This window comes from Streptomyces sp. NPDC050806 (assembly GCF_055586425.1).
Map to the genome: position 1 here is coordinate 757561 of NZ_JBVJIF010000001.1, position 55783 is coordinate 813343.

Genomic DNA, 55783 nt, shown 5'->3' on the forward strand with positions numbered 1-55783 from the left:
GACCTGCGGTGCGTGTCGGTCACCGGCGAGGCGCTGAAGAAGGAGCTGGCCCAGCGCTGGTTCACGGCCCAGCCCGGAATCAAGCTGGTCAACGCCTACGGCCTCACCGAGACCTCCGACGACACCAACCACGAGGTGATGGTCGGCCCGCCCGAGGGCGACCGGGTACCGCTCGGCCCGGCCGTGCACAACGTCCGCGTCTACGTCGTCGACGACCACCTCGCCCCGGTGCCGCTCGGCGCCCCCGGCGAGATCGTCTTCTCCGGCGTCTGCGTCGGCCGCGGCTACATCAACGACCCGGAACGGACCCGCAAGGCGTTCCTGCCCGACCCGCACCGCGCCGGCGAACGGCTCTACCGCAGTGGCGACCGGGGCCGCTGGCAGGCCGAGGGCAAGCTGGAGTTCCTCGGCCGCCGGGACACCCAGGTCAAGATCCGCGGCTTCCGCATCGAGATCGGCGAGATCGAGAACACCCTGCTGCGCACGGACGGCGTACGCGACGGAGCCGTGGTGGTCGCCGAGCGGGCCGACCGCAGCAAGCACCTGGTCGCGTTCTACTCCGGGCGCGAGCTGGAGGTCACGACGCTGCGCCGGGCGCTGGGGGAGTCACTGCCCGGCTACATGGTGCCCGCCGCTTTCCACTGGCTGGAGACCCTGCCGCTGACCGCCAACAGCAAGATCGACCGGAAGGCGCTCACCGCGCTGGCCGGCCGGCTGGGCGCGGTCGAGGAGGAGTACCACGCGCCGCGCACCGCGACCGAACACAAGCTGGCCGCCGCGTGGTCGACGGTCCTGGGCATCCCGCAGGACCGGATCGGCCGCCGCGACCACTTCTTCGACCGGGGCGGCACCAGCCTGTCGGCGGTGAAGCTGGCGGTCACCCTCAAGCGCGCCGTCTCCCTGAAGGACGTCACCCGGCACCCCGTCCTGGCCGACCTGGCCGACGTGGTCGACGGCCGCTCCGTACGCCGCGACGGACTGCTGCACGCCCTCGCCGGGCCGAGCGGCGGCACGGCCGGAGCGCTGGTCTGCTTCCCGTACGCCGGCGGCAACGCGGTGAACTTCCAGCCGCTGGCCCGCGCGCTGCGCGGCAGCGGACGCGCCGTGTACGCCGTGGAGCTGCCCGGACACGACCTGACCGCGACCACCGAGCCGTTCGTACCGCTGGAAGAGGTGGTCGAGCAGACCGTCGGCGAGATCGTCCGGCGCGGCCTGAGCGACGTACTGCTGTGGGGCCACTCCTCGGGGACCGCCTTCGCCGCCGAGACGGCGCGGCGGCTGGAGACGCGCGGAGTGACCGTACAGCGCCTGTTCCTCGCGGCGCAGCTGCCCGGCGACGCCGCCGTCCGGCAGGCCGCCATGGCCGAACTGACGGCGCTCGGCAACGCGGAGATCGCCGCACGGCTGAGCGCGGAGGGCGGCTACACCGAACTGGAGGAGCTGGACGACCGGCGCGCCGAACACGTCGGCGCCGCCTACCGCCACGACTGCCTCGCCGCGCACCGGTACTTCGCCGGCCTGCTGACGGAACCGCCCGCGGCGAAGCTGGCCGCACCGGTCACCGTGGTGGTGGCCGCCGACGACCCGGTCACGGCCGACGCCCGGGACCGCCACCTCGACTGGCAGCTGCTGGCCGACGACGTCCAGCTGCACGAACTGACCGAGGGGGGCCACTACTTCCTGCGCACCCGCCCGGACCGGGCGGCAGAGGCCGTACAGGCCGCCGCCGCTTTGTTGGCTTCTTCTTGAGAACCGTAAGGAAAGGAATACCTGAAATGTCGTCATTCCCGGCGTCCCTGCTCGACGTGGAGCGGCAGCCAGGAGGGCCCCCGATGCTGTGGGCCGAGACCAAAGGTGACGCGACGAACTGGGTGGCCGAGCACCGCGACGCGCTGCGCGCCGCCGTTGCCCAGCACGGTTCCCTGCTCGTCCGCGGCCTGGGCTTACGGGATGCCCCCGGGGCCGGAGCCGTCTTCCACCGGCTGGCCGACGGCCTGCTGAGCGAGCGGGAGTCGTTCGCCCCGCGGCGCAAGTACGCCGACGGGGTGTACTCCTCCACCAAATGGCCGCCGCACCAGCAGATGTGCATGCACCACGAGCTCAGTTACACCCTCACCTTCCCCGGTCTGATGATGTTCGCCTGCCTGACCGCGCCCGAGTCGGGCGGGGCCACCGGGGTGGCAGACGCGGCCGCCGTGCTCAAGGCGCTGCCCCGCAAGCTGGTGAAACGGTTCGAGAAGGAAGGCTGGCTGCTCACCCGCAGTTACAACGAAGAGATCGGCGCGCCCTGGCGGGAGGCCTTCGGCACCGAGGACCGTGCGGAGGTCGAGCGGTACTGCCGTGCGAACGCCATCAGCTTCGCGTGGCAGCCGGACGACGGCCTGCGCACCAGCCAGCGCCGCAGCGCCGTGGTACGCCACCCGGTCACCGGCGAGCGCTGCTGGTTCAACCAGGTCGCCTTCCTGAACGAATGGACCATGGACCCGGACGTGCACGAGTACCTGGTGGGGGACTACGGCGTCGAAGGACTGCCGTTCAACACCCGCTTCGGCGGCGGGGATCCGATCGGAAAGGACATCGTGGAACTGCTCACCGCCCTGTACGAGGAGCACACCGCACGGGAGCCGTGGCAGGCCGGCGATCTCCTGCTGGTGGACAACGTCCGCACCGCGCACAGCCGGGATCCCTTCGAGGGGCCGCGCGAGGTGCTGGTGGCGATGGCCGACGCGGTGCAGCTCGCCGACTGCAAGCCCACGATCGAGGTGACGGCCCGATGACGACCATCGACTCCGCCGCCGCCCGGTCCGAGGGGAAGGGACCGACGGGTGTGCCGCCGTTCGCGGTGATCTCCGGATCACAGGTCCAGCACGCCCTGCGGGGACGCGAGCGGCAGATCGTCGACCTGGTGGAGGCCACCTACCGGCTGCACGACGCCGGCGAGACGGTCAACCCGCCCTCGTACTTCCTGCGGTTCCCGGACCGCCCGTCCTCCCGGATCATCGCGCTGCCGGCCTCGGTGGGCGGCCCGGAGCGGGTGGACGGCCTGAAGTGGATCTCCAGCTTCCCCGAGAACGTGGCGGCCGGCATCCCGCGGGCCTCGGCGGTCCTCATCCTGAACGACCACGACACCGGCTACCCGTTCGCGTGCCTGGAGAGCTCCATCATCTCCGCCACCCGGACGGCCGCCTCGGCGGCGTCGGCCGCCGACTGGCTCAGCCGCGGCCGGCCGCGTCCGGTACGCGTCGGGTTCTTCGGTACCGGCCTGATCGCCCGCTACATCCACACGTTCCTGGCCGCCACCGGCTGGGACTTCGAGGAGATCGGCGTGCACGACGTGTCCGCCGACAGCGCGGCGGGCTTCCGTACGTATCTGGAACAGTCCGGCACCACCGGTCACATCACCATCCACGACAGCGCCGAGCAGCTGATCCGCCTGAGCGACCTGGTCATCTTCGCCACGGTCGCCGGCCGGCCGCACATCACGGACGTGTCGTGGTTCGCACACCATCCATTGGTGCTGCACGTCTCGCTGCGCGACCTCGCGCCGCAGATCGTGCTCGCCTCGGCCAACATCGTCGACGACGTGGAGCACTGCCTGAAGGCCGACACCTCACCGCACCTGGCGGAACAGCTCTCCGGCAGCAGGGACTTCCTGCACGGGACGCTGGCCGAGGTGATGACGGGGAAGGCGCGGCCGCCGGCGGGCCGCCCGTTGGTCTTCTCGCCGTTCGGACTGGGGGTCCTGGACCTGGCGGTCGGCAAGTACGTCTACGACGAAGTGGTCCGCTCGGGGGAGCTGCACGTCATCGACGGCTTCTTCCACGAGCTGCGCCGGTACGGATGAGCGGCCGGTTCCTACGGCCGCACATGGGGGGTCATCAAATGAGGGGGTCATCGTGCCAGTCATATCCGTTCCCCTGGAGTTCAATGAGGAAGAGCTCTACGTCGACCTGCGGTCGACCTTCGGACAGCCACTGTTCCTGAAGTGTGAGGGCTTCAACTTCGCCGGGTCGATCAAGCTGAAGGCCGCGGCGGAAATGGTCGAGGCCGCGGAGCGCGAGGGCGCGCTGATGCCGGGGTCGGTCCTGGTGGAGTCCTCGTCCGGCAATCTGGGCGTGGCACTCAGCATGATCGCGGCGAGCAAGGGTTACGGGTTCGTGTGCGTCACCGACCCGCGGTGCAATCTGTCGTCCCGGCGGATGATGGAGGCCCTGGGCAGCCAGGTGCACCTCATCGCCGAGCCGGACGCCCACGGCGGCTGGCTGGGTGCGCGGATCGACTACGTGCGTGCTCTGTGCGCTTCCGACGAGCGGTACGTCTGGCTGAACCAGTACACCAACCCGGGCAACTGGCGGGCGCACTACCGCACCACCGCACCTGCCATCGCCCGCCAGTTCCCCGACCTGGACGTGCTGTTCGTCGGGGCCGGTACCACCGGCACCCTGATGGGCTGCGCGCGCTACTTCTGGGAGTGGCGCCGCCCGGTGCGGGTGATCGCCGTCGACAGCGTCGGCTCGGTCACCTTCGGCGGCCCTCCGGGCCGGCGGATGATCCCGGGCCTGGGCACCAGCGTCCGCCCGGCGCTACTGGACGAGTCCTACGTGGACGAGGTGATCCAGGTGGAGGAGGCGGACACCGTCCGTGCCTGCCACCGCCTCGCCCGCGCCGGATTCCTGTTCGGCGGTTCCACCGGCACGGTGGTCAGCGGCGCGACCGACTGGCTGGCGCGCCAGGACGACCGTGAGCTGACCGCGGTGGCCATCGCCCCTGATCTCGGCGAGCGCTACCTCGACACCATCTACCAGACCAACTGGCTGCAGGACCTCTACGGTGAGGACGTCCTCAGCCCCGACGAGCTGACGGCCGGCACCCGCTCGGCCTGACCACCGCGCCGTCAGGCGCTGACACCGCGATCACCGGCCCCGCTGCCGCAGGGGGCCGGTGACCGCGTTTCCGGCCGGGGTGAGGTGAGCACACTGACGCCGTTCGCCGCCACGATCGCCCCGATGGCCAGCCAGTCGATCCAGTGCAGTGCCTGGCCCAGCATCGCCCAGCCGACCAGTGCGGCGAGCACCGGATTGACACTCATGAAGATCCCGAAGAACCGGGTCGTGACCCGGCGCAGCGCGAACAGGTCGGCCAGCATCGGCACGGCCGAGGACAGCACGCCGGCCGCCGCCGCGTACGCCACCGCGCCCGCCGTGGGGGGCCGGTGCGCGAGTACGGCGATCCCGACCGGTACGTACAGCAGCGCTGACGCGCCCGCCGCCACCGCCGACCCCTCCGTGCCCGGCAGCCGGGCGCCCACCGTCCGGTTGAGCAGGATGTAGGAGGCCCAGCACGCCGCCGCGAGCAGGCCGAGCCCGATGCCCGCGTAGTCCGTACTCGGCTGGGGTCGGGTCAGCGCGACCACGGCGGCCCCCGCGGCCAGCGCGCACAGGCCGTCGGTGAGGCGGCGGGACGCGGACAGCGCCACCGCCAGCGGGCCGCAGAACTCCAGCGTCACCGCCAGGCCCAGCCCGATCCGGTCGATCGCGGTGTAGAGGGACAGATTCATGGTGGCGAACGCCAACGCCAGACAGAGCACCGGCCACCACTGCCGCCAGGTGAAGGCCCGCAGCTTCGGCCGGCCCACCGCCAGCAGCAGCACACCCGCCACCCACTGCCGCACGGCCACCACACCGGCCGGGCCGATGACGGGGAAGGCCAGCGCGGCGGTCGCGGCGCCGACCTGGTTGGCCAGCCCGCTGCCGGTCATCAGCGCCGCTCCCACCAGGCGGTCCGGCCCGGAGGGCGACGGCGCCGCACGGCTCCCGGCGGCGGCGCGTGACAGGTCCTCTGCACTGCGGCTCAGCGTCATGCACCGCAGCATGTGCCGCACGCGCGCATACGCAAAATGCATGCGATGTGTTATCTATACGCTGGAGTCATGGATATGGAACTGCGCCACCTGCGGTGCCTCGTGGCCATCGTCGACGCCGGGAGCTTCACCGACGCCGCCATCGACCTCGGGATCTCCCAGGCTGCCGTGTCCCGCAACCTCAGCGCGCTCGAAGGCGTCCTCGGGGTGCAGCTGCTCCACCGCACCAGCCGGAACGTCACCCCCACCACCGCCGGCGTGCAGGTGCTGGCCCGCGCGCGCCAGCTGCTCGCCGACGCCGACAACCTGCTGCGCGAGGCCACCACCGGTCACACCCGGCTGCGCATCGGTCACGCCTGGTCGGCGATGGGCCGGCACACCACCGCGTACCAGCGCCGCTGGGCCGCCCTCCACCCCGACATCGAGCTGCACCTCATCCGCACCAATTCGCCCACCGGCGGTCTGGCCGAGGGCCTGTGCGACCTGGCGGTGGTACGCAAACCCTTCGACGCCGACCGCTTCGCCAGCGCCGCCGTCGGCGAGGAGCGGCGCTACTGCGCGCTGGCGGCGGACGACCCGTGGGCGGCCCGCCGCGCCATCCCGCTGGCCGACGCCGCCACCCGCACCGTGCTCGCCGACCGGCGTACCGGCACCACCACCGCCGAGCTGTGGCCGGCGGACGGCCGCCCCGTCATCGAGCACATCCGGGACGTCGACGACTGGCTCGCGGCGATCGCCGCCGGGCGGGGCATCGGCATCACCCCCGAGAGCACGGCAGGCCAGTACCGCCGCGACGGCGTCGTCTTCCGCCCGCTGCGGCACGCCCCGCCCGTCACGGTCCACCTCATATGGCGGCGCCACGACCCCCACCCGGCCACGCACGCCGCGGTCGCCCTGCTGGCGGACCTCTACCGGGAGGGGCAGGCCCGCAGGACGCGGCGCGCCGGCTAGGGCGCGTCGGTGGCGGTGAGGCGGACGATGCGGAGGGAACCGTTCTCCTTGCCTGGGTGACGGCTCGTCAGGTCGAGCCTGATCCGCGTCGTACGCACCGCATCGAACGAGACCCGGGTGGGGGAGTCCGAGGCGTCCGCCCAGTCGACGCGGACGCGGTCCGCCGGCACGTACTCCCTGCCGTCCCAGTAGCTGACGGTGAGCGAGGCGGGCAGTGCGTAGGTGTCGTCGTCCGTCGTGAACGACACCTCGACGCCGGCCACCTCGCGGCGGCGCGACCAGGTCACCGCCACCCAGTCCGCGGCGCGCGCCGCACCGACGGCGGGCAGCAGGCCGGTCGCCGCCATGAGGTAGTGGTTCGACCAGCCGGTGCCCGGGTCACCGTCGAGCATCCGCGCCGGCACGGTGTCCGGCGCGCCGGAGAAGCTCGCGTCCGCGGCCGGAGCGCCGGCGGCGGCCTCGCGCACACCGGTCACCGCGGCCGCCGCCGACGCCGCGGACCCGGTCGCGGCCGGCCGCCGTCCCGTGACGGAGATCCGGGCCGAGGCGGAGTGCAGCCCCTCCGCCCGTGCGGTGACCGTGACCGCCGAGGCCCCTTCGGCCGGCCGCACGATCGCGAGGGCCTTGCCGTGGAAGGCGGTCCGTACGGCCGAGCCGTAGTTCTCGGCGCTCTCCTGCTGCCCGTTGTCGACGCCGAGCAGCCGGCCGCCGGTCACCCGGAAGGCCAGGGGATGGCCGGCGCCGGGCACGAGGACGCCCCGGGAGTCGGTCACCTCGGCGGTGACGAAGACCAGGCCGCTCCCGTCGGCGGCCACCTCCTCGCGGTCCGGCGTCAGCCGCACCGCCGCTGCCTCGCCCGCGGTGCGCAGTGTGTCGCGGGCGACCTCACGTCCGTCGCACCGTGCCACCGCCACGAGCTTGCCCGGCTCGAACGGCACCCGCCAGGTGAGGTGGAGCCGGCCCGCACTGCCGTTGGGGCTGGTGTAGCTGCCCGGGTACGGGCCCGAGGTGACGGTCTTGTCGTCCCCGGTGGCCTCGGTCGTCTCCAGGTACTCCCGCCCGCCCGCCGTCTTCTTGCGGTCGAAGCGGCGGACACCCACCGAGCGGCCGTTGAGGAACAGTTCCACACTGTCCGCGTTGGTGTACGCCCATACCGTCACCACGTCCTTGGGGCGGTGGCCGGTCCAGTCCATGGGGACCAGATGCACCATCGGCGTCCGGCTCCACTGGCTGCGGAACAGCGAGAACTGGTCCTTGGGGAACCCCGCGGTGTCGACGGCGCCGAAGAACGAGGACTTCACGGGGAAGACGTCGTCGTACGGCGTCGGCTCACCGATGTAGTCGATGCCGGTCCACAGGAACTGACCGCCGAAGAACTCCCGGTCGCGGTCCTTCTTCAGGGCGTACTCGCCGCTCATCGTCCACGACTCCAGGTTGTTGTCGTACGACGAGGCACCGCGCCGGCCCGGCGTGTAGTTCTCCCCGGTGTTGAGCTGTCCCGGGCTCTCGTACACACCGCGGGTCGACGTGCTCGACGAGCTCTCGGACTCGAAGAAGAAGGTGTCCGGGTACTTCGCGTGCAGCGCGTCGACGGAGGCGGCCGTGTTGTAGTTGAGCCCGACGCCGTCCAGCATGCGCAGGATGCGGTCCTGCGGTGAACCGTCCTTCGGCACACTGCGGTACTTGTCCGAGCCGATCACCACGGCCCGTGTGGTGTCGACCGACCGCACGGCCGCGATGAGCCGCTCGGCCATCCCCACCCCGGCCTCGCTCGTGCTGTCCGGGATCTCGTTGCCGATCGACCACATCACCACGGCGGGCGAGTTCTTGGCCGCGTGCACCATCTCCTTGATGTCGGCGTCGCTGTGCTCGTCGAAGAACCGGCCGTAGTCGTAAGGGTTCTTCGGCGTGCGCCAGCAGTCGAACGCCTCGATCTGCAGCATGATCCCCAGCTCCGCGCAGAGCGCGACCACCTGCGGCGCCGGCGGATTGTGCGAGGTCCGCAGCGCGTTGACGCCCATCTCGCGCATCAGCTCCAACTGCCGCCGGGCCGCGGCCGGATGGAAGGCGGCACCCAGCGCCCCCAGGTCGTGGTGGAGATTGACGCCCTGGAGCTTCATCCGCTCCCCGTTGAGCGCGAAGCCGTGCTCGGGGTCGAAGGTGGTCCACCGCAGCCCGAACGGCGTGCTCGTCCCGTCCACGGTCCGGCCGCCGACGGTGATCCGGGTGTCCACGGTGTAGAGGTACGGCCGCCGCACCGACCAGAGCCGGGGCTTGTCGATGCGCAGGTCCAGCGGGGTGCTGGACGGGTTGCCGCCGAGCGTGGCGGGGGCGGACGCCGACGCGATCCGCCGCCCGTCCGCGTCCCGTACCGTCGCGGTGACCTCCGCACGTACGGTCTTCCCCGTCGCGCTGACGGCGGCCACCGCCACGTGCACCGCGGCACGGCCCGCCGCGACGTGCCGTGCCAGGTCCGGGGTGGTGACGGTGACCCCGTGCCGGACGATGTGCACGGGATCGGTGACGACCAGCCGTACGTCCCGGTGGATGCCGCTGCCGGAGTACCAACGGCTGCTGGGCACCTGGTTGCGCGCCCGCACGGACAGGGTGTTCGCCGTCCTGCCGTCGGTGTGCGCCAGGTCGGTGACGTCCACGGCGAACCCGGTGTAGCCGTACGGGTGGGTGGCGGCCGGCCGGCCGTTGAAGTGCACCTGCGCGTCCATGTACACGCCGTCGAACTCGACGGAGATCCGCTTCCCTGCCGTCTGCGCGGGCAGCGTGAAGGTCTTGGTGTACCAGCCGAGTCCGCCGGGGAGGTAGCCGGAACCGGCGGTGGTGCGGTCGTCCTTGACGGGGTCCAGTCCGATGCTCCAGTCGTGCGGCACGTCCACCTCGTGCCAGCCCGGGTCGTCGTCGGCGGGCCGGGGCGCCTCCTCGCCGGTGGTGTTGACGAGCGCGAACCGCCACCCGTGGCGGAGGCCGGTCTCCCGCCGCGCGCCCAGCGCCTCGTCCGCCGCCGGCTCCGCCCGGCCGGCCGCCAAGGCCGTGGGGCTCATCGCCAGTTGTGCACCGAGGGCTCCGCCGAAGGAGGCGCCGGCTCCGCCCAGAACCGCGCGTCGTGAGATGGCCATGTGTGCCTTCCGGTGATCCGTGAGGGTGACGAGGCAGCCGAACGCGCTGAGTCTGTCGACTCCTGTTGATATATGTCAATGAACAAAACAAAACTGTTCAACTAGCCGCAGGCGGAAGGGATCCACGGCACTCTTGGGCTCGGGGCGCGGTGTGCGCCGATCACTCGGAAGGGGCGGCCCCGGTGTTGGCCGTCGGGGGGATGGGGCCCTCGGAAAGCCGGCGCTCCATGACGCCGGCGAGCAGCGCCAGCGCGTCCACGACCCGGGCCCGGTCCTCGCCGAGCCCGGTGAGCAGCTCGGCTTCGACGGCGAGCTGGCGCGGAAAGAGGCCGTCGATGGCTTCCTTGCCGGCGGGGGTGACGGTGACGAGCGCGGCCCGGCGGTCGGCCGGGTTGGGCGCGCGCTCGATGAAGCCGCGCTTCTCCAGCTTGGCGAGGGCCTTGCTCATGCCGGCCCGGGAGATGCCCATGTTGTCGGCGAGGCGGCGGGCGATGGCCGGCTCGTCCGCGTACCGCAGTGGTACCAGCACGTCCAGCTCGGGGTTGGTGAGCGGGGCGCCGTCGTAGAGCGGCTCCACCGCCTCGTCGAAGAGGGCGACGATCCGCTTGAGCAGTGCCACCACCTCCATGGGAGAGGTATCCAGGCCGGGGTTGTGGGCCGACCACTGCTCGCGGACCACGGACGGGGGGAGGGGCAGCACGGACGCACTCCTTGATGGACGAGCTTAGTGAACCAGTGAGCTTTGTAAACTGGTGAACTATTGGTTACCTTTCTTGAATGGTATCCCCGTCTCCTCCTTCCCGTACCTCCGGCGCGCCCCCGCGCGCCGCCGACGCGCCCGCCGCGGCCGACGCCGCGGGACCGCCGCGCAAGCGCGTGGGCGCACTGATCGCGGTCCTCGGCGCGCTCACCGGCATTGCCCCGCTCGCCACCGACATGTACGTACCGGGCTTCCCGTCCATGGGTGAGTCCCTGCACGCGAGCAGCTCCGCCGTCCAGCTCACCATGACCGCGTTCCTGGCCGGCCTCGTCGTCGGGCAGGTGCTGGTGGGTCCGATCAGCGACGGGCTCGGGCGGCGTGGCCTGCTCATCCGGGGCGGGATCGGCTTCACCGTGCTCTCCCTGGCCTGCGCCGTCGCACCGAACGTCGAGGTGCTGACCGCGGCCCGGTTCCTGCAGGGAGTGTGCGGCGCCGCGGGCATGGTGCTGGCCCGCGCGGTCCTCACCGACCGCTTCCACGGCCCGGACATACCGCGGTACTTCGCCCTGCTCTCCCAGATCCTCGGCGTCGCACCCGTCGCGGCGCCCGTCGTCGGCGGCGCCATCCTGTCCGTCTCCACCTGGCGCACCGTCTTCGTCGTCCTGGCCGTCATCGGCGCGATCCTGCTGCTCGCCGTGGTGGCCAAGGTCCCGGAGTCGCTGCCGCCCGAGCGCCGCCACGGCGGCGGCATCGGCGGCACCTTCCGCGCGATGGGCACGCTGCTGGGCAACCGCGCGTTCATGGGGTACGTGCTCGTCCTCGGCTTCAGCGCGGCGGCCCTGTTCGCCTACATCAGCGGGTCGAGCTTCGTCTTCGAGAACCTCTACGGCGTCTCCGCCACGGTCTACTCGCTGATCTTCGCGTGCAACGCCATCGCCATGCTGATCGCCGGCGCGGTCTTCGGGAAGCTGGCCCGTCGCCACGTCCCCCTGAACACACTGCTCACCGCGGGAGTCTGCCTCTCGGTACTGGGAGCGCTGGCGCAGGCCCTGTTGCTGGCCACGGTCGGCGGCACCCTGGCCGGCACCTGGATCTGCCTCTTCCTGACGCTGGGCGGCGTCGGCATGACGTTCCCCGCGACGATGAGCCTCGGCCAGACGCTGGGCCGCGCGGCACCCGGCGCGGCCTCCGCGCTTCTCGGCGGCCTCCAGTTCCTCTTCGGCGCGGCGGCATCGCCCCTGGTGGGCGCCTTCGGCGAGGGCAGCTCCACCCCGATGGCCGTCATCATGCTGAGCGCCCTGGCCGCGGCGGCCCTCTGCCTGATCGCCCTGGTCCGCCCATGGCAACGCCACGGCGAATTCAAGGTTCCCCACCCACTGCCGGGCTGACGGAAACGCTAGGGGCTCCAGCGCAGTTGAGGTCAACTCAAGCGTAGTCGGGGGCGCCGGGAGACGGTGGCCACTGGGTGATGAGCCGCGTGAAGGCGCGGGCCGCGGCGCTCCGGTAGGTGGTCTCGCGGTGGAGCAGGGCGGCCGTGCGGGAGGGGAGTGCGGGCGTGAGGGGAACGGGGGAGAGGTGGGCGTGCTCACGGGTGATCGCGTCGGGCAGGACGGTGGCGAGCGGGGTGCGCCGGACGATCTCGGTGAGCGCGTTGAGGGAGTTCACCTCCACCGCGATGTACGGGCGGACCCGGTGCTCCGCGAAGTGTGCGTCGATCTGCCGGCGGGTGGCGAACTCCGCACTGAGCAGGACCAGGTGACGGTCGTGCAGGGCACGCACCGGCAGCGGCCCCTCGTGCTCGGCGTCGGGGTGATCGGGCCCGACGACGAGGCTGAGCGTCTCGGTGAACAGCGTCGCCGCGCTGATCCCCGGCAGGTGCGACCCCGGCGGATCCGCGGTGGTGAAGCCGATGCCGAGGTCGAGGCGGTCGGCCAGCAGCTCGGCCTCGATGCGGTCCTGCGTCATCTCCTGCACATTCAGCGTGATGCCGGGATGGGCTGCGTGGAAGCCGGCGACGAGCGGGCCGGTGAGGTAGGCGGTGAACGTCGGAGTCACCGCCAGCCGCAGATGGCCGCGTGAGAGGTCCCGCACGTCGAGCACCGCCCGCTCGCCCGCCGCGAGATCGCGCAGGGCGCGCCGCGCGTAGTGGACGTACGCGGTCCCGGCGTCGGTCAGCCGCACGGTACGGCCCGTGCGGTCCAGCAGCTGCGCGCCGAGCGCCTTCTCCAGCTGCTTGATCTGCTGGGAGAGGGTGGGCTGGGAGATGTGCAGCTCTTCCGCCGCGCGGGTGTAGTTGGCGTGCTCGGCGACGGCGAGCAGATAGCGCAGATGACGTAGTTCCGGCCTCATGGCGGCTCACTATAGGCCAGCCGGACGGATGTATAGATGACATCGATAGCAGTGATGTGCGGTGCGTCTTGGACGCTATAGCTGCTGCTCATGCACAGTGAAATGAGTCCGTCATCCCCATCCCATCACCCCGGAGGACCCTCATGGACTTCGAGCAGCGCACCATCGACATCGCCCGCCAGAACGTCGAGGAGGGTGGCCGCCCGTTCGCGACCGTCATCGTCAAGGACGGCGAGATCCTGGCCGAGAGCCCCAACCGCGTCGCGCAGACCAACGACCCCACCGCCCACGCGGAGATTCTCGCCATCCGCGAGGCCTGCACCAAGCTGGGCACCGAGCACCTGACGGGCACCGTCATCTACGTCCTCGCGCAGCCCTGCCCGATGTGCCTGGGCGCGCTGTACTACTGCAGCCCGGACGAGGTCGTCTTCCTCACCACCCGCGAGGCTTACGAGCCGCACTACGTGGACGACCGCAAGTACTTCGAACTCGCCACCTTCTACGGCGAGTTCGCCAAGAACTGGGACGAGCGGCGGCTGCCGATGCGGTACGAGCCCCGCGAGAACGCGACCGAGGTGTACAAGGTCTGGCAGCAGCACAACGGCGGCGAGCGCCGCGTCACGGGCGTTCCCGCCGCGTGACCGCCGGCCGGTCCGTCGCGCGCAGGATGCCCGTACTGCTTCAGCCACGCGCCGGCAGCAGGCGCGCGAGGGCCGTGAAGCCACGGTTCTCGGCATGCTGCCGGGCGGTCACGCCCTTCTTGTCGGCGAGGCCGGGATCGGCCCCCGCGTCCAGGAGCAGCTCGACCACCCGTTGGTGGTCCCGGCCGCCGTCGCCGAGGATGACCGCCTCCAGCAGGGCGGTCCAGCCGAGGCGGTTGACGTGGTCGACATCGATACGGATGTCGGGGTTGGTCAGCACTTCGCGCACGTAGTCGGCGTGGCCGCGTTCGGACGCCGGTATCAGGGAGGTGCCGCCGTAGCGATTGACGAGGGTGTAGTCGGGCTCGGCCGCCGCCAGTACCCGTGCCATCTTCACACTGCCGGTCACGCCCGTGACCAACCACGGGGTGTCGTGCCGCCAGTCCAGTGCGTCGGGGTCGGCACCCGCCTCGACCAGGGCCTCTGCCGCCTCGACGTGGTCGCCGGTCGCGGCGAGCAGCAAGGGTGTGCGGCGCCTGGCGTCGCGCGCTTCGACGCGGGCACCGCGGTCGAGGGCAGCGCGTACGGCCGGTGCGTCGCCCGCCCGGGCGGCCTTGAGCAGCGCGCGGTCGGCCGCCGGGCCGGCGGACCGCCGGGGCGAAGCGGGGTCGGCGGAGGACGGAGACGTCCCCGCTGCCGTCGGCTTGTGATGCCCGGCCGTGTCGTCCTCGGGCGCCGAAGCGCACCCCGCGAGCAGCGCCATCCCACTGAGCAGGACGCCCGCGGCGACGGCGGAACGGCGCTTGCGCCGTCCCCCTGCGATGCGCTTCCTCATCCCTGTCCCTCGGTACATGGTGCGGTGTGCCTCCTTGAGCGGTGGTTGATCCGGATCGCCTCGGTGCGGTGCGTTCATCCTCGATCCCTCCGCCCGTCCCGCGGATCGGCGGAGTGGCCGGCCGTGCCTCGCGTACGGGAGGACGGCCGGGTCGGCCGATCGGCTGATGCGCACAGGGGCCCGTACGCTCACGGTGTGCCGGGGGCGGCATATCGTTGCGGGGTGACCGGCTCGGGGGAAGAGGCAGCCGGGTACCGCGAAGGGCGAGGGATACGAACGTGGCGGCACGAACCGGCCGGCGGGCCGACGGCGAACGGCCGGCAGCGGCGGAGCCCGAACGCGTTCCCTTGAGCGAACGCGCGCGCGACGCCATCCGCGAGCGTGTCATCGACGGCCGGTACCCGCAGGGCGCCCGTGTGGTGGAGCGCGAAGTGGCGGAGGAGCTGCGCATGTCACGGGTCCCGGTGCGGGAGGCGCTGCGCGGGCTGGTCGCCGAGGGCTTGCTGGAGCTGCTGCCGCACAGCGGCGTACGGGTGCGGCGGCTGGACCGTACGGATGTGGAGCACCTCTACGAGGTGTGGGAGCCGCTGGCCATTCAGGCGTCGCGGCTGGCCGCCCGCCGGGTGGCGAGCGCGGCACCGCACGAGCCGCCGCTGCTGGCGGGGCTGCGGTCCGCCCTGGAGCGGGCGGAGACGGCGGCGGCCGGCGGGGAACCGGGGCTGGAGGTGGTGGCCAACACCGCGTTCCACGACGGGATCGCGGCACTGTCGGGCAATCCTTTGCTGGCGCGCACGATGGCGCGGCTCAGCTGGCAGCTGCGGCTGCTGTTCGGGCTCAACTCGGAACCGGACCACATGCGCGTGCAGCACCGCGCCATGTACGAGCGGATCGCCGCAGGGGACGCGGACGCCGCGGCGGCGCTGACGCTCGTCCACGTACGGGACAGCCGGACGGCCGCCCTCCGCGCCGTCTCGGTGTGAGTGCCCTCCCGCGACGTTGTCCGCACCGCGTCAGCCACGGATGACATGGATGCCATGGACGACATCGATGGCGGTCATCGCCGGTGCGTCTTGGACGCTGCCGGTGCGGGTCGGGCAGAGTAGCCATGATCCACCGACGGGCCCGCGCGGGCGGCCGGGCGCCGATCGGTCGAGCACCGGGTGGCCGGGTGGCGGACACGCGGCCCGTCAGCCGTTACCGAGGAGCAGCCACAGTCATGACGCACACCGAAACAGACCTCTCCGAGACCGACCTCCGGCACCTTGAGCGCTGCGTCCAGCTCGCGGAGGAGGCGTTGCGGGAGGGGGACGAGCCCTTCGGTTCGCTGCTCGTCAGCGCCGACGGTGAGGTACTGGCGGAGGACCGCAACCGCGTGCACAGCCTTGATGACGCCACCCAGCACCCGGAAATCGAGCTGGCCCGCTGGGCGCGGGCCCACCTCACGCCGCAGCAGCGTGCCGCGGCCACGGTCTACACCTCGGGAGAACACTGCCCCATGTGTTCCGCCGCGCACGGCTGGCTCGGTCTGGGCCGCATCGTGTACGCCCACTCCGCTGTCCAACTGGCGGACTGGCTGGCCGAGTTGGACGTACCGGCCGGACCGGTACGGTGCCTTCCCATCGAGGACGTCGTACCCGGCCTGCCGGTCCAGGGGCCCGCACCCGGCCTGGCCGGCCGGATGCGTGAACTGCACCACCGCTTCCAGGCCATGCGGCGTACGGGCCCGCAGGCAGCCGGCTGACGCGTCCGTTCCGGTGGCCCGGACCGGACGCGACACTCGGTCACTCGGCGGCGGCGACACTCGCCTACTCGGCGACGGCGGCCCCGGCCTACTTGGCGATGGCCGCGGCTCCGGCCTTGGCGAACTTCTCGTCCAGGTCGCCGCTGGGCGCACCCGCGACACCGATGCCCGCCACCGGGGCGCCCTTCGCGGCGACGGGGGCGCCGCCCGCGAGGAACAGCGTCCCGGGGATGTCCTTGAGCGTGGGCGCGGACTCCAGGCGCTTGGTCAGCTCGGAGGTGGGCGCGTTCCAGGACACCGCCGTGAAGGCCTTCTTCTCGGCCGCCTCGTAGGACTGCGGGCCCGCACTGTCACCGCGCAGGGTGACCAGGGTGTTGCCGTTGCGGTCGACGACCGCGACGGACACCCGCTGGTTCTCCTTCTTCGCGGCCTTCAGCGCGCCCTGTGCCGCCTGCACGGCGGTGTCGATGCCCAGGTGGGTGGAGTTGACCAGACCGTCGCTGTTCGCCTCGGCCTTCGCGGCGGTACCGGCCTGGCCGGCGGCGGGGGAGGCCTGGGCCGAGACGGCACCGGCCGTACCGGCGACCAGCGCGGCGGCGACGGCCGTCCCGGCGATCAGACGGGTGCGCTTCGAGACCTTCTTCACGTGCTTCATGAGACCGACTCCAGAGTGTGGTGTGTGATGTCCGGTGACGTGATCCATCCTGGTTCCGGGACCGGCGGCAGGGCGTCGGCCCACCGGCTCCACACACCGGGCGGACCGGACGACGCCGGGGTCATCCGATCGGTTGACCCCGCACCCGGCCTTTCGGGGTCACCCTGGACGTACGGCACGTCCGCGCGGGCGTGGGACCTGCTGGAAGGAGACCCGGAGGTGGCGGTACCGCACCGGCAGCACACCGTGGCCGATCCCGACGCCGGCCGGCTCGGCACCGTCATGCACGCCGCGTTCTTCGTGCTGCTCGGCGCCTCGCTGGTCCGGTTCCTGGTCCGGCACCCGGGCGAGCCGCGCACGCCGTGGATCATCGCGCTGTCGGCCGTACTGGCCGTGCTGTACGTCCTCGTACCGGCGCTGCGGGGCCGGCTCATGCCTCGCCGGCTGACCCGGCTGACCTGGCTGACGCTCGTCGTCGGGGTCTGGGTGGTGCTGGTGGTGCTCGCGCCGAGCTTCGCGTGGTGCGCGGTGCCGCTGCTGTACACGGGGCTGCGTACGCTGCCGCCGCGCGCCGCCGTCGCCCTGGTCGCGCTGCTCACCGTCTTCGTCGTCGCGGCCCAGCTGAAGCTGGCCGGCTGGGCCGACCCGAACCTGCTGCTCGCACCGCCGGCCGTGGCCGCCGTCGCCACCGCCGTCTTCGTCCACATGCAGCGGCAGTCGGCCCGTCAGCGCGCCCTGATCGACGATCTCGTCCGTACGCGGCGCGACCTGGCCGCCACCGAACGCCGCGAAGGTACGCTCGCCGAGCGCCAGCGGCTCGCCATGGAGATCCACGACACGCTCGCCCAGGGCCTTTCCAGCCAGCGCATGCTTCTCCAGGCCGCCGACCGGATCTGGCTCTCGGACGCGGAACAGGCCCGCGGTCACGTCCGTTCGGCCGCCGCGGTGGCCGAACGCAACCTCGCCGAGGCCCGGCGCTTCGTCCACGACCTGGCACCGGCCGACCTGGCCGACGGCGGCTCCCTCACCGAGGCGCTGCGTACGCTCGCCACCCGGGAGAGCACGGCCGCGCTGACCGTGCGCTGCCACATCGAAGGCACGCCCACCGCGCTGCCCGACCGGGTCGAGGCGACCGTGCTGCGCATCGCCCAGGGCGCCCTGGCCAATGTGCGCGAACACGCCGGCGCGACGACCGCCACCCTCACCCTGACCTGCCTGGACGACCAGATCGTGCTCGACGTCGCGGACGACGGCCGCGGCTTCGACCCCGGTGCCACTCCCGAGCCCGCCGCCGGCCGCCACGACATGCGGGGGCACGGCCTGCCCGCCATCCGCGCCCGGCTGCGCCAGGCGGGCGGCACGCTGACCATCGAGTCGGCGCCCGGCGAGGGCACCGTACTCTCCGCCTCGATTCCCCTGAGCCCCCTGAATCCCCTGAACCCTCCGGAGCAACCGTGAGTACGCCGCCCTCCGCCACCCCGGCCCCCGTACGGCTGCTGATCTGCGACGACCACGCCGTCGTACGGGCCGGGCTGCTCGCCCTGCTGGGCAGCGCGCCGGACATCGAGGTCGTCGGTGAGGCCGGCAGCGGCGAGGAAGCGGTCGCGCTGGCCGCGAAGCTCGTACCGGACGTGGTCCTCATGGACCTCCAGCTCGGCCCCGGCATCGACGGCGTCGAGGCCACCCGCCGCATCACGGCCCTCCAGGACGGAGCCCCGTACGTGCTGGTCCTCACCACCTACGACACCGACGCGGACATCACCCGCGCCATCGAGGCCGGGGCCACCGGCTATCTGCTCAAGGCCGAGCGGCCCGAGGAACTGTTCGCCGCGATCCACTCCGCCGCGCAGGGCCGCACCGCGCTGTCGCCGCCCGTCGCGGGCCGGGTCATGGCCCGCATGCGCAGCCCGCGCCCCACCCTCACCGCCCGCGAGCTGGACATTCTCGGCCAGCTCGCCCACGGCCTGGGCAATCGCGACATCGCGCGCACGTTGTTCATCAGCGAGGCCACCGTGAAGACGCATCTGGGCCGCATCTACGACAAGCTCGGCGTCGACACCCGAGCCGGTGCGGTCGCAGTCGCCAAGGAACAACGCTTGCTGCCCTGATCCGGACGGTGCCTCGATCCGGGGCGGTGCCCTGAATCGCGGTGGCTCCGTGAATCGCGGCGGGGGAGAGCCGGTAGCTGTTCGCAGTTCGCCGGACGTGGTGCGGGTGACGGCCGCCACGGCCGTCCGCCGTCCGGCTTTGTATCCTCGGCAGGCGTCATCCGCCGAAGATCACGCATCGTGAGCAAGCGCGCCACCCGGGAGAGGACACCGTATGACCACCGAGCTCAGCCCCGACGCCCTGACCGGACTTCTTGACCGGGCCCGCCAGGACTACCAGGACCTCGTCGGACGCGGGCTCTCGCTCGACCTCACCCGCGGCAAGCCCGCGCCGGAGCAGCTCGACCTCGCCGAGGGCCTGCTCAGCCTGCCCGGCGACGGACGGCACATCGCGGCCGACGGCACGGACGTACGCAACTACGGCGGCCTGCAGGGCCTGCCGGAGCTGCGCGAGATATTCGCCGAGGTGCTTCAGGTGCCGGCCGCGCAGCTGCTCGCGCTCGGCAACTCCAGCCTGGAGCTGATGCACGACTGCCTCGTGCACGCCCTGCTGGGTGTGGTCCCGGGTGCGGAGTCGCGGTGGGCGGACCAGGAGCGCATCGCGTTCCTGTGCCCGGTGCCCGGTTACGACCGGCACTTCTCGCTCTGCGAGCGGTTCGGTATCGACATGATCGCGGTGCCGATGACGCCCGAGGGCCCGGACATGGACGTCGTCGAGCGGCTCGTCGCGGAGGACCCCGCGGTCAAGGGCATCTGGTGCGTACCGAAGTACAGCAACCCCACCGGTGACAGCTACAGCGACGCGACCGTGGCCCGGCTCGCCGCCATGCCGACCGCGGCCCCCGACTTCCGCATCTTCTGGGACAACGCCTACGCCGCGCACCACCTCACCGACGAGCCCGTCGAGATCGCCGACCTGCTCGCGGCCTGTGCCGAGGCCGGCAACCCCGACCGGGCCTTCGTCTTCGGCTCCACCTCGAAGATCACCGCGGCGGGTGCGGGCGTCGCCTTCTTCGGCTCGTCGCCGGAGAACGTGCGGTGGCTCTTGGCCAACAACTCCAAGCGGTCGATCGGCCCGGACAAGATCAACCAGCTGCGCCATGTGCTGTTCCTGCGCGACGCCGACGGGGTGCGGGCCCACATGGAGCGCCAGCGCGCCCTGCTCCAGCCCAAGTTCGAAGCGGTCGCGCGGATCCTGGAGGCCGAGCTCGGCGGCACGGGCCTCGCGACCTGGACGTCCCCCAAGGGCGGCTACTTCGTGACCCTCGAAGTCCCGGACGGCTGCGCCAAGGAGGTCGTACGCCGCGCCGCCGAGGCCGGCATCGTGCTGACCCCGGCCGGCGCCACCCACCCGTACGGCGATGACCCGCGTGACGCGGTCATCCGGATCGCCCCCAGCTACCCGGGCCCGGCCGAACTGGAGCAGGCGATCGAGGGCCTCGCCACCTGCGTCCGCCTGGTCGGCTACGAGAAGCGCGCCGCCTGAGCCGTTCCACCACCACCTACAGTCCTGCGGGGCTGCGTCCTCCGGAGGACGCAGCCCCGCAGCTCGTTCCGGTCCTGGAGCGCGGCAGGCCTCAGTGCGCCGCGAGCCTCTCCACCAGCCCGATTCCCCGCGCGAGCAACTCCCGCTCTTCGCCGGTCAGCTCCGCGTCAATGGCGCGCGCGAGCCAGTCCGCCCTGCGTCCCCGCTCCTCCTCCAGCAGTGTCTGCCCCGCCGGGGAGAGCTCGACCAGGCTCTTGCGGCCGTCGGTCGGATGCGCCCGGCGCGTGATCAGCCCCTGCTCCATGAGCAGTCCAACGGCTCGCGCCATGGACTGCGGGCGCACCCGCTGATCGGTCGCCAGTTCGCTTGTCGTCATCGCGCCGCTTCGGTCCAGCGCACCCAGGACGGCCACCTGGCCGAGCGGCATCTGGTCCTCCAGCTTCACGCGCCGCGTGAGCTTTCCCATTGCCGTGCGCAGTTCGGCCGCGACGGCGGCGGATTCCGGAAGGGGCATACCGAATGTTAACGCAGCACAGCTGCACAGCAGAACTGCGCAGTAGAACTTCGCAGCAATACTGAACAGCAAAACTGAACAGCATTGCTGTAGAGTGCTTCGCGCCGGGTTCCGCGTCACCGTCGCCGCAGCCGAACCCCGGCCTGCATGCGACAACGGGAAGGGCTCCCATGACAGCCATCACCTCCGTCACCGGCCGCAGCGTCCTCGACAGCAGGGGCAACCCCACCGTCGAAGTGGACGTGGAACTGGCGGACGGATCCATCGGCCGGGCCGCGGTCCCCTCCGGCGCATCGACCGGCGCCCGCGAGGCCGTCGAACTCCGCGACGGCGACCCGGCCCGCTGGCACGGCAAGGGCGTCGACCAAGCGGTACGCCACGTCAACACGGAACTCGCAGCCGCCGTCGCCGGTCGCGAGGCCGAGGACCAGGCCGGCCTGGACGCCGCGCTCGTCGCCGCGGACGGCACCCCCGCCAAGTCCAGGCTCGGCGCCAACGCGATCCTCGGGGTCTCCCTGGCCACCGCCAAGGCCGCGGCCGCGGCCCACCGCCTGCCGCTCTACCGCTACCTGGGCGGCTCCGACGCCCGGCTGCTGCCCGTACCGATGATGAACATCGTCAACGGGGGCGCGCACGCCGACAATCCCCTGGACTTCCAGGAATTCATGATCGCCCCGATCGGCGCGGAGACCTTCGCCGAGGCCGTGCGGATGGGGTCCGAGATCTTCCACACCCTGCGCCGCGACCTCCTCGCCGCCGGGCACTCCACGGGCGTGGGCGACGAGGGCGGCTTCGCGCCCGCCCTGCGCACCGCCGAGGAGGCCCTCGACTTCGTGGTGGCCGCCGTCGAGCGCACGGGTTACCGGCCCGGCACGGACATCGGCCTGGTAATGGACCCGGCGTCGTCCGAGTTCTTCCGCGAAGGCGTCTACGACTACAGCGGGGAAGGAGTGCGGCGCACGCCCGCCGAAAACGCCGACTACCTGGCCAAGCTGATCGACGCGTACCCCATCGTGTCGATCGAGGACCCGATGGCCGAGGACGACCTGACGGGATGGCGGGATCTGACCGCGCGGGTCGGTGCGTACTGCCAGCTCACCGGCGACGACGTGTTCTGCACGAACGAGACCCTGCTGCGCGAGGGCATAGCCTCCGGCGTCGCCAACTCGGTCCTGGTGAAGGTCAATCAGATCGGCACCCTGACGGAGGCCCTGGCCACCGTCAACGCCGCCCACCGGGCGGGCTGCACCGTCGTCATGTCGCACCGCTCGGGAGAGACGGAGGACACGACGATCGCGGACCTGGCGGTGGCCACGGGCTGCGGCCAGATCAAGACCGGATCACTGTCCCGCTCCGACCGCACCGCCAAGTACAACCAACTCATCCGAATCGAGGAGCAGTTGGGGGACAGTGCCCGGTACGCGGGTGCGGAGGCGCTGCGGCTGCGCCGCTAGCCGTATTGACCCGCAGGTTGTTCACGCGGCGTCGGCCTCCGCGTGGACGGCGGCCGGAGCCGGGGCCGGGGCGCGCAGTACGGTGGCCGTGCAGGCGGCGACCGCGCACAGCGCGGCGGGCAGCAGGAACGTGAGGTTGAGCGGGGCGAGGTGGGTCAGCGGCCCGATGACCGCGGGCCCGGCGAGCATGCCGAGGTAGCCGAGTCCGGCCACGCGTGAGACGTTCACCCCGGCCGCGTCCTGGTCGGCGTGGCCCGCCGCGCTGAACAGCTGCGGGATGCAGCCGGACAGTCCGGTCCCGAAGACGGCCCAGCCCACCAGCGCGAGCGGCACCCACGGCGAGAGCGCCGCCACCGTCAGGCCGACCCCGCCGAGGGCTGCGCCGTAGCGGAGCACGGCCACCGCGCCGAATCGGCCCGCCACCCGGTCGGCGAGGAACCGGCCGACGGTCATGGCGGTGGAGAAGGCGCCGTACGCGAAGGCCGCGGTGGCGGCCGGCGCGTCCAGTACGTCCTTGAGGTGCAGCACGCTCCAGTCGTTGGCGACCCCTTCGCAGAGCATCAGCATCAGCGCGAGCACGGCCATGAACCAGATGCGCCGCGGCGTCCGGGCGCGGCGCGCCGCCCCGGCGCCCGGAGCCCTACCGGCGTCCGAAGCTGCCCCGGCGTCCGAAGCCGCCCCGGTCTCCGAAGCCGCCCCGGCCGGGTCCGTCCCGGCGGCGGTGCGCTCCGGCCGCAGCAGTCCGCCGGTCGCGGCGCCGGCCGCGACGACACCGAAGAGCGCCACTCCGTCGAGGGTGGCCGCGGGGCTCCAGCCCCAGCTCAGCGTGCGGGCGCCGATGAGCGCCGCGAGGACGCCACCGATGGAGAAGGTGGCGTGGAAGGCGGACATCACGGGGCGGCCGTACCCCCGCTCGACCTGCACGGCGTGCGCGTTCATGCTCACGTCGAGGCAGCCGTTGCCGAGGCCGAGCAGCAGCAGGGCGCCGGCGAGCGCCCAGGCGCTGCCGGCCAGACCCGGCAGGACGACGGCCGCGCTGCACAGGGCGGCGCTGAGCGGCACGACCGTCCGCGCGCCGAGCCGGTCGGTGAGCGGTCCGGCCAGCTGCATGCCCGCGAAGGCTCCCAGGCCGAGCAGGAGCAGGAGCCAGCCCAGCACCGCGTGGCTGATCCCCGTCCGCTGCTCGATCGTGGGGATGTGGACGATCCACATGCCCAGGAGAAAGCCGTTCAGGGCGAAGTAGGCGAAGGTGGCCACTCGGCCGTACCGCAGAGATCTCTCCATGCGGCGAACTTATCGAACAAACACGATGTTCGTAAGCTTGCTTTACGAACATCTTGGATGTTCTATCGTGGGGTGGCAACGACAGCGAGCACAGACCGGCTGAGGCGCATCACCGAGGCCGTACGCGAGGCGGGCCGGATGGGCGTCGCCGAACTGGCCGAGCTGACCGGCGCGTCGGAGATGACCATCCGCCGCGATCTGGAAGCACTGGCCGGCCAGGGCGTCCTGGAGCGCTACCGCGGTGGCGCGCGCAGTCTGCTGCTGCGCGGCGAGGAGCCGCCGTTCGCACTACGGGCCCAGGAGGGCGTCGCCGCCAAGAGGCGCATCGCCGCCGCGGTCGCCGGCCTGCTCACCGATGGCGAGTCCGTCGTCCTCGACAGCGGCACCACCTGTCTGGAGGTCGCCCGCGTACTGGAATCCAGGCGGCTGACAGTGATGCCACTGTCCCTGCACGCGGTCAACGCACTGACCGGCGCGCCACGTCTGACCCTGCTCGTCCCCGGCGGCCGCCCCCGACCGGGCGAGCTGGCACTGACCGGCCCCCTGACCGAGGCATCGCTCGCCGCCCTCCGCTTCGACACCGCGGTCATCGGCTGCTGCGGCCTGACCGCGGCGACCGGGCTGACCGCCTACGATCTGGAGGACGCCGCGGTCAAGCGCACCGCGATCGCCTCGGCCCGCCGCGTCATCGCCGTCGCCGAGGCGGACAAGCTCTCCCGCACGGCCCTCGCCCTGGTCACGCCCGTCTCCGCCCTGCACACCGTCATCACCGACGAGTCGGCGCCGGACGAGGAGACGGACGCCCTGACCGCCGCGGGCGTGACGGTGCATCAGGTGTGACCGTGCCACGGTACGCGAACCACGGCACGCAGAACTGCGTGACCGTGCCGACCGCGCATGCGTACAGCACCGTCCCCGCGCCGACGGTTCCGCCGAGCAGCCAGCCGACCGCGAGCACGGTGATCTCCATCAGGGTGCGGACCAGCCGGAGGGAACGCCCGGTCGCGGCGGCGGTGCCGGTCATCAGCCCGTCCCGCGGCCCCGGGCCGAGGCGCGCTCCGACGTAGACGGCCACGGACAGCCCGTTGAGGAGCACCCCGCCGGCCAGCAGCGCGATCCGGGCCGGCAGCCCGAGGTGCTGGGGGAGGAGCAGGAGACCGAGGTCGGCGGAGCCCGCCAGCACGACGATGTTGGCGGCCGTGCCGAACGTCGGCCGCAGTCCGAGCGGAATCCACAACACCAGCACGAGAACGCCCAGTACCGCACTGACCGTGCCGAAGCTCAAGGACGTACGCTCCGCCAGCCCCTCGTACAGCACACTCCATGGATTGACGCCCAACGAGGCCCGCACCAGCACCGAGAGGCTGAAGCCGTACAGGGCGAGGCCGGCGAACAGCTGAGTCAGCCGGCGCAACGGCCGCTCGCGGAGGGAGAGATAGGTGAGCGGTGGCAGGTCCCCACGCGGTGGTAGCCGTTTCCCCTGCTGTCCCTCTCCCTCTCCATGCCCCTGTCGCCTTCGCTGCCGTGCCATGCCCGTCGCCTCCGCAATGCGTCCGTGTGCCGAGCCCCTGCGGCCGGCCATTGCGGGCAACTCTGTACAGTGATCGGCTCGGTTCCCATGGCCAATCACGGAAGAATGGTATGGCTGACGCGTCTCCGCCCTCCCAGGCGCCTTCCGATGCCCCCGCGCATCAGCACACCGATGGCCCCCAGCACACCGATGGCACTCGTGCCACCCATGCCCCCGCGCACCGGCACACCCCTCCTCGGACATACCCCCGTGCGGACAAGGCCGGCCGCGCGGACCGCGTCCTCGGCGGCCGCCGGCTCGCCGCGATGCTGCCCGACCCGGCGGGCGCCCGGCCCGTCTACCGCCACCTCGCCCGGGCGATCGGTGCGCTGATCCTGGACGGACACATCGCACTGCACGTCAGGCTCCCCGCCGAACGCGAACTGTCCGCCGCCCTGAACGTCAGCCGGCCCACCGTCACCGCCGTGTACGACCTGCTGCGCGAAGACGGCTACGCACACAGCCGGCAGGGCTCCGGCACCTGGACGGCGCTGCCGGAAGGCCGTACCCCCAGCGGCGTCGCCCGCCTCCTCGGGCCGCGGGAGACCGCGATCGACCTGGCCAGGGCCGCCCCCGGCCTCCCCGAGGAGACGATCGTCGAGGCCCTCGCCCGCGTCGCACCCCACATGGCCGCGCACGTGCACACTCCCGGCTATCACCCCTACGGGCTACCGGAACTGCGCGCCGCCATCGCCGAGCGCTTCGTCCGACGGGGCCTGCCCACCCTGCCCGAACAGATCCTGATGACCGCCGGCGCGCAGCACGCCCTCACTCTCGTACTCGGCCTCCTCTGCAGGCCCGGCGACCGGGTCATGACCGAGAACCCCTCCTACCCGAACGCACTGGACGCCATGGGCCGTGCCGGGCTGCGTACCGTGTCGGTACCCGTGACCGAAACCGGCTGGGACGTCGAGATCGTCGAATCGACGTTCCACCGTACGGTGCCCCGACTCGCCTACCTCATCCCCGACTTCCACAACCCCACCGGCTGCCTCATGCCCGAGCACGAACGCGTCCGGGCCCTGCGCGCCGCGGAACGCTCCGGCGCCTGGCTGGTCATCGACGAGACCCTGACCGACCTCGCCCTGGACGGGCCGGCGCCGCCGCCCTTCGCCGCCCACGCCGCGCCGGGCTCCGGGGCCGGCCGGCTGATCACCATCGGCTCGATGAGCAAGACCCACTGGGCCGGCCTGCGCATCGGCTGGCTGCGCGCGCCCGCCCGGCTCGTCACCGAACTCGCCGGTCAGCGGGTCGCCACCGACATGGGCGGCTCGGTTCTGGACCAGCTCCTCGCCCTGGACCTGCTCGACCGGGCCGACGTGCTCCTGCCGGACCGCCTCCAGCAACTCCGGGACCGGCGGGCCGTCTTGGCGGAGGCGTTGACCCAACACCTCCCGCAGTGGCGCTGGCACCTGCCGCCCGGCGGCCTGTCGCTCTGGGCCGACCTGGGCGAACCCATCGCCACGGCCCTCGCCGAGCAGGCGTGGGAACACGGCGTACGCATCGAGAGCGGGGCCCACTTCGCCACGGACCCGGGCCTCTTCGAACAACGCCTCCGCATTCCCTACACCGCCCCGCCGGACACCCTCCGCGAGGCCGTACACCGCCTGGCCACCGCCCTCCCCGCCGCCCTGTCCCGGCCTGCTTCCTCCCGTCGTCGCCCCCACTGGATCGCCTGAGAGCCTGTGGGCCGCGCGCCGGCGGTGACGGGGACCTGGTCCGAGGTGACAGTGACCTGGTTTGAGGTGGCAGTGACCTGGTCCGGCATGCGGCTCACCGCCGCGCGAGCCACCGCTCATCGAGAGCGAGACCCTGCAACTCCTCCATAGATAGGGCAGGTTGGGCCCGCGCGGCGGGACGGCCCGGGGCCGGGGAGTTGAGGGCCATCACCACGACACGGAAGCCGTCCGGCCGCAGGGTATCCACCGTCCAGCCGACCGAACCCGCGCCGCCCTTCTGATCCGGGCCGTCCTCCTTCGTACGCAGGACCCGCGTACCGTCCGGCAGCGTCGTTGAACCCCACTTCCCCGCCCGTCGGACGTCCGGCTGTCCGGCCGTCTCACTCACTTGAGAGACGGCTGCGGCGGGGGAGGGGTGCGCGGAATTTCGGCTGTTTCCGAGGTCTCATGATCGGGTTTCGGTCATCCGGCGGGTCTGACGGGCCCGGTGGCGTGGTCGACCTCAGTGGCTGGAGCCCTCGACCTCGATCTCGGTGCGGTCGCCCGACCAGAGGGTGTGGAACGTGCCGTCCTTGTCGACGCGCTTGTAGGTGTGGGCGCCGAAGAAGTCGCGCTGGGCCTGCACGAGGGCGGCGGGGAGCCGCTTGGTCGCCAGCGAGTCGTAGTAGCTGAGCGCGGCGCTGAAGCCCGGGATCGGTACGCCGGAGAGCGCCGCCGTCGCGACGACGCGACGCCAGGCGGACTCCCCATCGGCGACGGCCTGTGCGAAGTAGGGGGCTTCGAGCAGAGTGGCGATGTCCGGGTTCTCGTCGTAGGCCTCGGCGATGCGGTTGAGGAACTGGGCGCGAATGATGCAGCCGCCCCGCCAGATCTTGGCGATCCTGTCCTTGTGGATGTCCCAGCCGTACTTCTCCGCGCCGGCGATGATGGCGTCAAAGCCCTGCGCGTAGGCGACGACCTTGGAGGAGTAGAGCGCCTTGGCCACGTCGTCGGCGAAGGAGGAGTCGACGCTCTGCGCTTCCGGCCGCGAGGTGACGACCCGCTGCACCGCTTCGCGCTGTGCCGGCTTGGCGGAGACGGCGCGGGCGAAGACGGCTTCGGCGATGCCGCCCACCGGGATGCCCAGGTCCAGCGCGTTCTGCACGGTCCACACGCCGGTGCCCTTCGAACCGGCCTGGTCGAGCACGATGTCGACGAACGGCTCACCCGTGGCGGGGTCGACCTGGCGCAGCACCTCAGCGGTGATCTCGATGAGGTACGACTCCAGAGAGCCCCTGTTCCACTCGGCGAAGACGTCCGCGATCGCCGCCGGCCGGTGGCCGCCGACCGTGCGCAGCAGGTCGTACGCCTCGGCGATCAACTGCATGTCGGCGTATTCGATACCGTTGTGAATCATCTTCACAAAGTGGCCGGCGCCGTCGGTGCCGACGTGGGTGACGCAGGGCTCGCCCTCGGCGACGGCCGCGATCGAGGCGAGGATGGGCCCGAGCGTCCGGTAGGACTCCGCGGAGCCACCCGGCATGATCGATGGGCCCTTGAGCGCGCCCTCCTCGCCACCGGAGATTCCGGCCCCGACGAAGTGGATGCCGGTGGGTGCGATCCGCTTCTCCCGGGCGATGGTGTCGTCGAAGTTCGCGTTGCCACCATCAACGATGATGTCGCCGGGTTCGAAGCGTTCGGCGAGCTGGTCGATCACCGCGTCCGTGCCCGCCCCGGCCTTCACCATGATGATCGCCGTGCGTGGCTTCGCCAGCGACGCGACGAAGTCGTCGACCGACTCTGCGGCGACGAATCCCGCCTCGGGATGCTCGGCGAGCAGCTCTTCCGTACGGGCATGGGTGCGGTTGTAAACGGCGACGGTGTTGCCCTCGCGGGAGGCGAGGTTGCGAGCCAGGTTCGAACCCATCACCGCCAGTCCGACGACGCCGATATTGGCTACCGATGTGTGCGTGTCCATGTGGCCCTCTCTCGTCCGGACAGTGCGCGAAGCGCCTCCCGCTGGCTGCGTCGAGGCGCGCCGATGCCGACGGTGACACCTGGCCCATCCTTGCCCAGCGCCGTGAGCGCGTCGAGTCGGCTCGCCAGCGGCGAGTCACCGGAACGAGCCGAGGGCCGCGGCTCTCAGGCCGGCGCCGCATCTGTCACGAGGTGAGGGTCACGCAAGGGAGGCCGACGCTCTGGTCACCGCGGAACCCTTCGGCGCACAGCCGGGTGCCTGCGGGGAAGTGGCGCTGGGGGTAGGCCTGATCCCGGTAGGTGCGGAATTTGGCGACGTCCTCGGACTTGGTCTTCGCGCTCCAGCCGTTGGTGGTCCACACCCGGGCGGAGATGCGGTTCGGCTGGTTGGTGTTGGTGACGGAGACCTCCACCCTGCCCAGGTACGTCCCGCTGTCGTAGGTCTCGATGCAGACCGAGTGGTTGCACCACTTGCCCGCAGCCGCGGCGGGCGGGCCGGAGACGATGACGCAGCCGAGCGCCGCGGCCGTGGCTCCGATTGCCGAAGCGATCTTCTTGATGATGACGTGCATGACGATGTGCCCTCAACCGCTCTTCCTGGCCCCGCACCGAGGCATCCGATCTGCCCGGGGCCACCCCTCGGTATGACCGGAGGCGGTCCCCAGCAGACCAACGCGAGGAACCATCACGAGTTACGCGTGCGGGAGGGGCCCTCAGGGGACGAGCACGACACGTCCGGGCAGGCCGCCTTCGGCCGTACGTCCGGGGCACCGATGCGGATGCCGCGCTCGGCAGGGAGGGCCAGGCGTTATGACCAGGGGAGGACCAGGGCTCCCCACGCGACGATGGGGCCGAGCGCGACGATGCCGCCGGTGTAGCTGATGATCTGGCGGTAGAAGCGGCGGGTGTCGATGCCGCGGGCGTTGCTGAGAACGAGGGCGCCGTTGGTGGAGAACGGTGAGGTGTCGACGATCGTGGTGGACACCGCGAGCGCCGCGATCAGACCGGCCGCGCTGAGGTGGCTGGAGAGCAGCAGCGGGACGGCGAGGGGAATGATCGCGGTCAGGATCGCGGTGGAGGAGGCGAAGGCCGAGGTGATGGCCACGGTGAAACACAGCACCAGGGCCACGACGAGGGGGGCGCCGAGGCCGGCGGCGTGCTGGGAGATGTCCTCGATGATGCCGGCCTTCTCCAGCATCGCGATGTACGTCATCATGCCTGCCACCAGCAGCAGCGTGGACCAGCTGATGCCGTCCACGGCCTTCTCCTGCCGCTCCATGTCCACCAGCGCCAGCAGCGCGCCCGCCACCAGGGCCAGGAAGCCGATCTCCAGCCGGAAGCCGAGCGCGCCGACCACCAGCGCGAGCAGAGAGCCGAGGGTGAGCCACTGACGCCAGTCGGGTCTGCCGAACGCGGCGGGGGCCTCGCCGTCGGCCGTCTCGTGCGCCGTCTCGGCCGGCGGAGCGGGGCGCTTGGCGAGGAGCACGTACGTGAGGGCGGACAGCAGCAGGTTGATCACGAAGCTGGCGGCGAACAGGGTCACGGGCGAGACGTGCAGCGTTGTGTCGTCCACCAGACCCAGGACGAGCGCACCGGAGACGGCGAGGGGCGAGAAGGCGCCCGCGTGCCCGCCGCTGATCACCATCATCCCGGCCACGAGCGGGTTGATTCCGTAGCGGTGGGCGAAGTCCATCGCGATGGGTACGAGGAGCGCGACGGCGGCCGGGGTGAACGTGCCGAACGCCGTGAGCGTCGCGGCCACCAGGAACAGCACCCAGGGAATGAGCGCCACCTTGCCGCGTACCAGCCGCACTCCCGCCGCGACGAGCCAGTCGATGGTGCCGTTGCGGCGGGCGACGGAGAAGAGGTACGTGACTCCGACGATGGTCACGAAGAGTTCCACCGGGAAGCCCTCGAAGATCTCGTCCTCGGTGAGGCCGAGCGAGACGGTGCCGACGGCGAAGGTGGCGACGAAGGCGAGGATGCCCAGGTTGATCGGCAGGATGGTGCCGACCACGAACATCACCAGTAGCGCGCCTATGGAGATCACTTCAGTAGACATCATTGTCCTTGGTGCGGTGAGGAGGGGGCGCGCCCTGAGGCGCGAGGTCAACCCGGGGGGTGAAGGCGGCCCCGGTCAGGCCGCTTGCGGCCGGTCCGACTCCGGTACGTAGATACGGGCGTCGGCGAGCAGCCGTGCCGCCCGCTGCACGGTGACCCGGCCCGGCAGGCCGTTTCGCAGGTCCGAGCAGCGCACCGCGATCACACCGGCGGGAGTGCCCAGGCGAAGCCACTCACCGGCCGTGCGGCCCGCGGCCCGGGAGACCACGGAGTCCTCCCGCAGGGCCGCGGCCGCGACGGCGACGGCGGAGGTCAGGCCGATCGCGGGGTGCGGCGCGTTCATGGTGAGCATGCGCACGGAGACGTCGTAGTCCTGCGCCGCGACGCGTTCGCCGAGCGTGGTGGTGTACGCGACCGGCCGGCCGATCAGCCCCACCTTGGGGACCGCGTCGCCGGGTTCCTCGCCCGGCTCGACCAGTCCCATCAGCGGTGCGGCGGCGTGCCGGACGGTGCGCAGCCAGGGCGCGTCCGTACGCATCTGCTCCAAGGTCTCGGAGCCGGTGCGTGCGGCACTGGCGGCCTCGACGAGAACGACCGGCGCCCCGGCGTCCACCATGCTCACCAGAACCGGTTCTGCGGCCCCGACTCGCAGCTCCTGTGCGGCCAGCCCGGTGGGCAGCAGGGATCCGGTGGTACGGCCCGCCGGGTCGCGGAAGGTGAGGCCGACCGCGACACCACCGGCGCGGGTGCCCGGTACGGTCTGCTCGCCGAAGTCGTGCGCCACGCCCCCGGTGGTGTCCACGAGCCCTTCGAGCACCGCGCCGGTGTTCATGTTGCGCATCACCACACGAGTCCGGTCCCCGGTGATCGGCACCAGGCCCTTCGCGACCGCGTAGAGGGCGACGCCGGTGGCGCAGTTGCCGCAGTTGCTCGTCCACTCCACCGAGCCGGTGCCGATGCCGACCTGCGCGAAGAGGTAGTCGATGTCCGTTCCGGGGTCGGGCGAGGCGCTGACGATCGCGGCCTTGGAGGTGGTGGGGGTGGCCCCGCCGACCCCGTCGAGTTCCACCGGATCGGTGGCGCCGTAGGCGGCGACCAGCAGTTTCTCCAGTGCGCCGAGTTCGGCGGGGACATGGACCTGGTGGAACAGCCAGCACTTGCTGGTGCCACCGCGGACCAGGGTCGCGGGAGTGTGCACGTCTGAGGCTCTTTCTCGATCAACGCGGGTGCGGGAAAGGGCCGGAGAACGGTTACGGGCGCATTGCCAACCGGTGAACCGCTCCGGCGAATGCGAAGACCTTCGCAGAGGTGCGACTTGGGCACAATGGCAGTCAGCTTCACCAGGGTTTAGCTCAGCTAAACTCAGCGCCATGCTGAACGTGCGCCATCTCCTGCTGCTCACCGAGGCCGCCGAACGCGGCTCCCTCACCGCCGCGGCGGAGGCGATGGGCATGACCACCTCCGCGGCCTCCCAGCAGATGTCCCTGCTGGAGCGGGCGGCCGGACAGCCGCTGATGGAGCGGCTGCCCCGCGGCATCCGCCCCACCCCGGCCGGCGCCGCGCTGGCCGAACGCGGGCAGGTCATCCGCCGCGAGCTGCGCGCCGCCCAGGCCGACTTGGAGTCCTTCGCCGACCTCGACCAGGGCACACTGCGGCTCGGTTCCTTCCCCACCGCGAGCGCCTCGCTCCTGCCGCTCGCACTCACCCGCTTCCGCCGCCGGCACGCCGAGGTACGCATCGAAGTGCGCGCGGGCGTCCTGTCCGAGCTGTGCGAGATGCTGCACACCGGCGAGGTGGAACAGGCGCTGCTGTGGGACTACGACTGGAACCGTCTCGAAGACCCGGCGCTCGCCCTCACCCACCTGCTCGACGACCCCACAGTGCTGGTGGTCCCTGCGGACTCGCCCCTGCGCACGCATCCTTCCGTGCGTCTGAGCGACCTGGCCGACCAGGAATGGATCATCCGAGCCGACAACCACCCCGTCGCCGACGTGCTGCGCCGCAGCTGCCGCCAGGCCGGGTTCGAGCCGCGCATCGCCTACGCGTCGCACGACTACCAGGAGGCGCAGGCCATGGTGGCCGCCGGGCTGGGCATCGCACTCGCACCCCGGCTCGCCCTCACCAGCCGCCGCAGCGACGTCCGCCTGCTCCCCTTCGCCTCCGACGTGCCGGCCCCCACCCGCCGCATCCTGCTCGCCCACGCCCAGGCCCGTCCCACCACTCCACCCGCTCAGGCGATGACCCGCGTCCTGCGCGTGGTGGCACAGCGGTTCGCCTCCTCCGGCCTGCACCGGGCCCAGCTCGGAGCGGTCCGGCGGGGCTGAGCGGACCGGCGCGATGGCATGGCGCTGCGCGTGCGCGGGGCGTCGTCCGTCAGCGCCTCGCCCCGCACGTGTCGGAATGGCAGGGGACCGCTGCCAGTGGCCGGGCGCCTGACGGCAGTGTGCTTGCGGGCAGGAGGATGCGTTAGCGTTTTACCTGCGCTCGCAATAATTGCATGCGCGTGTTAAATCTTGAGGTGGCGCATCCGGACCAGGGCGCGTGTCGAAGGAAGGGTTGTCCCATGCATATCGATCTGTCCGGCCGTACCGTGATCGTCACGGGCTCCACCGCGGGCATCGGCCGTGCCATCGCCGTGGCCGCCGCCCGGGCCGACGCCGAGGTCGTCGTCAACGGCCGTGACGAGAGCCGCACCGCCCGGGCGGCCCAGGAGATCGCCAAGGAGACCGGCTCCGACCGGATCCGCGCGGTGGCCGCCGACGTGTCCACCGCCGAGGGCACCGGCGCCCTGATCGCGGCGGTCCCCGACTGCGACGTGCTCGTCAACAACACCGGCATCTTCTCCGCCACCCCCGTCTTCGAGATCCCCGACGCCGAATGGCAGCGGTTCTTCGACGTCAACGTTCTCAGCGGCATCCGGCTGGCCCGCCACTACGCACCGCGGATGGCCGAGCGGGGCTGGGGCCGGGTGCTGTTCATCTCCAGCGAGTCGGCGGTCATGACGCCGACCGAGATGGTCCACTACGGCATGACCAAGACCGCCCAGCTCGCCGTCTCGCGCGGTATGGCGCAGGAGCTGGCCGGCACCGGCGTCACCGTCAACTCCGTCCTGCCCGGGCCCACGCTGACCCCCGGCGTCGAGGAGTTCATCGCCGACCGGGTCGGTCCCGGCACCTCCTTCGCGGAGGCCGAGGCCGCCTTCATCCGGCAGGAGCGGCCCACCTCGCTCCTCGGCCGCCTCATCCGGCCCGAGGAAGTGGCCGCGCTGGCCGTGTACGCGGCATCCGAGCACGCTTCAGCGACCACCGGCGCGGCGCTGCGCGTCGACGGCGGGGTGGCACCGACCCTGATTCCCTGACGAGCCCGTCCGTCGCGACGAGACCGCAGCGACGAGCCCGTAGCGGAGAGCGAGCCCGCACTGACGGGCTCGTACCGACGAACCCGTACCGGCGACCCGTACCGGCGAACCCGTACCGACCTGCACCGGCGACGACCGATCGCCGTGCGAAAGGACCGCCCCCCCATGAACCCCAACCCCTCGACATCGATTCCGAACGTGACGCTGAACAACGGTGTGGCCATGCCGCAGCTGGGCTTCGGTGTCTTCCAGGTTCCCGACGACGAGACCACCGCCGCCGTCACCAGCGCGCTGGAGGCCGGCTACCGCAGCATCGACACCGCCGCCGTGTACGGCAACGAAACCGGCGTCGGCCGTGCGCTGGCCTCCTCCGGCATCGCCCGCGAGGACCTCTTCGTCACCACCAAGCTGTGGAACGACGACCAGGGTTACGACGCCACGCTGGCGGCCTTCGACGCCTCGCTGGCCAAGCTGGGCCTGGACCACGTCGACCTGTACCTGATCCACTGGCCGACCCCGGCCCGCGACCGGTACCTCGACACCTGGCGCGCCTTCGAGAAGCTGCTCGCCGACGGCCGCACCCGTGCCATCGGCGTGTCGAACTTCCAGCCCGCTCACCTGCGGCGGCTGCTGGACGCCTCCGGCATCGTCCCGGCGGTCAACCAGATCGAGCTCCACCCCGGCCTGCAGCAGAGCGAACTGCGCGCCTTCCACGCCGAGCACGGCATCGCCACCGAGGCCTGGAGCCCGCTCGCGCAGGGCGCACTGCTGAAGGACGAGGCCATCACGGCCGTCGCGGAGCGGCACGGCAAGACGCCCGCCCAGGTCGTGCTGCGCTGGCACCTGCAGATCGGCAACGTCGTGATCCCCAAGTCGGTCACCCCGGCCCGCATCCGCGAGAACCTCGACGTCTTCGACTTCGCTCTGAGCGATGCGGACATCGACGCCATCACGGCCCTCGACCAGGGCATGCGAACAGGTCCCGACCCCGACACCCTCAACTGACGGGGTGTCACCGCCTCCGGGTGTCCCGCTCAGGAGGCGCCCGGTGGGCGGGCGCCCGGAGTCAGGGGGTCGATCAGGCGGCGTACCTCTCGCAGGGATACGTCGGTGTCCGGTACGTGGGCGAGGACGACTGTGAGGGCGTCCTGCAGGAGGGGTACCAGGCGCCCGGTCCGGAGGGCGGGGGCGGCACGGTGGAGGAGGTCGCGTACCGCCGACTCCGTCCAGCGACACCCGTTCAGGGACTCGGCGAACAGGTGCTCCTCCGGGAGCGGTGCCCACTGCCCCGCGGCGAAGTCGGTCCGCAGGGCGGTGGCCCCACGGTTCAGGCTCCGCCAGCTCCAGTCCGCACCGCCCAGCTCCGGCCGGTCACGGCCCGGCCGCGTCTCCTGGCAGAAGCGGCACAGCCACACCGTGCGCTCGGGGCCGATCGCGGGCTGGAGCGCCACCGCGAGCTCGGGCAGGGCGGGCGTGGGCTCGGGGCAGAGGTGGCAGGGCAGCGCGACGGGTACGGGGTACCGCTGTTCATGGTCGACAGAGAGGGTCACACCTGCTCAACGCCCGCTCGAATGGGCCGTGACGTGATCGGGCGGAAGGTTTACGTTTTTTGCCCGATCTTTTCCGACGGTGGACTGCCACGTTGACTGGACGGTGGACTGCCGCTCCTGCCGGACGGTGGACGGAAGAGGGAACGCGCGAAAAGCGCCACAGCGGGAACCGGCGAGTGGTCTCCCTCGCCACAATGAACGGATGACCGCCACCTCACGCGCCCACTCGTTCAACACGGCCGCCGCGCAGTACGGCGCGAACCGCCCCTCCTACCCGGCCGCCCTCCTGGACACGGTGGAAGAACTCTCGGGGCGCCCCCTCGCGGGCTCCCGCGTCGCCGATGTCGGCGCGGGCACCGGCATCGCCACCGCCCTGCTGCGCGAGCGCGGCGCCGAGGTGGTCGCCGTGGAGCCCGGCGACGGCATGGCCGCCGAATTCGCCAGGACGCTCCCCGGCGTACCGATCGTCCGGGGCGACGGCAACGCACTGCCCCTCGCCGACGCCTCCCGCGACCTCATCACCTATGCGCAGTCCTGGCACTGGACCGACCCCGACCGCTCCGTCCCCGAAGCGCTGCGCGTCCTGCGGCCGGAGGGCGCGCTCGCCGTGTGGTGGAACCTCGGCGACACGGACGTTCCGTGGATCGGCGCGCAGCAGGGCCGCATCGCGCGCCACTGCGGAGTGACCCCGCCCTCCGCGGCGCGCCCCGACGACAGCCGCGCCGCCCGGCTCTCGGGGCTCGGCCGGCCGGGACTCCGCTTCGCGCGCCGCCGGCTCCAGTGGGCCCGTACCGTTCCACTGGAGACCCATCTCGCCAACGTCACCAGTCACTCGGCGTTCCTCGTCCTCGGCGAGGCGGCCACCCGGGCCTTCCTCGCCGAGGAACGCACGCGGCTGCGCGCACTCTTCCCGGACGGAATGGTGGAGGAGCCCTACCTGGTCGATCTGCTGGTGGCGGCGCGTTCCTGAGCCGTACGCCGGTTCGCTTCCATGCGAGGAGGCGCCGGGCCCCTCAGCTCTCGGCCGAGGGCCCGGAGGCCGACCGGTACGTGCACACCTGGACGCCCGTGCCGCTGGTGACGGACGAGACCAGCTCGAATGTGCGCAGCGCACCGTCGTCCGGGAAGATCGTCTTGCCGCCGCCGAGCAGTACCGGCTCGATCATCAGCAGGAGTTCGTCCACCAAGCCCTCGTGCAGAAGCGTGCGGACGAGCGTGGGGCTTCCCATGACCCAGAGATCGCCGCCGTCGGTCGCGCGCAGCTCCCGGATGCGGGCGACACCCTCGTCACCAGGGATGAGCGTGGTGTTGTGCCACGTCAGCTCGCTTTCGCCGAGCGTGCGGGACACGACGTACTTCGGAATGGCGTTCATCCGGTCGGCGAACGGGTCGCCGGCCCGCTCGGGCCACGCCCCGGCCATCGTCTGCCATGTCCGGCGCCCGAACAGCAGCGCCCCGGCCCGGTCCATCGCCGCGTCGATGGCGCCGCCCATCACCTCCGGGTCGAAGAACGGGTGCGACCAGCCGCCGTGGGCGAACCCGCCGTCGACGTCCTCCTTCGGGCCGCCCGGCGCCTGCACGATGCCGTCCAGGCTCATGAACTCACTGACCACGATGCGCATCGGACCACTCGCTCCTCTGTCTCGCGCCGGGTGCGGCGACGGGCTGTCCGTCGTGCTGCCCCGCTGCGTTCTCGACCCGCCCATCATTGCGCGCGCGTGCGGCCGGGGTGGGGAGGACGGGCGCGGAGTCGCGCCGTCGCTGTGTACCTGGGCGTCCTACTCCGCGGGTGCCGGGTCGAGGCGGTAGCCGGTTCCGTCGGGGCGGAGGTAGCCGGCGGTGGGCGGCGGAAAGTGGCTGCCGAGGACGAGCGTGCCGGTTCCGGAGAGCGAGGCGAGCAGGTCGCGGCGGGTGGCGACGGCCTGTGCCGGGTCGATGTCGACGCAGCTGGACAGGTCGGGGCGGCCGAGCTGGACGGGGTGGTGGACGCAGTCACCGGTGATCAGGGCCGACTGCCCGGCGTCACTCAGCCGGACGGCGACCTGGCCGGGAGTGTGCCCAGGGGTGGGGACGAGAGTGACGCCGGGGGCGATCTCCGTGCCGGTGGCGGGGACGTCGACCGGGTCCAGCAGGCCGTGGTCGTACACCGGATGGACGGAGTCGCGGAACATCTGGCGGCGCGCCGCGTCCAGTTCGGCGGCGGACCAGTACGCCCACTCGTCGCGGGCCACCATGTACCGGGCGCGCGGGAACGTGGGCACCCACGCCCCTTCGTGGTACCGGGTGTTCCAGCCGACGTGGTCGGTGTGCAGGTGGGTGAGGACGACGAGGTCGATGGAGCCGGGCGGGAAGCCCGCCGCTTCGAGCCGGGTGAGGTAGTCGGTGTTCAGTTGGTTCCAGGCGGGGTTGGCGCGGTCCTTGCCGTTGCCGATGCCGGTGTCGACGAGGATGCGCAGACCGCCCGCGCGTACGGCGAAGGAGTGGCTGGCGAGACGCAGGCCGTGATCGGGCCGGGCGAAGTCGGGGCGCAGCCAGGGGACCGCGGCCACCACGTCCGGTGTGGCGCCGGGGAGCAGCCAGGGGCCGGTTTCGGGCGGCAGCTCGGTTTCGTCGATGCGGTGGACGGTGATGTCACCGATGGTCCAGACGGGGGAGGGCATGCGACTCCTCGGGTCGGGCGCCTTAAAGCGCAGAAGTTGCGTTAACGGTAGACTCGCGGAGGTCATTAAAGCAAACAGTTTGCGTTAGAGGTGTGCGGCGGCCTACTGTCCGTACGGCGGACGATCGCTGACAATCCGAGGCGGAACGCACCGACGCCGTCCCGTCCGCACTGTCCAGTTGCCGCATCGCCGCCTTCTCCGCTTGCCCAAGCCCGCGCCGCGCAGCCGGCGTTGTGCTTGCCACGCCACACCACGTCACACCGCGCCACGCCACACCACGCCTCGCGCACGCCCAGCGGCTCGGCGCCCTACCGTCCACTCGCCGAAGGCACCCTTCCACCCACTCCCCGAAAAGGAACCGAATCAGCCATGTCCCTGCCTCCCCACACCCCGCGGGCAGCCGCCGAGGCGGCCGAGCGCGCGGGAATCCCGCTGCGTGACGACCGGCACGCGGCCGTCGCCGCCACCGCCGATCACATCCTGGCCGTGGTCGGCCGCCTCCGGGAGCTCGACCTCACGGACGTACCGCCCGCCCCCGCCTACCGCCCCGACGGGCGGTGACCGCCGTGCAGCCCTACGAGCTCTCCCTCACCGAGGCGGCAGGCGCGATCGGCGACGGACGCCTCTCTCCGGTGGAACTGACCGACTCCCTCCTGGCCCGTATCGAGGAGACGGAGCCCATGGTGAGCGCCTACGCGGCCGTCACGGCCGAGCCGGCGCGCGAGCAGGCCGCCGCCGCGGAACGCGAGATCGCCGCCGGGCGGTACCGCGGCCCGCTGCACGGCATCCCGATGGCGCTCAAGGACCTGATCGACACCGCGGGTGTGGTCACCGCCTCCGGCTCCGCCGTACGCGCCGGCCGGGTGCCGGAGCGGGACGCCACCGTCACCGCGCGGCTGAAGCAGGCGGGCGCGGTGCTGCTCGGCAAGTCGCACACGCACGAGTTCGCCTACGGGCTGACGACGCCTCAGACCCGTAACCCGTGGGCGCCGGACCGGGTGCCGGGAGGCTCCAGCGGCGGGTCTGCCGCCGCGGTGGCCGCGGGGTCGGCGACCTTCGCGCTGGGCACGGACACCGGCGGCTCGATCCGGGTCCCCGCCGCGCTCACCGGGGCCGTCGGGCTCAAGCCGACGTACGGAACGGTGCCCCGGGACGGGGTGGCGGCGCTGTCCTGGTCCTTGGACCACGTCGGCCCGATCACCCGCACGGTGCGGGACGCCGGGCTGGTACTCGCGGCCATCGCCGACCCCGGCCCGGACGGAACGGGGCGCGGGGACGACGGCGCCAACGGCCACGGCGCGCGCCACACCCACGGCGAGCCGGACCTGCGCGGCGTCCGCGTGGGCGTACCCGTCGATTACTTCTTCGACCACGTGGATCCCCAGGTGGAGGCCGCCGTCCGCACCGCGCTGGACCGCATGGCCGGCCTCGGGGCGACCCTGGTGGACGTGGCCGTCCCGCTGCACCGCTACATCCAGGCCGCCCACTGGGGACTGATGGTGCCCGAGGCGACCGCCTACCACGCAACGGAGCTGGGCGGCGCCCCTGAGCTGTACGGGGACGACGTACGGGTGCTGTTGGAGGCGGGCGCACTGCTGCCGGCCGTCGACCACATCCGCGCGCAGCAGGCCCGCACGCTGATGCGGCGGGAGTGGGAGGGGCTGCTGCGGCAGGTGGACCTGATCGCGGCGCCGTCCGTGCCGGCCACCGCGGTGTCGGCCGGGCAGCAGGCGTTCACCTGGCCGGACGGCACGGTTGAGGGGGTGGCCGACGCGTACGTACGGTTCAGCTCGCCCGCGAACGTCACCGGGCTGCCCGCGCTGTCGCTGCCGGTGGGCGCCGACAGCGCAGGGCTGCCGATCGGTATGCAGCTGATCGGCCGACCGTACGGCGAGGCGGCGCTGCTGGACGCGGCGGACGCGTACGAGCGGGCCTTCGGACCGGCCCCGCTGGCGGACGTGGTGGGTCACGCGCTCGTCGGCGGCCCGTCCGGTCCCGCGTGATGTGCACCGACCTTGAAGCAAAGATTCAGCGTTAAGGTGAGGAGATGGGAGCAAAGCCGAAGAGCCGCCCGGGCGGGCGCAGCGCACGCGTACAGGAATCGGTGCACCGGGCCGTACGGGAACTGGAAGCCGAACGTGGGCGCGCCGAGCTGACCGTCCCGCTGATCGCGGCGCGCGCCGAGGTCACTCCCTCGACGATCTACCGGCGCTGGGGCGACCTCCAGGTGCTGCTGTCCGACGTGGCCGTGGAGCGGCTGCGCCCGGAGGGGCCGCCCGCCGACCACGGCAGCCTGGCAGCGGACCTGGAGACCTGGTCGGTGGAGTGGCTGGAGGAGATGTCCTCCGCGGCCGGGCGCGCCTACATCCAGGACGCGGTCGCCGGAGACCGGGAGGGCGGCAACGCGGGACAGTGCTCGGCGTACGCCGCCGAGCAGGTCGCCGTGCTCCTCGACCGCGCCGCCGGACGAGGGGAGCCGGCGCCCGATGCGGAGACGGTCCTCGACCACCTGGTGGCGCCGATGATGTACCGCATTCTCTTCCGCCCCGGCCTGCTGGACGCCGACTACGCCCGCGGCCTGGCCCGCGCCCTCCTCGCCCGCTTCACGACGGACCCCACTCCCCAGCGGAAGCCGCGCGGCCCCGCCTCCCCGTGAGGGCGGCGGGCACGCCGGCCTGCCCCGTAGCCGCCGCGCAACGGTTCCTCAGCCGTTGCCGCGCCGGCTGTTGCTGTCGTCGCGCAGCTGATCGGTCTGTGTGGTCAGCGTGTCGATGCGGGCGGCGAGGTCGGGGTGGCGCCGTCGGAGATGCGGGCGGGCCGCGGTGAGCGGGGCAAGGAGGGCCGCCGGGTCGTCGTGCGCGAGGGCTTGGCCGAGGCGGGCCAGGGAAGTGCGGGAGGCGGCCGGGAGGTCGGTGAGCGCGGTGACCTGTCCGGCGAGGCTGCGCAGGTCGGCGGCGTGCCGGCGGGCCCAAGCGGTGACGCTGCGGTCGGCCGCGCGGAGGTCGCGGGTGGCCTGGACGCGCTGCTCGCCGGTGGTGCCGGCGGGGCCGGGGCGCTGCCGCAGGTAGCGGCGTTCGGCGGCCTGACGGCTGGCGACGCCGAGCGGTGGGGCGAGCTCTGCCCAGCTGGCGCCCGCCTGCCGGGCCGTTTCGATCAGTCCCGTCTCCCACCCGGCGAGCTCTTCGCGCACCTGGCGCAGCAACAGCAGTGCCGCCAGGGCCTGTTCCGGTCCGTCGGCGGGAGAGGGGGGCGGGTCGGCGTCGCTCCGCCGGGCGGTGTGGACGGCGTCCTCGATGGCCTCCAGCGCCGCGGCGGCGGCGAGGAAGGAGGCGGGGCTGGTGTGATCGGCGGGGGACATGACCTTCTCGTACTCCTCGGCGGCACCCGGCAGGCTTGTCGCGCGGGACTGTCATCCTCTGGACGACATTCTCTTTGTCATCGTTCCGATGACATGCTACAACGGTGTCAGGTGAAGCGCATTGGCAGAGACTGCCTGAGCCTTGTGGAGGTGTATTCACAGTGTTGATGCGCACCGATCCCTTCCGTGAGTTCGACCGGCTCGCCCAGCACCTGATGGGTTCCGGTACCTGGTCGCGCCCGGCCCCGATGCCGATGGACGCGTACCGCGAGGACGACGCGTACGTAGTGGCGTTCGATCTGCCCGGCGTCGCGCCGGAGGCCATCGACATCGACGTCGAACGCAACGTGCTGACCGTCAAGGCCGAGCGCCGGCCGGTGGCGGACGGGGACAAGACCCGGATGGACGTGTCCGAGCGGCCGTTGGGCGTCTTCTCCCGGCGGCTGGTCCTGGCCGACACTCTGGACACGGCGCACATCACGGCCGATTACGACGCGGGGGTGCTGACGCTGCGCATCCCGGTCACCGAGCGGGCCGAGCCCCGGAAGATCACTGTCCGCCAGGGTTCCACGGACAAGCAACTCCCTCTCTGAGCCGCCGGGCCCGGAGCGGTGTTCCGTGACGGCCCGCTCCGAGCCGGCCGCCCGGCGAGCGTCACTCCCGAACACTTCGACGCATCGACTCGCCCACAGCGGCAACACGTCGACAGACAACAGCAGACGTCGACAGACAACATCAGACAACGGATGAAAACATGAGAAAGGCGACTGCGACAGCGATGGACTCCCAGTCCGCCCCCGCCCGGCGCAACGCGGTGATGACTTACCAGCTCATGCTGGAGAAGGTCCGGTACGAAGGTGCCTATCCGACCCGGGAACGCGCCGAGGAAGCCGTCCAGACCGTACTCGCCGCACTGGGCCGGCAGCTGACCGGCGACGAACGCGTCGAACTGGCCGCGCGCCTGCCCCTGGAGGCCGCGCTCACCTTCACGGGCCAGATCCCGTCCCCGGAACCGCTCACCGGCTGGGGCTTCGTCAAGGACCTCGCGGCCCGTACCGGCGGCAGCCCCGCCACCATGCGCTGGGACACCGGGGCCGTCCTCACGGCGGTGGCCGCCCTCGCGGGCCGCGATCTCCTCGCCCGCATCCTGGCCCATCTCCCCTCCGGATACGCCCCCTTGTTCGGACGCCCAGAGATCCCCGAGGTGTCCGAGGTTCCCGCGGCCGCGTCCCGCGCGGCTGAGCCTCAGGCGGCCTGAGCCCCCGGACCAGGGCTGCCGGCGCCCTCCCGGCAGCCCGTCGGCTCACAGGTCGGCGAGCCGGCCGCGCAGTACCGCATCGGCGGTGTCCAGCAACGACCGGTCGTGGCCGAAGGCATGGGCCCGCAGCCGCAGCCAGGCGTGTTCGAGGGAGACGCCGCCGAGCCGTTCGGTGAGCACGCCGGCGGCCCGATGTGCCGCGCCGAAGGGCAGGTCCACCTGGTCCGAGAGCCAGGACGTCTGCCGCAGTACGGCATGCGCGGCGGCGTCGGCGAGGGCGTCGGCGCCGCCGAGCTGTTGCGGAGCCATGATGCCCGGCTCTCTGCGGTGGCCGCTGAGGGCGCCGATCCTGACGGCCCCGATGCGCAGGGGAAAGGCGAAGACCGCTCCCACCCCCAGGTCGCGCACGTCGGGCGCCAGGCCGGTCCAACGGGAGGCGGCCAGATCGGTGAGGTCCGGAGCCAGGACCGTCATGCCGTGCTGGGCGGCATCCGGGCTGGGCCCCTGTCCGTGGACGAGCTGGAGGTCCTCCAGTGGCTCGGTCAGCGGGCCGTGGACGCGCATCGGCTCCGGCAGTCCCGTATCGGTGGTGAGCAGCAGCGCCAGACCGTCCAGCCCCAGGACGTCGGCACATGCGTGCAGCGGCAGCCGGCCGGCGCCGATCTGGTGCAGACAGTCGGCCATCGCCGGGTCCGCGACCGAGTATCCCTCTGCCACTGTTGTCTCTCCGTCGTCTGCCACCGGCCACGGTCGCCGGCGGGCGCCTGGACGGGCCGCCGGTACTGCCGGCGGATGACGACAGCCCGATGTACGGTCCGAATGGCCTGTGACATCAAGCCGGTGCTGTGTCGGAGTGCCGCGGACGGCCGTGGGGGCTGGGCAGCGCGGTACGCGGCCCGCGGAGCGGAGCGGCTCCCACAGTCCGGTACGAGGCGAGGGCCGGCTGCTTCCCAACCGAAGTCGCCCTGCCGTGCCGCATCAGGAGATCATGAGAACCGGCCGGTGGGAACACCGACGCACGGAAGGGCGGGATGCGCTCCACCAACGAGTGGAGTTCGCGAGGACGGAGACTGTTCATGGGGGAGCACGCGGGGGACGAGCTGGTCGCCGTCGGCTTCACCGCAGCTGACTGACCCCTCTCTGTTGCGATTTGTGCCTGCAGGGTGGGGTGCCCGGGCAGCGTGCGGGCGAGCGCGCCCCCGGCCTGCCTCTGAGTGAGTGTCGACAGGTGCGTGGGCACCGTGGCGCCCTCCCGCAGCCGGGCGTGGGTGACGCACACGGTCTCGGCGACGGGCTCGCTCTCAGTTATCGGCATCCGGTGTCGTCTCACGACATCTGTGCCCGAGGCCGTTGCGGGAGGCGTCGGGTGAAGTCCGGTGCGGGCGTAAGATCGGATGCCGATATCGGTTTCGTCACTGCCGGAGGTGGCCAGGGTGCGGGAGTTCCAGCGGGGCGCGGTGCGGCTGCACATCCTGCATCACGCGGCCGAGGAGGAGATCCACGGTGCGTGGATGGCCGAGGAGCTGGCCTCGCACGGTTACCAGATCAGCCCCGGCACGCTGTATCCGACGCTGCACCGGCTGGAGGCGGACGGCCTGCTGACCTCGGAGCAGCGAGTGGTCGACGGCCGTACCCGGCGCGTCTACAAGGCGACCGAGGCCGGCAAGAAAGCCCTGGCCGAGGACCGGCAGGCGCTGAAGGAACTGGCCCGCGAGGTCCTGGGCGACGAAGCCCCGTAGGCGGCGAGTCGGTGGGCCGCCGTGCCGGCCGCAGCGGCCGGGGCGCCGGGTGGTGCGGGCCGGGCGGGCGTCGAGCGGGAGGGTGCCTGCGCCGACGAGCAGCAGGAAGAGACTGCCGCACAGCTGGGCGCGGTCGGTGAGCGACTCGTGGGCGAAGTCCCACCAGCCGGACTCGCCCGCGACCAGCGGGGCGTCGCCCCACAGGATCGGTAGCTTCGTGATCAGCAGCGCGCCGAACATGTTCACGATCGTCGGCACGACGGCGACGCGGGTGAGCAGCCCTGCCAGCTTTGCCTGTCGGCGGCTGAGCCGAGTCGTGCAGTGCCCCTCTCCCATCGCAAGGCGTATCGGGTCTCGACATCGTCCCGCGAGGCAGGGGGTACCAGCGGTATTCCGGCCGGTGGACGAGGGCGAGTTGTTTTAGGAACTGCGCGTGGGCATCATGCGGCGCACCCCGTAGGCGGCGGCCCCGAGGGCCAGGACCGCGGCGCCCCAGATCACCGAGGACGCCGGGAGAGCGCAAGCCAGGGCGAGGCAGCCGGCCAGCCCGACGGCCGGGATGACCCGCGCCGGGCGGCCCTCGTCCGGGGTGAGCGTCCAGGCGGAGGCGTTGGCGACGGCGTAGTACCCCAGCACGCCGAAGGAGGAGAACCCGATCGCCCCGCGCACATCGGCCGTCGCGGCAACCACCGCCACCACCACGCCGACGACGAGCTCGGCGCGGTGCGGCACCTTGAACTTCGGGTGCACCGCCGCCAGGGCGTGCGGCAGGTGCCGGTCGCGGGCCATGGCCAGCGTGGTGCGTGAGACGCCGAGGATCAGGGCGAGCAGTGAACCGAGCGCGGCCACGGCGGCACCGACGCGCACGACCGGTACGAGCCAGTCGGCGCCTGCTGCCCTGGCCGCGTCCGACAGCGGCGCGGCAGCCTCCGCCAGCCCCTGCGGACCCAGCACCGTCAGGACGGCGACGGCAACGAGGGCGTAGACGACCAGGGTGATGCCCAGTGCGATCGGGATGGCCCGGGGGATGGTGCGCTGCGGGTCGCGGACCTCCTCGCCCAGGGTCGCGATCCGCGCGTACCCCGCGAAGGCGAAGAACAGCAGGCCCGCCGCCTGGAACACCCCGCCGAAGGTCGCGTCGTCCCCGACATCGAGCCGGGCCGCGTCCGAGTCCGAGGAGGTGAGCGCGGCAACCACTACGGCGGCGAGCACCGCCAGGACCGCGGCCACGATGACCCGGGTCAGCAGGGCGGACTTCTGCACACCGGTGTAGTTCACCGCGGTCAGCGCCACCACCGCGGCGACCGCGACCGCGTGGGCCTGGCCCGGCCACACGTACGAGCCGATGGTGAGCGCCATCGCCGCGCAGGAGGCGGTCTTGCCCACTACGAACCCCCAGCCCGCCAGGTAGCCCCAGAAGTTGCCGAGACGTTCACGGCCGTAGATGTAGGTACCGCCCGACGCCGGATAGCGGGCCGCGAGCCGCGCCGAGGACGTGGCGTTGCAGTAGGCGACCACCGCGGCGAGCGCCAGGCCGATCAGCAGCCCGGAGCCCGCCGACCGTGCGGCCGGGGCGAGTGCGGCGAAGATCCCCGCGCCGATCATCGACCCCAGACCGATCACCACGGCATCCGGCACCCCGAGTCGACGGCTCAGCTCGTCCGGCATCCCGGCGGTGGTCGATGGCTTGCTCATGGCCCACTCCCTCGGCGGCACAGCCGCAGACGTTATGCACTCCGATATCGGGAGACGATACGTGAGGGGCGGCGGAGGTTCGACGAGCGCTGGAGCTGCCGGGCTTCCGCGCGGCGCCGCAGCCACCCGAGCTTCCAGGTCGACGACGTGGGGTTCCGTGTCGCACGGTCCGTCGGCGACGGCCGGGGGCAGGTGCCCGGGGGGAACAGACACCCGGCGGGGGAGGGCGCACCGGTCCGGCGCGCCCTCCAGTGTGAGGCCGGGGTCAGTCCAGGGCCGCTCCGCTGGTCTCCGGGGCCCACAGCACGGAGATCACCGCGCCGATCACCAGGATGGCGGTGAGCGCCATCATGGTCGGCGCGAACCCGAACGAGCCCAGGCTGACCGGCAGCAGGAACGTGCCCACGGCCGAGCCGACGCGGCTCATGCCGTTCAGCAGGCCGACGCCCGAGCTGCGCAGCTCGGTGGGGAACAGCTCGGGCGGGTACACCTGGTCGAGGTTGGTCGCCGCCGACATGGTGAAGGTGAAGACCAGGAACAGCGGGAAGAGCAGTGCGGCCGGCGCGTCCGGCCAGATGCCCATCGGTGCCAGCGACAGCGCGAGCACGATGAACGAGCCGATGGTGAGCCGCCGCCGGGTCAGCTTGGCCACCAGCCACAGGCCGACGACGCCGCCGAGCAGCAGGAACGAGTTGAGCAGGGCCTCGCTGAGGAAGCCGGAGCCATTGAGCTGGATCTTCACCAGGACCAGCGGGAGGAAGGTGTAGATCGCGAAGTACGGGATCACCTGGCAGTTGTAGAACAGCACGCCGAACGCGGTGTTCCGCCAGTGCGCGGCGCCGAACAGCTCGCGGTAGGAGGCCCGCCGCTCCGAGGTGTGCTGCTGTGCCGCGAACGCGTCGAAGTCGATGTGGCTGCCGACGTAACGGGCGACCACCTCCCGGGCCTCGGCGGTCCGGCCCTTGCTGAGCAGCCAGCGCGGCGATTCGGGCGTACCGATGCGCAGCAGCAGGACCACGATCGCCGGGACGGCGCTGCTGAGCAGCAGCCACCGCCAGGAGTCGCCGCCGAGGCCGATGAGGTAGGTGCCGAAGAAGAAGGCGGCGATGTAGCCGACGGTCCACATACAGGTCAGCGAGGCCAGTAGGCCGCCACGGAACCGGCGCGGTACGAACTCGGCGACGAGGGTGGGGCCGAGTGCGTAGTCGGCGCCGATGCCGAAACCGATCAGGAGCCGCAGGACGAACAGCTCCACCGGGCCGGTGACGAAGAACTGGAGCACGGAGGCGACGGCGATGAGCAGGAAGTCGAGCATGTAGAGCCGCTGCCGGCCGATGCGGTCGGCAGCCCAGCCGATGGCGATGCTGCCGGCGAAGATGCCGATGAGGGCCGAGGCGCCCATCAGCCCCTGCCACATGGAGCCGAGGTGCATCTGCGGCGCCATGGCGGTCAGCGCGATGCCGATGATGCCCAGTTGGTAGCCGTCGGAGAAGTTCGCACCGAACGTCAGCGCGGTGATCTTCAGGTGAAAGCGGTTGAGGGGGACGTCGTCGAAGGTGTCGGTCGCCGCGGCGCCGGCCGGTGCGGCCGGTGGATCAGCGGCGGACTCGGCGGCTTCGGGATCGGCGGCTGGGGTGAGGGTCCGGTCGTCCGGCATGGCTCGACAAGCTCTCCGATCAGGGGGACGCCACGGCTCCGGCGCGGCGTCGGGCGGGATGGAGGGGACAGGCCACCGGCAGCGACCTGTGGGAACTGCTCTTGCCAAGAAAGAGAATGAAGAGTTTCATGCACCCTGCGCAATGAATAAGTTCTTGTCAAGGGAGCTTCATGCCGGACCGCACGACCCTCAGCACTTCCCTCCGCATCAACGGTACCGCCCTGACCTGCGCCGACATCGTCCGCGTCGCGCGGAACGGTGTCCGGGTGCAGTTGGACGACGATGCCCTCAAGCGCGCCGGGCGAGCGTACGAGATCGCCCGCGACAGCGGCGCCAAGCGAGCCGTCTACGGACGCACCACCGGTGTCGGGGCCAACCGGCATGCCGTGGTCGCAGCCGACTCCGCCGACCAGCACGGCCTCCGTCTGCTGCGCAGTCACGCCGGCGGCAGCGGGGAGCCGCTGCCGGACGACGCCGTACGCGCGGGCCTCCTCGTACGCCTCAACCAACTGGCCGCGGCGGGCAGCGGCGTGCACCCCCGGCTGCTCCGCGCGCTCGAAACCGCACTGCGCGAGGACGCGCTGCCCTCGGTGCACGCCCGCGGCGCCATCGGCACCGGCGACCTCACCACCCTCGCCGAGATCGCGCTGACCCTCGCCGGCGAACGGCCCTGGGCGGGGCGGTCACTGGACCCGGTGCCCATCAGCCCCGGCGACGCCCTCGCCTTCATCTCCAGCAACGCCGTCACCCTCGCGGAATCCGTCCTCGCCTGGCACGACCTGCGGCGACTGCTGCGCGCGAGCCATGTGATCACCGCCCTCTCCTACCGTGCGCTGGGCGGCTCGCCCGAGGCGTTCTCCGAGGTGGTGCACGCCGCCCGGCCGCACCGCGGATCGCTGTACTGCGCCGCGGAGATGCGCCGCATCCTCGGCCTCGGCACCGACGCGCCCGCCGGCAGGCGCCTCCAGGACCCCTTCGGGCTGCGGGCCTTCCCGCAGGTCCACGGGCCGGCCCTGGACGCGGCCGACACACTGGAACGGGTACTGGCCATCGACGTCAACGCCGCCGCCGAGAACCCGCTGATCGACATCGACGCCGAGCAGATCCACCACCACGGGCAGTTCTCCACCGCCTATCTCGCGCTCGCGCTGGACGGCCTGCGCGCCGCACTGCACCATGCCGCCGAACTGTCCGCGGCGCGCCTGAGCGACCTGGTCGAGCCCGATCTCACGGGCCTGTCACCGTTCCTGGCCGCCGGCCCCGCGGGCAGCTCCGGCATCATGATCCTGGAGTACGTCGCGCACGACGCGCTCGGCCGGCTCCGGCACGCCGCGGCTCCGGTCACGCTCGGCACCGCGGTGATCTCGCGCGGCCTGGAGGACCACGCCAGCTTCTCCACCCAGGCGGTCCGCACCACCACCTCGGCCGTCGCCGCCTACCGCACGGTCCTGGCCTGCGAACTCATCGGAGCGGTAAGGGCGTTGCGGCTCTCCGGCGAGGATCTGCCGGCCGCCCCCGTGGGCAGTGCCTTCGCGGCGGCCGCCGAACGGCTGCCGCACGTCGAGGAGGACCATCCGCTCAGCGGTGAGATCGAGGCGGCCGAGGCCCTGATCGGGGACTTCTCCGAGTTCTGACCACAGGCGTCGTCCTGCCCACAGACGTTGTTCTGACCACAGGCGTTGTGTCCTGCCCGCAGACGTTGTTGCGACCACCGACGTTGTGGCCACCGGCTACAGGGTGCCGCGGTGGTGCGTACCGGGCGTGTGGCCGAAGGCGCGGCGGAAGACGTCGATGAAGGCGCTGGTCGAGGACCAGCCGCAGCGGTGGGCCACCGCCGTCACCGGCAGGTCGTCGGCCAGCATGCGCAGGGCGTGGTACAGCCGCAGCCGGGTCCGCCACTGCGGGAACGTCATGCCCAGCTCGTCCCGGAAGAGCCGGCTGAGCGTACGCCCGCCGGCGCCCACCTCGGTCCCCAGAGCGGCCAGGGTCCGCGGGTCCGCCGGATTCCCGTACAGGAGGTCGCAGACGGCCGCGAGGCGGGAGTCGGCGGGCGCCGGCAGCCGGAGCGGTTGCTGCGGTGAGGCGCGCAACTGGTCGAGGAGGACCGCGCGCAGCCGCCGCCGCTCCGGGCTGTTGTCCTGCGGGCCCCTGGTGTACGCGAGGATCAGCTCGCGCAGCAGGGGATTGACGTCGAGGACGGTGGGGGCGTCGAGGCCGAGAGGGTTGGTGTCCGGCGGCAGGCCGAGCAGATGCAGCGCGAGCTGGCCGTGCGCGCGGTGCGCGTGGACGCATCCGGCCGGTACCCAGATGGCCTGCGTACCGGGCGCGAACCAGGTCCCCGCGTCCGTGGTCACGGCCAGCACGCCGGAGCCCGCGTAAACGATCTGGTGCTCGTCGTGCCGGTGGGCGTCGATGGATTCTCCGGGGGCCAGCACCCGGGTCACGGTGGGCGCCTCAGGGGCGTGGCGGATATCCGGCATGACATGGCACTTTATCGGAAGCGCGCCAGGCGCGGCCGTGGTGACGATGGGCGGGTGCCCATGAACAAGATCTCGCGAAGCGGACGCCCCGCACGAAGCGCACGCCGTACCGGACCCCTCACGCTGCTGTCCCTGGGACACGCCTGCGTGGACATCTACCAGGGCGCGGTCGCCGCGCTGGTGCCGTTCTTCGTCTCCGAACGCGCCTATACCTACGCCGCCGCCTCCGGCCTCGTCCTCGCCGCCTCCGTACTGTCCTCGGTGGTACAGCCACTGTTCGGGGCGCTCACCGACAAGTGGTCGATGCCCTGGCTGCTGCCGGTGAGCACACTGGTCGGCGGTGCCGGCGTCGCGCTCGCCGGCGTCTCCGACGCGTACCCACTGACCCTCGCGGCGGTGGCGGTCTCCGGCATCGGGGTCGCCGCCTACCACCCGGAAGCCGCCCGCGTGGCGCGCGCCGCCGCGGGCCGTGGCAGCCACACCGCCATGGGCTGGTTCTCCCTCGGCGGCAACCTCGGCTTCGCCACCGCGCCCCTGACGGTCTCCGCCGTCGTCGCCACGGGCGGCCTGCACGCCTCGCCGCTCCTCGTCGTGCCCGCCCTCGCCGGAGCGGTGCTGTGCGTGGCCGCGTTGCGCGGCATGGCGGCCACCGCCGACGCTCCGAACGGGACGGGTTCGGGGGCCGGGAGCGCGGGCCGGACTCCGGCGACGGCGCGGGACGACTGGCCATCCTTCGCGAAGCTGTCGGGCGCCATCGTGTGCCGCTCGATCGTCTTCGTCGGCCTCAGCGCCTTCATCTCGCTGTACGTACGGCAGCGCACCGGCGGCGGCGAGTTCTCCGGCACCGCCGCGCTGTTCCTGCTCTACCTCGGCGGCGCCGTCGGCACCGTGGCGGGCGGGAAGCTCGCCACCCGCTACGGCCGCATCCCGGTCGTCCAGTGGTCCTACGCGCTGACGGTCCTCGCCGTGGCCGGTGTCGTCCTCGTCCCCGGCCCACTGCTCTACGTGTGCGTCGTCCTCGCCTCGGCAGGCCTGTACGTGCCGTTCTCCCTGCACGTCACCCTCGGCCAGGACTACCTGCCCCGGCGCGTGGGCACCGCGAGCGGCGTCACGCTGGGCCTGACCGTCAGCATCGGCGGCATCGCCAGCCCCCTCATCGGCGCCCTCGCCGACGCCACCACACTGCAGACCGCCCTCGCGCCCCTGATCGCGATGCCCGCCCTGGGCTGGCTCCTGCTGCGCCCTCTGAAAGAACCCGAAATCCCCGAGGCGACCGTGCGCCCTGCGGCCACCGAGCCGGCCGGCACCCCGTCACCCACCTCGACCACACCCCGCTGACCACCGCGGCACACCGGTGGCCGGTGTGCGGGACCGACCGGTCGTCCGCACCCTCCCGACACGCTCGTGGGCCGCCCCGCAACTCCGGGACGGCCCACAGCTTGGCCCACGGGGCGAGGCCCGCGGGCTACCGACCGGTCCTCACGTCCCGGCCTTGCGCCCGTACACGTAGACCTCGTCGCCGTTCCGCAGCAGCTTCCAGTAGCTCTTGGCGTCCGCGGTCCGCATATTGACGCAGCCGTGCGAACCCGGCGCCGACCACACACTGCCGTCGATGGCGTGGAACGCCTCGCCGCCGTCGAAGAACTGGCTGTACGGCATCGGCACGTCATAGAGCGTGGAGACGTGGTCCTTGTGCCGCCAGTAGACGCGGTGCAGTCCGGTGCGCGTCTCGTGCTTGTTGCGTCCCGTACGCACCGGGACCGGACCCTTGACGAGCTTGCGGCCGTCCTGGATCCAGCTGATCTGCCGGGTCAGGTCGACACAGGCGATCCGCCCCTTGTTCACCGGGCAGTGACCCGCCCGGTTGGGGCTCTTGCCGGCCGCCTTCTGCGTCTTCACCAGCTTCATGACGTCCCAGGTGACCGGTCCGGCATACCCGTACTGCGGGTAAATGCCGTGCGCCCGCTGGAAATCACGGATCGCCCGGCAGTCACCGACCGACTGTCTGCCGTCCGCTTTCCGGCCGAGGAATCTCTCGGCCTGCTTCTGGTACGGCCCTTGCAGGCCACCGCACCACGACCCGGAGGCCGCCTGAGCGGAGGCCGCGGGCAGCCCCACCACCAGCAGCGGCGACAGCACTCCTGCCGCCGCCGCGTACGCGATGCCCCGCCGTCCGCGAGGTATTCGATTCTTCGTACGTGCCATGGATCACCACTCTCGTCTCGACACCTGCCAGGCGTCCCCCAACGAATGACTGCGACGGCTGAGGCCATGAAGACCTCATGAGCCACCGCACATTCACATTAGATGTCCATCGCCCAGCAAAAGCGTCAATTACCGAACATGGAGCCCCAATTGACCCACGGAACCCGGACAGGCACACGAGACACGTCCGGCGTCCGGCTCGGCGCTCAGGGGGCCTTCCCATACGTCGGGTCCCGCGGAGGCCCGCTCAGTTCCGGTGGGTGCGGGACGGTGGTCGGCCGTAGCGGGTCCGGTAGGCGGCGGCGAAGCGGCCCAGGTGCGTGAAGCCCCAGCGGACCGCGACCTCGGTGACCGTGGCGGCGGTGCCGAGGCGGACCACGGCGGACCGCGCGCACGCCCGCCGACCAACCGTCCTCGTATGTCACGTAGGCCACATGGCGCAGTGAGCAGGGGTGCTCCTGGTACTGCCGGGTACCGGGGGTCAATGAACAACTGAGGACCGCGGGCCGACGCCGGAAGGGGCCGGCCCGCGGGAGGCGTGGAGGGAGCGGACCGCTGAAGAACACGGAGACGAGGGGGACGACGGGGGCCGGGGAGGCGGCCGGACGGACCGGCCGGCAGGCGGCGTCGCGCAGACGGACGGCCGACCAGGGCCGGATCGCGCGCATCCGGCAGTGGTGGGGGAGAGCCGTCGGCTCGGCGGGGCACGAGCGGCACACCGTGCTGCTCATCGGCAAGAGCACCCTGGCCGCCACGGTCGCCTGGGTGATCTCCTACAACCTGCTCAACGCGCAGTCGCCCGCCTTCGCGCCCTTCTCCGCCGTGCTGATCATGCAGGTCACGGTCTACCAGTCGGTCGTGCAGTCCCTGCGTTACGTGGGAGCCGTGGCGGCCGGCGTGGCGGTCCAGGCCGCCTTGGGTTTCCTGGCCGGACCCGACGTGCTGACCTTCGTCCTGGTCGCCGCCATCGCGCTGACCATCGGCCGCTGGCCTGCGCTGGGCGCGCAGCGATCCCAGGTCGCCACCGCGGCCTTCTTCGCCTTCTCCACCTACTCCGCCGCCACGTCGAACACCGAGAAGATCACCCAGCTCGGGCAGATCATCCTGCTCGTGCTCATCGGCTGCGGCGTCGGTGTGCTGGTGAACCTCGCGGTGTTCCCGCCGATGCGCTACCGCAGCGCCGAGTACGGCATCCGCACGCTCGCGCACGCCCTGTGCGATCTGGTGAGCGACGTCTACCCCGCGCTGCGCGACGGCGACCTGGACCGGGAGCGCACCGAGCAGTGGCGGTCCCGGGCGGCGCGGGCCGAGGGACTGATCACCCAGGCGAGGTCGGGGCTGCGCACGGCGCAGGAGAGCCAGTACTACAACCCCCGGCGCCTGCTGCGGCGCTATCGGTCGCCCAGCAGTTTCGAGGGGTACGCGTCGGTGATGGAGGCGCTGGAACGGACCCTGTACCAGATGGCCTCACTGACCCGCAGCCTCGACCGCTGGCGTGAGGACCGCGAGGACCGCGAGGACCGCGAGGACCGTGAGGACCGCGAGGAACGTGAGGACGAGAGCCGGGAGAGCGCCGGGCGCGGGGGCGACGACGGGGAGGACGAGGACCGCGAAGGCGCGGCGGCCCCTGTCGACGAGGCCCAGCACTCCTTCCTCGCGTGCTACGCACGGTTCCTGGAGTCCATCTCCGCCATCGCCTCGGTGCTGGCGGAGCTGGCGGAGGAATCGCTGACGGACCAGGCGCGCGAACTGTGCCGCCTGGCGGACGAGGCCCAGCGGTGCCGCGAGCAGGTGGCCGACGAGGCCGAGCGGCAGGGGCTGCCGCTCACCGACCCGGAACGCCCCTACGGCGTCCTGGTCGTCGAAGCCACTCGCCTGATGGAGGAGTTCCAGCACACCTGCGACGTGATCCAGCGCCAGGTCGACAGCTGAAGCAGCGGCAGTGCCCGGATCGCCGCCCGCCTGACCGGGGGACACGAACCCCGGCTCGTAGGCGGCGATCACGGCCTGGGCGGTGCTCGCCGCCGGGGGCGGGCCGGTCGTGCCGCGGCGCCGGGGCGTGTGACGTACGGCCGCCGCGGTGCCGTCCGTCTCGCACGGGGGACGAGGCGGACGGCACCGCGGCGGCGGGGTCCGGCGGGAACGGGCCCGCCGGACGTGTCAGCCGTGGGCGAGGAGCCCCCGGCGCAGGCGGGTGAGGATGCGGGTCAGCAGCCGGGAGACATGCATCTGGGAGATGCCCAGCTCGCCCGCGATCTGAGACTGGGTCATCTCCTGGCCGAACCGCATGTGCAGGATCCGGCGGTCCCGCTCGTCGAGTTCGTGCAGCAGGCCGCCCAGTGCGTGGATGTTTTCCACCAGCTCCAGGGCGGGGTCCGTCTCGCCGAGGACGTCGGTGAGGCTGCGGCCCTCGCCGTCCGAGTCGGGACCGTCGTCCGGGGCGTCGAGGGGACCGGCGGTGTAGCCGTTGCTCGCGACGAGCCCCTCGATGACCTCCTCCTCGCTGATGCTCAGCTCGGCGGCGAGTTCGGCGACGGTGGGGTCCCGGTCCAGCGCGTTGACGAGGCGCTCCTTGGCCTGGGCCAGCTCCACGCGCAGTTCCTGAAGACGCCGCGGGACGTGCACGGCCCACGTCGCGTCGCGGAAGAACCGCTTGATCTCGCCCATGATGTAGGGCACGGCGAACGTGGGGAACTCCGTGCCCCGCGAGAGGTCGAACCGGTCGATGGCCTTGATCAGGCCGATGGTGCCGACCTGGACGATGTCCTCCATCTGCCCGGTGTCCCCGGCGCGGTTGCGGAAGCGTCCCGCCACGAAGCGCACCAGCGCGAGGTTCATCTCGATCAAG

Annotated in this window: 52 protein-coding genes and 1 pseudogene (2 of these 53 running past the window's edge); 29 read left to right on the top strand and 24 right to left on the bottom strand. The window is 72.0% G+C overall.

Translation table 11 applies throughout. The features are described 5' to 3' along the window. The 4 genes in view from ACZ6WH_RS03405 to sbnA are tightly spaced (at most 52 nt apart) and all read left to right on the top strand, a layout consistent with a single transcriptional unit that may run on beyond the window. Nucleotides 1–1749, top strand: the 3' portion of a protein-coding gene (locus tag ACZ6WH_RS03405; protein ID WP_469725619.1) for a non-ribosomal peptide synthetase. It extends 1503 nt beyond the left edge of the window; 1749 of the gene's 3252 nt are visible here — the last part of the coding sequence; its start codon lies beyond the left edge, outside the window; its stop codon occupies nucleotides 1747–1749. A 26-nt stretch (nucleotides 1750–1775) separates the two neighbouring features. Beyond that, a complete protein-coding gene (locus tag ACZ6WH_RS03410; protein WP_469725621.1) occupies nucleotides 1776–2777 on the top strand; it encodes a TauD/TfdA family dioxygenase in 1002 nt (333 codons plus the stop codon). After that, the gene (sbnB, locus tag ACZ6WH_RS03415) at nucleotides 2774–3844 is read left to right on the top strand and encodes a 2,3-diaminopropionate biosynthesis protein SbnB (RefSeq protein WP_432849871.1); all 1071 of its coding nucleotides are present in this window, start codon (nucleotides 2774–2776) and stop codon (nucleotides 3842–3844) included. The genes ACZ6WH_RS03410 and sbnB overlap by 4 nt, the downstream gene beginning before the upstream one ends. A gap of 52 nt (nucleotides 3845–3896) precedes the next feature. After that, the gene (gene sbnA, locus ACZ6WH_RS03420) at nucleotides 3897–4883 is read left to right on the top strand and encodes a 2,3-diaminopropionate biosynthesis protein SbnA (RefSeq protein ID WP_469725622.1); all 987 of its coding nucleotides are present in this window, start codon (nucleotides 3897–3899) and stop codon (nucleotides 4881–4883) included. Between the two features lie 11 nt (nucleotides 4884–4894). Here sbnA and ACZ6WH_RS03425 read toward each other — a convergent pair whose 3' ends face one another. Continuing rightward, nucleotides 4895–5860 carry an EamA family transporter gene (locus ACZ6WH_RS03425; protein ID WP_469725624.1) on the bottom strand — a complete coding sequence of 322 codons (966 nt, stop codon included), beginning with the start codon at nucleotides 5858–5860 and terminating at the stop codon, nucleotides 4895–4897. A 69-nt stretch (nucleotides 5861–5929) separates the two neighbouring features. Here ACZ6WH_RS03425 and ACZ6WH_RS03430 point away from each other — a divergent pair, with 69 nt between their 5' ends. Then, complete coding sequence (locus ACZ6WH_RS03430) at nucleotides 5930–6811, top strand: LysR family transcriptional regulator (protein ID WP_469725625.1); 882 nt, start codon at nucleotides 5930–5932, stop codon at nucleotides 6809–6811. Here ACZ6WH_RS03430 and ACZ6WH_RS03435 read toward each other — a convergent pair. Further along, nucleotides 6808–9942 (bottom strand): glycoside hydrolase family 2 TIM barrel-domain containing protein, encoded by a 3135-nt coding sequence (locus tag ACZ6WH_RS03435; RefSeq protein WP_469725626.1) that lies wholly within the window; start codon nucleotides 9940–9942, stop codon nucleotides 6808–6810. The two genes, ACZ6WH_RS03430 and ACZ6WH_RS03435, sit on opposite strands and share 4 nt — an antisense overlap. A gap of 160 nt (nucleotides 9943–10102) precedes the next feature. Further along, the gene (locus tag ACZ6WH_RS03440; protein ID WP_469725627.1) at nucleotides 10103–10642 is read right to left on the bottom strand and encodes a MarR family winged helix-turn-helix transcriptional regulator; all 540 of its coding nucleotides are present in this window, start codon (nucleotides 10640–10642) and stop codon (nucleotides 10103–10105) included. Between the two features lie 77 nt (nucleotides 10643–10719). On the opposite strand from ACZ6WH_RS03440, the gene ACZ6WH_RS03445 reads away from it, so the two are divergent. After that, on the top strand, nucleotides 10720–12030 hold the full coding sequence (locus ACZ6WH_RS03445; protein WP_469725629.1) for a multidrug effflux MFS transporter: 1311 nt from the start codon (nucleotides 10720–10722) through the stop codon (nucleotides 12028–12030). A gap of 37 nt (nucleotides 12031–12067) precedes the next feature. On the opposite strand, the gene cynR is transcribed toward ACZ6WH_RS03445, so the two are convergent. Further along, nucleotides 12068–12991, bottom strand: coding sequence for a transcriptional regulator CynR (gene cynR, locus ACZ6WH_RS03450; RefSeq protein WP_469725630.1), 924 nt, complete (start codon nucleotides 12989–12991; stop codon nucleotides 12068–12070). A 143-nt stretch (nucleotides 12992–13134) separates the two neighbouring features. Between cynR and ACZ6WH_RS03455 the strand changes: the two genes are divergently transcribed. Further along, a complete protein-coding gene (locus tag ACZ6WH_RS03455; protein ID WP_469725631.1) occupies nucleotides 13135–13632 on the top strand; it encodes a nucleoside deaminase in 498 nt (165 codons plus the stop codon). Nucleotides 13633–13672: 40 nt separating this feature from the next. Here the strand turns inward: ACZ6WH_RS03455 and ACZ6WH_RS03460 are convergent, their stop codons facing one another. After that, the gene (locus tag ACZ6WH_RS03460) at nucleotides 13673–14254 is read right to left on the bottom strand and encodes an ankyrin repeat domain-containing protein (protein WP_469726247.1); all 582 of its coding nucleotides are present in this window, start codon (nucleotides 14252–14254) and stop codon (nucleotides 13673–13675) included. Nucleotides 14255–14745: 491 nt separating this feature from the next. On the opposite strand from ACZ6WH_RS03460, the gene ACZ6WH_RS03465 reads away from it, so the two are divergent. Further along, the gene (locus ACZ6WH_RS03465; RefSeq protein WP_469725633.1) at nucleotides 14746–15447 is read left to right on the top strand and encodes a GntR family transcriptional regulator; all 702 of its coding nucleotides are present in this window, start codon (nucleotides 14746–14748) and stop codon (nucleotides 15445–15447) included. A gap of 236 nt (nucleotides 15448–15683) precedes the next feature. Continuing rightward, on the top strand, nucleotides 15684–16208 hold the full coding sequence (locus tag ACZ6WH_RS03470) for a nucleoside deaminase (protein ID WP_469725634.1): 525 nt from the start codon (nucleotides 15684–15686) through the stop codon (nucleotides 16206–16208). 88 nt (nucleotides 16209–16296) lie between these two features. On the opposite strand, the gene ACZ6WH_RS03475 is transcribed toward ACZ6WH_RS03470, so the two are convergent. Further along, nucleotides 16297–16854, bottom strand: a complete 558-nt coding sequence (locus ACZ6WH_RS03475; RefSeq protein WP_469726249.1) for a GlcG/HbpS family heme-binding protein — start codon at nucleotides 16852–16854, stop codon at nucleotides 16297–16299. 228 nt (nucleotides 16855–17082) lie between these two features. On the opposite strand from ACZ6WH_RS03475, the gene ACZ6WH_RS03480 reads away from it, so the two are divergent. From ACZ6WH_RS03480 to ACZ6WH_RS03490, 3 genes are all read left to right on the top strand, one after another. Further along, complete coding sequence (locus ACZ6WH_RS03480; protein WP_469725636.1) at nucleotides 17083–18321, top strand: sensor histidine kinase; 1239 nt, start codon at nucleotides 17083–17085, stop codon at nucleotides 18319–18321. Further along, nucleotides 18318–18971: a response regulator gene (locus ACZ6WH_RS03485; protein ID WP_469725637.1), complete on the top strand. Its 654-nt coding sequence runs from the start codon at nucleotides 18318–18320 to the stop codon at nucleotides 18969–18971. The genes ACZ6WH_RS03480 and ACZ6WH_RS03485 overlap by 4 nt, the downstream gene beginning before the upstream one ends. Before the next feature lie 214 nt (nucleotides 18972–19185). After that, nucleotides 19186–20457, top strand: coding sequence for an aspartate aminotransferase type Ic (locus ACZ6WH_RS03490; protein ID WP_469725639.1), 1272 nt, complete (start codon nucleotides 19186–19188; stop codon nucleotides 20455–20457). A 91-nt stretch (nucleotides 20458–20548) separates the two neighbouring features. Here the strand turns inward: ACZ6WH_RS03490 and ACZ6WH_RS03495 are convergent, their stop codons facing one another. Beyond that, nucleotides 20549–20971 (bottom strand): MarR family winged helix-turn-helix transcriptional regulator, encoded by a 423-nt coding sequence (locus tag ACZ6WH_RS03495; RefSeq protein ID WP_361551305.1) that lies wholly within the window; start codon nucleotides 20969–20971, stop codon nucleotides 20549–20551. A 170-nt stretch (nucleotides 20972–21141) separates the two neighbouring features. Between ACZ6WH_RS03495 and eno the strand changes: the two genes are divergently transcribed. Next, entirely contained in the window at nucleotides 21142–22425 is a 1284-nt protein-coding gene (gene eno / locus ACZ6WH_RS03500; RefSeq protein WP_469725640.1) for a phosphopyruvate hydratase, read from the top strand. Nucleotides 22426–22446: 21 nt separating this feature from the next. Here eno and ACZ6WH_RS03505 read toward each other — a convergent pair whose 3' ends face one another. Continuing rightward, nucleotides 22447–23709, bottom strand: a complete 1263-nt coding sequence (locus ACZ6WH_RS03505; protein WP_469725641.1) for an MFS transporter — start codon at nucleotides 23707–23709, stop codon at nucleotides 22447–22449. Nucleotides 23710–23781: 72 nt separating this feature from the next. Here ACZ6WH_RS03505 and ACZ6WH_RS03510 point away from each other — a divergent pair, with 72 nt between their 5' ends. After that, a complete protein-coding gene (locus ACZ6WH_RS03510) occupies nucleotides 23782–24549 on the top strand; it encodes a DeoR/GlpR family DNA-binding transcription regulator (protein ID WP_469725642.1) in 768 nt (255 codons plus the stop codon). Here the strand turns inward: ACZ6WH_RS03510 and yczE are convergent. Continuing rightward, nucleotides 24476–25123 (bottom strand): membrane protein YczE, encoded by a 648-nt coding sequence (gene yczE, locus ACZ6WH_RS03515; RefSeq protein ID WP_469725643.1) that lies wholly within the window; start codon nucleotides 25121–25123, stop codon nucleotides 24476–24478. The two genes, ACZ6WH_RS03510 and yczE, sit on opposite strands and share 74 nt — an antisense overlap. Nucleotides 25124–25350: 227 nt before the next feature. On the opposite strand from yczE, the gene yczR reads away from it, so the two are divergent. Further along, complete coding sequence (gene yczR, locus ACZ6WH_RS03520) at nucleotides 25351–26958, top strand: MocR-like transcription factor YczR (RefSeq protein ID WP_469725645.1); 1608 nt, start codon at nucleotides 25351–25353, stop codon at nucleotides 26956–26958. A gap of 502 nt (nucleotides 26959–27460) precedes the next feature. Here yczR and gndA read toward each other — a convergent pair. The 4 genes from gndA to ACZ6WH_RS03540 form a co-directional block, all read right to left on the bottom strand. Continuing rightward, nucleotides 27461–28915 carry an NADP-dependent phosphogluconate dehydrogenase gene (gene gndA / locus ACZ6WH_RS03525; protein ID WP_469725647.1) on the bottom strand — a complete coding sequence of 485 codons (1455 nt, stop codon included), beginning with the start codon at nucleotides 28913–28915 and terminating at the stop codon, nucleotides 27461–27463. Nucleotides 28916–29099: 184 nt separating this feature from the next. Continuing rightward, nucleotides 29100–29486 (bottom strand): hypothetical protein, encoded by a 387-nt coding sequence (locus tag ACZ6WH_RS03530; protein WP_432849834.1) that lies wholly within the window; start codon nucleotides 29484–29486, stop codon nucleotides 29100–29102. A 236-nt stretch (nucleotides 29487–29722) separates the two neighbouring features. Further along, entirely contained in the window at nucleotides 29723–30976 is a 1254-nt protein-coding gene (locus ACZ6WH_RS03535; protein ID WP_469725648.1) for an SLC13 family permease, read from the bottom strand. A gap of 75 nt (nucleotides 30977–31051) precedes the next feature. Next, nucleotides 31052–32173, bottom strand: a complete 1122-nt coding sequence (locus ACZ6WH_RS03540; protein ID WP_469725650.1) for a PrpF domain-containing protein — start codon at nucleotides 32171–32173, stop codon at nucleotides 31052–31054. 172 nt (nucleotides 32174–32345) lie between these two features. Here ACZ6WH_RS03540 and ACZ6WH_RS03545 point away from each other — a divergent pair, with 172 nt between their 5' ends. From ACZ6WH_RS03545 to ACZ6WH_RS03555, 3 genes are all read left to right on the top strand, one after another. Continuing rightward, a complete protein-coding gene (locus ACZ6WH_RS03545; RefSeq protein WP_432849829.1) occupies nucleotides 32346–33299 on the top strand; it encodes a LysR family transcriptional regulator in 954 nt (317 codons plus the stop codon). Between the two features lie 239 nt (nucleotides 33300–33538). Next, complete coding sequence (locus ACZ6WH_RS03550) at nucleotides 33539–34333, top strand: SDR family NAD(P)-dependent oxidoreductase (RefSeq protein ID WP_469725652.1); 795 nt, start codon at nucleotides 33539–33541, stop codon at nucleotides 34331–34333. Between the two features lie 165 nt (nucleotides 34334–34498). Further along, nucleotides 34499–35338, top strand: coding sequence for an aldo/keto reductase (locus ACZ6WH_RS03555; protein ID WP_469725654.1), 840 nt, complete (start codon nucleotides 34499–34501; stop codon nucleotides 35336–35338). A gap of 29 nt (nucleotides 35339–35367) precedes the next feature. Here ACZ6WH_RS03555 and ACZ6WH_RS03560 read toward each other — a convergent pair whose 3' ends face one another. Further along, the gene (locus ACZ6WH_RS03560) at nucleotides 35368–35883 is read right to left on the bottom strand and encodes a hypothetical protein (protein WP_469725655.1); all 516 of its coding nucleotides are present in this window, start codon (nucleotides 35881–35883) and stop codon (nucleotides 35368–35370) included. 202 nt (nucleotides 35884–36085) lie between these two features. Here ACZ6WH_RS03560 and ACZ6WH_RS03565 point away from each other — a divergent pair, with 202 nt between their 5' ends. Continuing rightward, complete coding sequence (locus ACZ6WH_RS03565; protein WP_469725657.1) at nucleotides 36086–36853, top strand: class I SAM-dependent methyltransferase; 768 nt, start codon at nucleotides 36086–36088, stop codon at nucleotides 36851–36853. A 43-nt stretch (nucleotides 36854–36896) separates the two neighbouring features. Here the strand turns inward: ACZ6WH_RS03565 and ACZ6WH_RS03570 are convergent, their stop codons facing one another. Together ACZ6WH_RS03570 and ACZ6WH_RS03575 are read right to left on the bottom strand one after the other, a co-directional pair. Next, on the bottom strand, nucleotides 36897–37505 hold the full coding sequence (locus ACZ6WH_RS03570) for a dihydrofolate reductase family protein (RefSeq protein ID WP_469725658.1): 609 nt from the start codon (nucleotides 37503–37505) through the stop codon (nucleotides 36897–36899). A 156-nt stretch (nucleotides 37506–37661) separates the two neighbouring features. After that, nucleotides 37662–38543 carry an MBL fold metallo-hydrolase gene (locus ACZ6WH_RS03575; RefSeq protein WP_469725660.1) on the bottom strand — a complete coding sequence of 294 codons (882 nt, stop codon included), beginning with the start codon at nucleotides 38541–38543 and terminating at the stop codon, nucleotides 37662–37664. A 369-nt stretch (nucleotides 38544–38912) separates the two neighbouring features. Between ACZ6WH_RS03575 and ACZ6WH_RS03580 the strand changes: the two genes are divergently transcribed. Genes ACZ6WH_RS03580 through ACZ6WH_RS03590 form a run of 3 tightly spaced genes read left to right on the top strand, consistent with a single transcriptional unit; the run spans nucleotide 38913 to nucleotide 41199 of the window. Next, nucleotides 38913–39104 carry a hypothetical protein gene (locus tag ACZ6WH_RS03580; protein ID WP_469725662.1) on the top strand — a complete coding sequence of 64 codons (192 nt, stop codon included), beginning with the start codon at nucleotides 38913–38915 and terminating at the stop codon, nucleotides 39102–39104. 5 nt (nucleotides 39105–39109) lie between these two features. Next, nucleotides 39110–40546 (top strand): amidase, encoded by a 1437-nt coding sequence (locus tag ACZ6WH_RS03585; RefSeq protein ID WP_469725664.1) that lies wholly within the window; start codon nucleotides 39110–39112, stop codon nucleotides 40544–40546. 44 nt (nucleotides 40547–40590) lie between these two features. Continuing rightward, a complete protein-coding gene (locus tag ACZ6WH_RS03590; protein ID WP_469725666.1) occupies nucleotides 40591–41199 on the top strand; it encodes a TetR/AcrR family transcriptional regulator in 609 nt (202 codons plus the stop codon). Between the two features lie 48 nt (nucleotides 41200–41247). On the opposite strand, the gene ACZ6WH_RS03595 is transcribed toward ACZ6WH_RS03590, so the two are convergent. Next, complete coding sequence (locus tag ACZ6WH_RS03595; RefSeq protein WP_469725667.1) at nucleotides 41248–41901, bottom strand: type III effector protein; 654 nt, start codon at nucleotides 41899–41901, stop codon at nucleotides 41248–41250. 161 nt (nucleotides 41902–42062) lie between these two features. On the opposite strand from ACZ6WH_RS03595, the gene ACZ6WH_RS03600 reads away from it, so the two are divergent. Both ACZ6WH_RS03600 and ACZ6WH_RS03605 read left to right on the top strand, forming a co-directional pair. Beyond that, the gene (locus tag ACZ6WH_RS03600; RefSeq protein ID WP_432849815.1) at nucleotides 42063–42494 is read left to right on the top strand and encodes an Hsp20/alpha crystallin family protein; all 432 of its coding nucleotides are present in this window, start codon (nucleotides 42063–42065) and stop codon (nucleotides 42492–42494) included. 185 nt (nucleotides 42495–42679) lie between these two features. Beyond that, on the top strand, nucleotides 42680–43159 hold the full coding sequence (locus ACZ6WH_RS03605) for a DUF2267 domain-containing protein (RefSeq protein ID WP_469726251.1): 480 nt from the start codon (nucleotides 42680–42682) through the stop codon (nucleotides 43157–43159). A gap of 45 nt (nucleotides 43160–43204) precedes the next feature. Here ACZ6WH_RS03605 and ACZ6WH_RS03610 read toward each other — a convergent pair whose 3' ends face one another. Further along, entirely contained in the window at nucleotides 43205–43876 is a 672-nt protein-coding gene (locus ACZ6WH_RS03610) for a GAF domain-containing protein (protein ID WP_469725669.1), read from the bottom strand. Between the two features lie 677 nt (nucleotides 43877–44553). Here ACZ6WH_RS03610 and ACZ6WH_RS03615 point away from each other — a divergent pair. Next, a complete protein-coding gene (locus ACZ6WH_RS03615) occupies nucleotides 44554–44898 on the top strand; it encodes an Rv3488 family transcriptional regulator (RefSeq protein WP_469725671.1) in 345 nt (114 codons plus the stop codon). A gap of 420 nt (nucleotides 44899–45318) precedes the next feature. On the opposite strand, the gene ACZ6WH_RS03620 is transcribed toward ACZ6WH_RS03615, so the two are convergent. Continuing rightward, entirely contained in the window at nucleotides 45319–46593 is a 1275-nt protein-coding gene (locus ACZ6WH_RS03620; RefSeq protein WP_469725673.1) for an APC family permease, read from the bottom strand. 55 nt (nucleotides 46594–46648) lie between these two features. Here ACZ6WH_RS03620 and ACZ6WH_RS03625 point away from each other — a divergent pair. Continuing rightward, a pseudogene (locus ACZ6WH_RS03625) lies at nucleotides 46649–46767 on the top strand (formylglycine-generating enzyme family protein); the annotation flags it as partial. Between the two features lie 91 nt (nucleotides 46768–46858). Here ACZ6WH_RS03625 and ACZ6WH_RS03630 read toward each other — a convergent pair. Then, on the bottom strand, nucleotides 46859–48250 hold the full coding sequence (locus ACZ6WH_RS03630; protein ID WP_469725675.1) for an MFS transporter: 1392 nt from the start codon (nucleotides 48248–48250) through the stop codon (nucleotides 46859–46861). Between the two features lie 170 nt (nucleotides 48251–48420). Here ACZ6WH_RS03630 and ACZ6WH_RS03635 point away from each other — a divergent pair, with 170 nt between their 5' ends. Beyond that, the gene (locus ACZ6WH_RS03635; RefSeq protein WP_469725677.1) at nucleotides 48421–49884 is read left to right on the top strand and encodes an aromatic amino acid ammonia-lyase; all 1464 of its coding nucleotides are present in this window, start codon (nucleotides 48421–48423) and stop codon (nucleotides 49882–49884) included. Nucleotides 49885–49980: 96 nt separating this feature from the next. Here ACZ6WH_RS03635 and ACZ6WH_RS03640 read toward each other — a convergent pair whose 3' ends face one another. Continuing rightward, nucleotides 49981–50730 carry an AraC family transcriptional regulator gene (locus ACZ6WH_RS03640; RefSeq protein WP_469725679.1) on the bottom strand — a complete coding sequence of 250 codons (750 nt, stop codon included), beginning with the start codon at nucleotides 50728–50730 and terminating at the stop codon, nucleotides 49981–49983. A 60-nt stretch (nucleotides 50731–50790) separates the two neighbouring features. Here ACZ6WH_RS03640 and ACZ6WH_RS03645 point away from each other — a divergent pair, with 60 nt between their 5' ends. Then, nucleotides 50791–52068 (top strand): MFS transporter, encoded by a 1278-nt coding sequence (locus tag ACZ6WH_RS03645; RefSeq protein WP_469726253.1) that lies wholly within the window; start codon nucleotides 50791–50793, stop codon nucleotides 52066–52068. Between the two features lie 141 nt (nucleotides 52069–52209). Here ACZ6WH_RS03645 and ACZ6WH_RS03650 read toward each other — a convergent pair whose 3' ends face one another. Together ACZ6WH_RS03650 and ACZ6WH_RS03655 are read right to left on the bottom strand one after the other, a co-directional pair. Continuing rightward, the gene (locus ACZ6WH_RS03650) at nucleotides 52210–52935 is read right to left on the bottom strand and encodes a L,D-transpeptidase family protein (RefSeq protein WP_469725681.1); all 726 of its coding nucleotides are present in this window, start codon (nucleotides 52933–52935) and stop codon (nucleotides 52210–52212) included. A 247-nt stretch (nucleotides 52936–53182) separates the two neighbouring features. Next, nucleotides 53183–53314: a helix-turn-helix domain-containing protein gene (locus tag ACZ6WH_RS03655; RefSeq protein ID WP_469725683.1), complete on the bottom strand. Its 132-nt coding sequence runs from the start codon at nucleotides 53312–53314 to the stop codon at nucleotides 53183–53185. Between the two features lie 341 nt (nucleotides 53315–53655). On the opposite strand from ACZ6WH_RS03655, the gene ACZ6WH_RS03660 reads away from it, so the two are divergent. Continuing rightward, on the top strand, nucleotides 53656–54867 hold the full coding sequence (locus ACZ6WH_RS03660) for an FUSC family protein (RefSeq protein WP_469725685.1): 1212 nt from the start codon (nucleotides 53656–53658) through the stop codon (nucleotides 54865–54867). 228 nt (nucleotides 54868–55095) lie between these two features. Here the strand turns inward: ACZ6WH_RS03660 and ACZ6WH_RS03665 are convergent, their stop codons facing one another. Further along, nucleotides 55096–55783, bottom strand: the 3' portion of a protein-coding gene (locus tag ACZ6WH_RS03665) for an RNA polymerase sigma factor SigF (protein WP_432849801.1). The gene runs 206 nt beyond the window's last position; 688 of the gene's 894 nt are visible here — the last part of the coding sequence; the start codon falls outside the window, past its right edge; it ends in the stop codon at nucleotides 55096–55098.

Coding starts and splice junctions, on each gene's coding strand:
- ACZ6WH_RS03650 (WP_469725681.1), bottom strand. CDS start 52,935: ATGGCACGTACGAAGAATCGAATACCTCGCGGACGGCGGGGCATCGCG.
- ACZ6WH_RS03445 (WP_469725629.1), top strand. CDS start 10,720: ATGGTATCCCCGTCTCCTCCTTCCCGTACCTCCGGCGCGCCCCCGCGC.
- ACZ6WH_RS03530 (WP_432849834.1), bottom strand. CDS start 29,486: ATGCACGTCATCATCAAGAAGATCGCTTCGGCAATCGGAGCCACGGCC.
- ACZ6WH_RS03535 (WP_469725648.1), bottom strand. CDS start 30,976: ATGTCTACTGAAGTGATCTCCATAGGCGCGCTACTGGTGATGTTCGTG.
- cynR (WP_469725630.1), bottom strand. CDS start 12,991: ATGAGGCCGGAACTACGTCATCTGCGCTATCTGCTCGCCGTCGCCGAG.
- eno (WP_469725640.1), top strand. CDS start 21,142: ATGACAGCCATCACCTCCGTCACCGGCCGCAGCGTCCTCGACAGCAGG.
- ACZ6WH_RS03590 (WP_469725666.1), top strand. CDS start 40,591: ATGGGAGCAAAGCCGAAGAGCCGCCCGGGCGGGCGCAGCGCACGCGTA.
- ACZ6WH_RS03555 (WP_469725654.1), top strand. CDS start 34,499: ATGAACCCCAACCCCTCGACATCGATTCCGAACGTGACGCTGAACAAC.
- ACZ6WH_RS03430 (WP_469725625.1), top strand. CDS start 5,930: ATGGATATGGAACTGCGCCACCTGCGGTGCCTCGTGGCCATCGTCGAC.
- ACZ6WH_RS03425 (WP_469725624.1), bottom strand. CDS start 5,860: ATGACGCTGAGCCGCAGTGCAGAGGACCTGTCACGCGCCGCCGCCGGG.
- ACZ6WH_RS03595 (WP_469725667.1), bottom strand. CDS start 41,901: ATGTCCCCCGCCGATCACACCAGCCCCGCCTCCTTCCTCGCCGCCGCC.
- ACZ6WH_RS03495 (WP_361551305.1), bottom strand. CDS start 20,971: ATGCCCCTTCCGGAATCCGCCGCCGTCGCGGCCGAACTGCGCACGGCA.
- ACZ6WH_RS03640 (WP_469725679.1), bottom strand. CDS start 50,730: ATGCCGGATATCCGCCACGCCCCTGAGGCGCCCACCGTGACCCGGGTG.
- ACZ6WH_RS03410 (WP_469725621.1), top strand. CDS start 1,776: ATGTCGTCATTCCCGGCGTCCCTGCTCGACGTGGAGCGGCAGCCAGGA.
- ACZ6WH_RS03645 (WP_469726253.1), top strand. CDS start 50,791: ATGAACAAGATCTCGCGAAGCGGACGCCCCGCACGAAGCGCACGCCGT.
- sbnB (WP_432849871.1), top strand. CDS start 2,774: ATGACGACCATCGACTCCGCCGCCGCCCGGTCCGAGGGGAAGGGACCG.
- ACZ6WH_RS03580 (WP_469725662.1), top strand. CDS start 38,913: ATGTCCCTGCCTCCCCACACCCCGCGGGCAGCCGCCGAGGCGGCCGAG.
- ACZ6WH_RS03620 (WP_469725673.1), bottom strand. CDS start 46,593: ATGAGCAAGCCATCGACCACCGCCGGGATGCCGGACGAGCTGAGCCGT.
- ACZ6WH_RS03565 (WP_469725657.1), top strand. CDS start 36,086: ATGACCGCCACCTCACGCGCCCACTCGTTCAACACGGCCGCCGCGCAG.
- ACZ6WH_RS03575 (WP_469725660.1), bottom strand. CDS start 38,543: ATGCCCTCCCCCGTCTGGACCATCGGTGACATCACCGTCCACCGCATC.
- ACZ6WH_RS03455 (WP_469725631.1), top strand. CDS start 13,135: ATGGACTTCGAGCAGCGCACCATCGACATCGCCCGCCAGAACGTCGAG.
- ACZ6WH_RS03435 (WP_469725626.1), bottom strand. CDS start 9,942: ATGGCCATCTCACGACGCGCGGTTCTGGGCGGAGCCGGCGCCTCCTTC.
- ACZ6WH_RS03570 (WP_469725658.1), bottom strand. CDS start 37,505: ATGCGCATCGTGGTCAGTGAGTTCATGAGCCTGGACGGCATCGTGCAG.
- ACZ6WH_RS03550 (WP_469725652.1), top strand. CDS start 33,539: ATGCATATCGATCTGTCCGGCCGTACCGTGATCGTCACGGGCTCCACC.
- yczR (WP_469725645.1), top strand. CDS start 25,351: ATGGCTGACGCGTCTCCGCCCTCCCAGGCGCCTTCCGATGCCCCCGCG.
- ACZ6WH_RS03545 (WP_432849829.1), top strand. CDS start 32,346: ATGCTGAACGTGCGCCATCTCCTGCTGCTCACCGAGGCCGCCGAACGC.
- ACZ6WH_RS03490 (WP_469725639.1), top strand. CDS start 19,186: ATGACCACCGAGCTCAGCCCCGACGCCCTGACCGGACTTCTTGACCGG.
- ACZ6WH_RS03505 (WP_469725641.1), bottom strand. CDS start 23,709: ATGGAGAGATCTCTGCGGTACGGCCGAGTGGCCACCTTCGCCTACTTC.
- ACZ6WH_RS03630 (WP_469725675.1), bottom strand. CDS start 48,250: ATGCCGGACGACCGGACCCTCACCCCAGCCGCCGATCCCGAAGCCGCC.
- gndA (WP_469725647.1), bottom strand. CDS start 28,915: ATGGACACGCACACATCGGTAGCCAATATCGGCGTCGTCGGACTGGCG.
- ACZ6WH_RS03470 (WP_469725634.1), top strand. CDS start 15,684: ATGACGCACACCGAAACAGACCTCTCCGAGACCGACCTCCGGCACCTT.
- ACZ6WH_RS03615 (WP_469725671.1), top strand. CDS start 44,554: ATGCCGATATCGGTTTCGTCACTGCCGGAGGTGGCCAGGGTGCGGGAG.
- ACZ6WH_RS03605 (WP_469726251.1), top strand. CDS start 42,680: ATGGACTCCCAGTCCGCCCCCGCCCGGCGCAACGCGGTGATGACTTAC.
- ACZ6WH_RS03635 (WP_469725677.1), top strand. CDS start 48,421: ATGCCGGACCGCACGACCCTCAGCACTTCCCTCCGCATCAACGGTACC.